At 68.2% G+C, this 56770-nt stretch carries 54 protein-coding genes (1 of these 54 only partly in view); 31 read left to right on the top strand and 23 right to left on the bottom strand.

What is annotated here, in order from left to right; all coding sequences use genetic code 11:
* The 3 genes from ABD116_RS03370 to ABD116_RS03360 form a co-directional block, all read right to left on the bottom strand.
* Window positions 1-641, bottom strand: partial view of an AurF N-oxygenase family protein gene (locus ABD116_RS03370; protein ID WP_343964662.1) — the 5' portion only. It extends 235 nt beyond the left edge of the window; the window shows 641 of its 876 coding nt (coding positions 1-641); its start codon is at window positions 639-641; its stop codon lies beyond the left edge, outside the window.
* Window positions 642-716: 75 nt separating this feature from the next.
* A complete protein-coding gene (locus ABD116_RS03365; protein WP_343964660.1) occupies window positions 717-1226 on the bottom strand; it encodes a GNAT family N-acetyltransferase in 510 nt (169 codons plus the stop codon).
* On the bottom strand, window positions 1227-2195 hold the full coding sequence (locus tag ABD116_RS03360; RefSeq protein ID WP_343964658.1) for a zinc-binding dehydrogenase: 969 nt from the start codon (window positions 2193-2195) through the stop codon (window positions 1227-1229).
* A gap of 55 nt (window positions 2196-2250) precedes the next feature.
* Here ABD116_RS03360 and ABD116_RS03355 point away from each other — a divergent pair, with 55 nt between their 5' ends.
* Window positions 2251-3027 (top strand): SAM-dependent methyltransferase, encoded by a 777-nt coding sequence (locus tag ABD116_RS03355; RefSeq protein ID WP_343964656.1) that lies wholly within the window; start codon window positions 2251-2253, stop codon window positions 3025-3027.
* A gap of 52 nt (window positions 3028-3079) precedes the next feature.
* Here ABD116_RS03355 and ABD116_RS03350 read toward each other — a convergent pair whose 3' ends face one another.
* On the bottom strand, window positions 3080-4279 hold the full coding sequence (locus ABD116_RS03350) for an NAD(P)-dependent malic enzyme (protein ID WP_343964654.1): 1200 nt from the start codon (window positions 4277-4279) through the stop codon (window positions 3080-3082).
* A gap of 262 nt (window positions 4280-4541) precedes the next feature.
* Here ABD116_RS03350 and ABD116_RS03345 point away from each other — a divergent pair, with 262 nt between their 5' ends.
* From ABD116_RS03345 to ABD116_RS03310, 8 genes are all read left to right on the top strand, one after another.
* A complete protein-coding gene (locus ABD116_RS03345) occupies window positions 4542-5387 on the top strand; it encodes an ABC transporter substrate-binding protein (protein ID WP_343964652.1) in 846 nt (281 codons plus the stop codon).
* On the top strand, window positions 5384-6211 hold the full coding sequence (locus ABD116_RS03340) for an amino acid ABC transporter permease (protein WP_343964650.1): 828 nt from the start codon (window positions 5384-5386) through the stop codon (window positions 6209-6211). Before ABD116_RS03345 ends, ABD116_RS03340 begins: the two co-directional genes overlap by 4 nt.
* Entirely contained in the window at window positions 6211-6963 is a 753-nt protein-coding gene (locus ABD116_RS03335; protein WP_343964648.1) for an amino acid ABC transporter ATP-binding protein, read from the top strand. Before ABD116_RS03340 ends, ABD116_RS03335 begins: the two co-directional genes overlap by 1 nt.
* 189 nt (window positions 6964-7152) lie before the next feature.
* The gene (locus ABD116_RS03330) at window positions 7153-8061 is read left to right on the top strand and encodes an ABC transporter substrate-binding protein (RefSeq protein WP_343964646.1); all 909 of its coding nucleotides are present in this window, start codon (window positions 7153-7155) and stop codon (window positions 8059-8061) included.
* Window position 8062: 1 nt separating this feature from the next.
* Window positions 8063-9040 carry an amino acid ABC transporter permease gene (locus tag ABD116_RS03325; RefSeq protein ID WP_343964644.1) on the top strand — a complete coding sequence of 326 codons (978 nt, stop codon included), beginning with the start codon at window positions 8063-8065 and terminating at the stop codon, window positions 9038-9040.
* 11 nt (window positions 9041-9051) lie between these two features.
* Complete coding sequence (locus ABD116_RS03320) at window positions 9052-9822, top strand: amino acid ABC transporter ATP-binding protein (RefSeq protein ID WP_425552051.1); 771 nt, start codon at window positions 9052-9054, stop codon at window positions 9820-9822.
* 106 nt (window positions 9823-9928) lie between these two features.
* Window positions 9929-10321, top strand: coding sequence for an ATP-binding protein (locus ABD116_RS03315; RefSeq protein ID WP_343964640.1), 393 nt, complete (start codon window positions 9929-9931; stop codon window positions 10319-10321).
* Window positions 10318-11112 (top strand): RNA polymerase sigma factor SigF, encoded by a 795-nt coding sequence (locus tag ABD116_RS03310; protein WP_343964638.1) that lies wholly within the window; start codon window positions 10318-10320, stop codon window positions 11110-11112. The genes ABD116_RS03315 and ABD116_RS03310 overlap by 4 nt, the downstream gene beginning before the upstream one ends.
* Before the next feature lie 3 nt (window positions 11113-11115).
* On the opposite strand, the gene ABD116_RS03305 is transcribed toward ABD116_RS03310, so the two are convergent.
* On the bottom strand, window positions 11116-11526 hold the full coding sequence (locus ABD116_RS03305; RefSeq protein WP_343964636.1) for a hypothetical protein: 411 nt from the start codon (window positions 11524-11526) through the stop codon (window positions 11116-11118).
* A gap of 427 nt (window positions 11527-11953) precedes the next feature.
* Here ABD116_RS03305 and ABD116_RS03300 point away from each other — a divergent pair, with 427 nt between their 5' ends.
* Window positions 11954-12205 carry a WhiB family transcriptional regulator gene (locus tag ABD116_RS03300; protein WP_270137079.1) on the top strand — a complete coding sequence of 84 codons (252 nt, stop codon included), beginning with the start codon at window positions 11954-11956 and terminating at the stop codon, window positions 12203-12205.
* Between the two features lie 130 nt (window positions 12206-12335).
* Here the strand turns inward: ABD116_RS03300 and ABD116_RS03295 are convergent, their stop codons facing one another.
* Window positions 12336-13811, bottom strand: coding sequence for a sensor histidine kinase (locus ABD116_RS03295; protein ID WP_343964632.1), 1476 nt, complete (start codon window positions 13809-13811; stop codon window positions 12336-12338).
* 163 nt (window positions 13812-13974) lie between these two features.
* Here ABD116_RS03295 and ABD116_RS03290 point away from each other — a divergent pair, with 163 nt between their 5' ends.
* On the top strand, window positions 13975-14880 hold the full coding sequence (locus ABD116_RS03290) for a DUF2785 domain-containing protein (protein WP_343964630.1): 906 nt from the start codon (window positions 13975-13977) through the stop codon (window positions 14878-14880).
* Between the two features lie 179 nt (window positions 14881-15059).
* Here the strand turns inward: ABD116_RS03290 and ABD116_RS03285 are convergent, their stop codons facing one another.
* On the bottom strand, window positions 15060-15365 hold the full coding sequence (locus ABD116_RS03285; RefSeq protein WP_343964628.1) for a macro domain-containing protein: 306 nt from the start codon (window positions 15363-15365) through the stop codon (window positions 15060-15062).
* A gap of 113 nt (window positions 15366-15478) precedes the next feature.
* Window positions 15479-16372, bottom strand: a complete 894-nt coding sequence (locus ABD116_RS03280; protein WP_343964626.1) for a TetR/AcrR family transcriptional regulator — start codon at window positions 16370-16372, stop codon at window positions 15479-15481.
* A gap of 57 nt (window positions 16373-16429) precedes the next feature.
* Here ABD116_RS03280 and ABD116_RS03275 point away from each other — a divergent pair, with 57 nt between their 5' ends.
* The 4 genes from ABD116_RS03275 (at window position 16430) to ABD116_RS03260 (ending at window position 19750) form a co-directional block, all read left to right on the top strand.
* Window positions 16430-18085: an FAD-dependent monooxygenase gene (locus ABD116_RS03275; RefSeq protein ID WP_343964624.1), complete on the top strand. Its 1656-nt coding sequence runs from the start codon at window positions 16430-16432 to the stop codon at window positions 18083-18085.
* Between the two features lie 80 nt (window positions 18086-18165).
* Complete coding sequence (locus ABD116_RS03270) at window positions 18166-18663, top strand: GNAT family N-acetyltransferase (RefSeq protein ID WP_343964623.1); 498 nt, start codon at window positions 18166-18168, stop codon at window positions 18661-18663.
* Window positions 18656-19042: a DUF7668 domain-containing protein gene (locus ABD116_RS03265; RefSeq protein ID WP_343964622.1), complete on the top strand. Its 387-nt coding sequence runs from the start codon at window positions 18656-18658 to the stop codon at window positions 19040-19042. The genes ABD116_RS03270 and ABD116_RS03265 overlap by 8 nt, the downstream gene beginning before the upstream one ends.
* A gap of 69 nt (window positions 19043-19111) precedes the next feature.
* Entirely contained in the window at window positions 19112-19750 is a 639-nt protein-coding gene (locus ABD116_RS03260; protein WP_343964620.1) for a hypothetical protein, read from the top strand.
* Between the two features lie 10 nt (window positions 19751-19760).
* Here ABD116_RS03260 and ABD116_RS03255 read toward each other — a convergent pair whose 3' ends face one another.
* Both ABD116_RS03255 and ABD116_RS03250 read right to left on the bottom strand, forming a co-directional pair.
* Window positions 19761-20390: a histidine phosphatase family protein gene (locus tag ABD116_RS03255; protein WP_343964618.1), complete on the bottom strand. Its 630-nt coding sequence runs from the start codon at window positions 20388-20390 to the stop codon at window positions 19761-19763.
* Complete coding sequence (locus tag ABD116_RS03250) at window positions 20387-21448, bottom strand: endonuclease/exonuclease/phosphatase family protein (protein WP_343964616.1); 1062 nt, start codon at window positions 21446-21448, stop codon at window positions 20387-20389. The genes ABD116_RS03255 and ABD116_RS03250 overlap by 4 nt, the downstream gene beginning before the upstream one ends.
* A 79-nt stretch (window positions 21449-21527) precedes the next feature.
* Between ABD116_RS03250 and ABD116_RS03245 the strand changes: the two genes are divergently transcribed.
* The 3 genes from ABD116_RS03245 to ABD116_RS03235 all read left to right on the top strand — a co-directional run bounded on the left by ABD116_RS03245 (window position 21528) and on the right by ABD116_RS03235 (window position 24121).
* The gene (locus ABD116_RS03245) at window positions 21528-21800 is read left to right on the top strand and encodes a DUF3311 domain-containing protein (protein WP_343964614.1); all 273 of its coding nucleotides are present in this window, start codon (window positions 21528-21530) and stop codon (window positions 21798-21800) included.
* Window positions 21797-23452, top strand: a complete 1656-nt coding sequence (mctP, locus tag ABD116_RS03240; protein WP_343964612.1) for a monocarboxylate uptake permease MctP — start codon at window positions 21797-21799, stop codon at window positions 23450-23452. Before ABD116_RS03245 ends, mctP begins: the two co-directional genes overlap by 4 nt.
* An 87-nt stretch (window positions 23453-23539) precedes the next feature.
* On the top strand, window positions 23540-24121 hold the full coding sequence (locus ABD116_RS03235; protein WP_343964610.1) for a DUF5317 domain-containing protein: 582 nt from the start codon (window positions 23540-23542) through the stop codon (window positions 24119-24121).
* Here ABD116_RS03235 and ABD116_RS03230 read toward each other — a convergent pair.
* Entirely contained in the window at window positions 24083-25366 is a 1284-nt protein-coding gene (locus ABD116_RS03230) for an HD-GYP domain-containing protein (protein ID WP_343964608.1), read from the bottom strand. The two genes, ABD116_RS03235 and ABD116_RS03230, sit on opposite strands and share 39 nt — an antisense overlap.
* Window positions 25363-26655: an HD-GYP domain-containing protein gene (locus ABD116_RS03225; protein WP_343964606.1), complete on the bottom strand. Its 1293-nt coding sequence runs from the start codon at window positions 26653-26655 to the stop codon at window positions 25363-25365. The genes ABD116_RS03230 and ABD116_RS03225 overlap by 4 nt, the downstream gene beginning before the upstream one ends.
* A gap of 330 nt (window positions 26656-26985) precedes the next feature.
* Between ABD116_RS03225 and ABD116_RS41770 the strand changes: the two genes are divergently transcribed.
* The 3 genes from ABD116_RS41770 (at window position 26986) to ABD116_RS03215 (ending at window position 32528) form a co-directional block, all read left to right on the top strand.
* Entirely contained in the window at window positions 26986-27060 is a 75-nt protein-coding gene (locus tag ABD116_RS41770) for a 50S ribosomal protein bL37 (RefSeq protein ID WP_369759046.1), read from the top strand.
* Window positions 27061-27369: 309 nt separating this feature from the next.
* On the top strand, window positions 27370-29778 hold the full coding sequence (locus ABD116_RS03220) for a helix-turn-helix domain-containing protein (protein WP_343964604.1): 2409 nt from the start codon (window positions 27370-27372) through the stop codon (window positions 29776-29778).
* A 2-nt stretch (window positions 29779-29780) separates the two neighbouring features.
* Window positions 29781-32528 carry a tetratricopeptide repeat protein gene (locus ABD116_RS03215; RefSeq protein WP_343964602.1) on the top strand — a complete coding sequence of 916 codons (2748 nt, stop codon included), beginning with the start codon at window positions 29781-29783 and terminating at the stop codon, window positions 32526-32528.
* A 143-nt stretch (window positions 32529-32671) separates the two neighbouring features.
* Here ABD116_RS03215 and rsrA read toward each other — a convergent pair whose 3' ends face one another.
* From rsrA to ABD116_RS03185, 6 genes are all read right to left on the bottom strand, one after another.
* Entirely contained in the window at window positions 32672-32947 is a 276-nt protein-coding gene (rsrA, locus tag ABD116_RS03210; RefSeq protein WP_343964600.1) for a mycothiol system anti-sigma-R factor, read from the bottom strand.
* Window positions 32944-33585, bottom strand: a complete 642-nt coding sequence (locus ABD116_RS03205; protein ID WP_328327375.1) for a sigma-70 family RNA polymerase sigma factor — start codon at window positions 33583-33585, stop codon at window positions 32944-32946. Before ABD116_RS03205 ends, rsrA begins: the two co-directional genes overlap by 4 nt.
* A 115-nt stretch (window positions 33586-33700) precedes the next feature.
* Window positions 33701-34333, bottom strand: coding sequence for an alpha/beta hydrolase family protein (locus ABD116_RS03200; RefSeq protein WP_343964596.1), 633 nt, complete (start codon window positions 34331-34333; stop codon window positions 33701-33703).
* A 606-nt stretch (window positions 34334-34939) separates the two neighbouring features.
* Window positions 34940-35515, bottom strand: coding sequence for a hypothetical protein (locus ABD116_RS03195; protein WP_343964594.1), 576 nt, complete (start codon window positions 35513-35515; stop codon window positions 34940-34942).
* Window positions 35515-36315 carry an SOS response-associated peptidase gene (locus tag ABD116_RS03190; protein WP_343964592.1) on the bottom strand — a complete coding sequence of 267 codons (801 nt, stop codon included), beginning with the start codon at window positions 36313-36315 and terminating at the stop codon, window positions 35515-35517. Before ABD116_RS03190 ends, ABD116_RS03195 begins: the two co-directional genes overlap by 1 nt.
* A 156-nt stretch (window positions 36316-36471) precedes the next feature.
* Complete coding sequence (locus ABD116_RS03185) at window positions 36472-37287, bottom strand: hypothetical protein (RefSeq protein ID WP_343964590.1); 816 nt, start codon at window positions 37285-37287, stop codon at window positions 36472-36474.
* A 238-nt stretch (window positions 37288-37525) separates the two neighbouring features.
* Between ABD116_RS03185 and ABD116_RS03180 the strand changes: the two genes are divergently transcribed.
* Both ABD116_RS03180 and aspS read left to right on the top strand, forming a co-directional pair.
* A complete protein-coding gene (locus ABD116_RS03180; protein WP_343964588.1) occupies window positions 37526-39844 on the top strand; it encodes a sigma-70 family RNA polymerase sigma factor in 2319 nt (772 codons plus the stop codon).
* A gap of 898 nt (window positions 39845-40742) precedes the next feature.
* Window positions 40743-42032: an aspartate--tRNA(Asn) ligase gene (gene aspS / locus ABD116_RS03175; RefSeq protein ID WP_343964586.1), complete on the top strand. Its 1290-nt coding sequence runs from the start codon at window positions 40743-40745 to the stop codon at window positions 42030-42032.
* Window positions 42033-42071: 39 nt separating this feature from the next.
* On the opposite strand, the gene ABD116_RS03170 is transcribed toward aspS, so the two are convergent.
* The 4 genes from ABD116_RS03170 to ABD116_RS03155 all read right to left on the bottom strand — a co-directional run bounded on the left by ABD116_RS03170 (window position 42072) and on the right by ABD116_RS03155 (window position 46319).
* A complete protein-coding gene (locus ABD116_RS03170) occupies window positions 42072-43511 on the bottom strand; it encodes a hypothetical protein (RefSeq protein ID WP_343964585.1) in 1440 nt (479 codons plus the stop codon).
* A complete protein-coding gene (locus ABD116_RS03165; RefSeq protein ID WP_343964583.1) occupies window positions 43511-44611 on the bottom strand; it encodes a hypothetical protein in 1101 nt (366 codons plus the stop codon). The genes ABD116_RS03170 and ABD116_RS03165 overlap by 1 nt, the downstream gene beginning before the upstream one ends.
* A gap of 4 nt (window positions 44612-44615) precedes the next feature.
* Window positions 44616-45755: a COG1470 family protein gene (locus ABD116_RS03160; RefSeq protein WP_343964582.1), complete on the bottom strand. Its 1140-nt coding sequence runs from the start codon at window positions 45753-45755 to the stop codon at window positions 44616-44618.
* 96 nt (window positions 45756-45851) lie between these two features.
* Window positions 45852-46319, bottom strand: coding sequence for a hypothetical protein (locus ABD116_RS03155; RefSeq protein WP_343964580.1), 468 nt, complete (start codon window positions 46317-46319; stop codon window positions 45852-45854).
* Window positions 46320-46576: 257 nt separating this feature from the next.
* On the opposite strand from ABD116_RS03155, the gene ABD116_RS03150 reads away from it, so the two are divergent.
* From ABD116_RS03150 to rsgA, 8 genes are all read left to right on the top strand, one after another.
* On the top strand, window positions 46577-47836 hold the full coding sequence (locus ABD116_RS03150; protein ID WP_343964578.1) for an ArgE/DapE family deacylase: 1260 nt from the start codon (window positions 46577-46579) through the stop codon (window positions 47834-47836).
* Window positions 47837-47858: 22 nt separating this feature from the next.
* The gene (locus ABD116_RS03145; protein WP_343964576.1) at window positions 47859-50558 is read left to right on the top strand and encodes an ATP-binding protein; all 2700 of its coding nucleotides are present in this window, start codon (window positions 47859-47861) and stop codon (window positions 50556-50558) included.
* A gap of 137 nt (window positions 50559-50695) precedes the next feature.
* Window positions 50696-51400: an alpha/beta fold hydrolase gene (locus ABD116_RS03140; protein WP_343964574.1), complete on the top strand. Its 705-nt coding sequence runs from the start codon at window positions 50696-50698 to the stop codon at window positions 51398-51400.
* A gap of 34 nt (window positions 51401-51434) precedes the next feature.
* Window positions 51435-52232 carry an alpha/beta hydrolase gene (locus ABD116_RS03135; protein ID WP_343964572.1) on the top strand — a complete coding sequence of 266 codons (798 nt, stop codon included), beginning with the start codon at window positions 51435-51437 and terminating at the stop codon, window positions 52230-52232.
* Between the two features lie 91 nt (window positions 52233-52323).
* Window positions 52324-53049 carry a DsbA family oxidoreductase gene (locus tag ABD116_RS03130; RefSeq protein ID WP_343964570.1) on the top strand — a complete coding sequence of 242 codons (726 nt, stop codon included), beginning with the start codon at window positions 52324-52326 and terminating at the stop codon, window positions 53047-53049.
* 90 nt (window positions 53050-53139) lie between these two features.
* Window positions 53140-53730, top strand: coding sequence for a DoxX family protein (locus tag ABD116_RS03125; RefSeq protein ID WP_343964568.1), 591 nt, complete (start codon window positions 53140-53142; stop codon window positions 53728-53730).
* 132 nt (window positions 53731-53862) lie between these two features.
* A complete protein-coding gene (gene aroA, locus ABD116_RS03120; protein WP_343964566.1) occupies window positions 53863-55134 on the top strand; it encodes a 3-phosphoshikimate 1-carboxyvinyltransferase in 1272 nt (423 codons plus the stop codon).
* On the top strand, window positions 55134-56126 hold the full coding sequence (gene rsgA / locus ABD116_RS03115) for a ribosome small subunit-dependent GTPase A (protein ID WP_343964564.1): 993 nt from the start codon (window positions 55134-55136) through the stop codon (window positions 56124-56126). The genes aroA and rsgA overlap by 1 nt, the downstream gene beginning before the upstream one ends.
* Before the next feature lie 41 nt (window positions 56127-56167).
* Here the strand turns inward: rsgA and ABD116_RS03110 are convergent, their stop codons facing one another.
* Window positions 56168-56662 carry a DUF2231 domain-containing protein gene (locus ABD116_RS03110; protein ID WP_343964562.1) on the bottom strand — a complete coding sequence of 165 codons (495 nt, stop codon included), beginning with the start codon at window positions 56660-56662 and terminating at the stop codon, window positions 56168-56170.
* Window positions 56663-56770 lie beyond the last annotated feature (108 nt).

Here is a 56770-nt window from a genome sequence, read left to right as displayed (position 1 = left end):
ACCCACCGCCGGGCCGCACCGGATCCGGCCAGCCGCTGGCGCGTCTCGTCCCGAGCGAACACCATGTGCCGCGACTCCTCGACGACATGGATGTGGTTCACCGTCCGTACCAAAGGCTCGACCCGGCGGTCCCGCATCCAGTCCCGCTGCATCACGTCGAGCACTTCCTCCGCGACCAGGATCGCCGCGTACGCCGTCTCGCCGGTCGCCACCGTCTTGAACATCCGCCCGAGCTCCCGCGCCTTCGTCCCCGGCCGGTACTCCGCGTCGACCAGCCGCCCCGACGCCCGCGCGAACATGATCGAGTGCCGGCACTCGTCGGCGATCTCGGTCAGCGCCCACTGGAACTCCGCACTGGCCGGATTCACCGAGTAGACGTCGCGAAGGATCAGCTGCTGCAGAATCATCTCGAACCAGATCCCCGTCGAGGCGACCGACGCCGCCTCATGCCGGGTCAGCTCGACGCGCTGCGCTTCGGTCAGCTCATCCCAGTACGCCGTGCCGTAGAGCGTGCTCCACTCCGGACTCAGCCCGTAGCCGTCACCGAGCGGCGCCTCCCAGTCGATCTCCGTCGCCGGATCCCGCGACAACCGCGCCGAGGAGTCGAGCAACCGCCGTGCAGTCTGATCCGTGCCGTGCATGGAGAACCTCCCGGCCGAGATACAACATTCTCTATGTAACATAGATCGTGTATCAAAGCGGGGCAACCCTGGCGGTCACTGGCTGGGACGAACCATCCTGAGTTCCGGGACGCCGAAGAACGGCTCGTCCACCTGGGTGCCGTCCTCGACGAACCCGTGCCGCCGGTAGAACGCCTTCGCCCGCTCGTTGCCCGCCAGCACCCAGAGGCTCGCCGCCTCCTTGCCGATGGCAACGTCCAGCAGCCGGTACCCGAGCCCGCTCCCCCACCACTTCTCACGCACGTAGATCGCGTACAGCTCCAACGCCGTCGGCGCATCCTCGTCCCGCGTCGGCCCCGGCGACGAGAACCCGATCACCCGGTCCCGTACCGCGGCCGCCGGATCAGGATTGACCGCGACCCACCGCTGCACCCCCTGCGACAGCCGCTCCGTCCACCGCTCGACCCGCAGCTCCAGATCGCTCGTCTTCTCGGTCAACCGGTCCGCGTCGACAAGCCCGGCGTACGCCTCCTGCCAGCAGGTCAGATGGCACCAGGCAGCGGCTTCCGCGTCCGCGACGACGGCGCGGCGGATCTCGATCTCCATTCAGACAGTGAAGACGATCTTGCCGAAGACGTCACCCGCATTCAGTTTCGTGAAGCCCTCGCGGGCGTCGGCGAGCGCGTAGGTGCTGTCGATGTGCGGCCGGATGCCCGCATTGGCCATGAACTGCACGAGCTCGGCCAGCTCGGCCCGCGTCCCCATCGTCGAGCCCTGCACCCGCAGCTGCAGGAAGAAGATCCGGTTGAGCTCGGCCGACTTCGGCGCCTGCCCGCTGGTCGCGCCGGAGATCACCACCGTGCCGCCCTGCTTGAGCGACTTCAGCGAGTGCGACCAGGTCGCCTGCCCCACGGTCTCCATCACCGCATCGACCCGCTCCGGCAACCGCGCACCCGACTCGAAGGCCTCATGCGCCCCGATCTCGACCGCCTTCGCCCGCTTGCCTTCATCCCGGCTGGTCGCCCAGACGCGCAGCCCGGCAGCCCGTGCGAGCGTGATCAGCGACGACGCGACCCCACCACCCGCGCCCTGGACAAGTACCGTGTCCCCCGGCTTGAGCGGCGACTGCGTGAACAACATCCGGTACGCCGTGAGCCAGGCCGTCGGCAGGCACGCGGCCTCCTCGAAACTCAACCCAGCAGGCTTCGGTACGACGTTGGCGGCCGGCACCGCGATCTTCTGGGCCAGCGTCCCCTGGTGCACTTCGCTCAGCAGCGACCGCTTGGGATCGAGCGTCTCGTCGCCCTTCCACGAGGGATCCGAGATGACCGCGTGCACCACCACTTCGTTGCCGTCCGGGTCGATCCCCGCCGCGTCGCAGCCAAGGATCATCGGCAGATTCTTCTCCGCCAGCCCGACACCCTTCAACGACCACAGGTCATGGTGATTGAGCGCCGTCGCCTTGACGTCGACCGTGACCCACCCGTCAGCCGCGACCGGCTCGGGCCGCTCCCCCACCTCCAGCGCAGAGATCGGGTCGTCCGCGTCGAACCTGGCAGCGTAAGCAGCAAGCATGTCGTCCACCTTATTGGGTTGAGCACCGCATCGGGGCTGGTGCAAGGTTCGCCGGATGAGCATCGTGATGAACCACCCGTCCGAAGACCTGACCTTCATGACGCCGTTGTCGCAGGCGCGGGCCGGACGGCTGACAGAGTTCCTGGCCACCAGCCCACAGCGGCACAAGGAGCAAAGAGTTCTCGATCTCGGCTGCGGCTGGGGAGAGCTGCTCCTGCGGGTGGTCGAAGCCTCGCCGACAGCTCGTGGAATCGGCATCGACCTCGACCAGCCGGCGATCGAGCACGGCCGGAAGCTGGCCAGGGACCGCGGTCTGGCCGACCGGGTGACGTTCACGGACGGCGATGCGAAGGCGCAGCCCGACGGATCGGCCGACGCGGTGATCTGCATCGGCGCGAGCCAGATCTGGGGCCCGCCGGTCGAGGCGAGGCAGCCGCTCGACTACGTGAGCGCGTTGCGCGCCCTGCGGAAGCTGGTCGCTCCGGGCGGCAGGGTCCTGTACGGCGAGGGCATCTGGTCGCGTACTCCGACGCCCGAGGCCATCGCGCCGCTCGCCGGCCGGCCGGACGAATTCGTCGGGATGGGCGAACTGATCGAGCTCGCCGTCGCGCACGGCTTCCAGCCGATTCAGGTGCACGAGGCCAACCTCGACGAGTGGGACGAGTTCGAGTCCGGATCCAACGCCCGGTACACCCGCTGGCTGGCCGAGCACGGCACCGGGCACCCGGACGCCGACGGCATACTGGCCCGGGCCGCCGCGAAGCGCGCTGCGTACTTCGGCGGCTACCGCAGCATCCTCGGTATGGCTTACCTGGCCCTCGTCGCCGTCTAGCACGAGAGGGCCAGGGCAGCATCGAGCACCGCAGTGCTCGACGCTGGCCTGCTCAGTCGCGGGCTACTCCGTCGCGGCGGGCCGCCTCGGCGACGGCTGCCGCTACGGCCGGGGCGACGCGCGCGTCGAACGGCGACGGGATGATGTAGTCCGCCCGCAGCTCGTCCTCCGGGATCAGCGCAGCCAACGCCTCGGCGGCGGCCAGCTTCATGCCCTCGGTGATCCGGCTGGCGTTGACGTCGAAGGCGCCCCGGAAGATGCCCGGGAAGGCCAGGACGTTGTTGATCTGATTCGGGAAGTCCGAGCGACCCGTGGCGACGACCGCGGCGTGCCGGTGAGCGATGTCCGGGTGTACTTCGGGATTCGGGTTGGCCAGCGCGAAGATCATCGCGCCAGGCGCCATCCGCGCGATGGCCTCCTCCGGCACGGTCCCGCCCGACACACCGAGGAAGACGTCAGCGCCATCCAGCGCATCGACCAGCCGGCCGGAAAGTCCACCCGTGTTGGTGTCCTGGGCCAGCGAAAGCTTGACCGGGTTGAGGTCCGGGCGATCCTCGTGCAGCACGCCCTTGCTGTCCACGACGGCCAGGTCGCCGACGCCCGCCTGCAAGAGGATCCGCGCGCAAGCCACCCCGGCCGCACCCGCGCCGGAGATGACGACGCGGATGTCGGAGATGGACTTGCCGGTCAGGCGCAGTGCATTGCGCAGGGCAGCCAGTACGACGACCGCAGTACCGTGCTGGTCGTCGTGGAAGACCGGGATGTCGAGCCGTTCCTTCAGCCGGCGCTCGATCTCGAAGCAGCGCGGCGCGGAGATGTCCTCGAGGTTGATGCCACCGAAGGTCGGCGCCAGCCGGACGACAGTCTCGACGAACTCGTCCACATCCGTGCAGTCCAGGGCGATCGGCACCGAGTCGACTCCGCCGAACTCCTTGAACAGCAGGGCCTTGCCCTCCATCACCGGCAGCGACGCGGCCGGGCCGATGTCACCGAGTCCGAGCACCGCGGTGCCGTCGGTGACGACCGCGACCACGTTGGACTTCCAGGTGTACTTGCGGACCAGCGCCGGGTCCTCGGCGATCGCGGTGCAGACCCGGGCGACGCCGGGCGTGTAGGCGCGGGACAGCTCGTCGGCGTTCGTGACGTGGACCGAGGACGTCACCTCGATCTTGCCACCGAGGTGCAGCTCGAAGACCGGATCACCGGCGTAGGGATCGGCTTGCGGGGTGGACGGAACCACTTCGGCGACCATGAAAGGGACCCTTCACTTCGGAAAGCAGGCAGAAGAAATGCAGGAGCGAGCGTTCGATGAGGGTGCGTCGAACGGCGCCGTTGCCAGGGGGTCACCCGTCGCTACGAGTAAACCACAGGACACACTGGTCCTATCTGTGAGGGTTCACACACTGCAGTACCGCGGATGACGATCGAGTCTCGTCCACCGAAAGCAGCGGTCACGTGACTGCCTGCTGTGCCAGGATGCGAACCTTCCACAACCGGCACGAGGAGCACTCGCGATGAACCAGATTCTGCGTACCAGCCGCCGTACGGTGGCAGCCGCCTCGGCGGCCGTTCTCGCCCTCTCCCTGGTCGCCTGCGGTGGCGACGACTCCGGTAGCGGCGGCGGCAGCGACGACAAGGCGAAGGCGGCCGGCATCACGCTGGTCAAGTCCGGCAAGCTGACCGTCTGCACACACCTGCCGTACAAGCCGTTCGAGTTCAAGGACGGCACCAAGGTGGTCGGCTTCGACTACGACCTGCTCGACCTGGTCGCCAAGGACCTCGGCGTGGAGCAGGAGGTGGTCAACATCGAGTGGTCGCAGATCACCTCCGGGGCCGCCTTCGCCGCGAAGAAGTGCGACATGGGGATGGGCGCGATGACGATCCGCGAGGACCGGCAGAAGGCGCTCGCCATCACCGACCCCTACATGGACGCGACCCAGGTCCTGCTGGTGAAGAAGGACTCGCCGTACAAGTCGCTGGCCGACCTGAAGGGCAAGAAGATCGGCGCCCAGGCCGACACCACCGGCAAGGACTACGCGGACAAGTACAAGGCCGCCAACGGCTACGAGGTGCTGGTCTTCGCCGACCTGACGCTGCAGACCAACAACGTCAAGTCCGGCCGGGTGGACGCCGCGATCAACGACAACGGCGTGCTCTACCCGTTCGTCTCGGAGAACCCCGACACCGCCGTGGTCGCGGAGTTCGACACCGGTGAGAAGTACGGCTTCGCCGCCAAGAAGGACGACCCGTCCGGCACCAAGCTGGTGGAGAAGTTCAACGAGCTGCTGAAGAAGGCCAAATCCGACGGCAGCTACACCGAGATCTACAAGAAGTGGTTCAAGACCGAGCCGAAGAAGTGAGCGCGCCCGAACACGCCCCCGCCGTACCCCGGCGGGGGCTGAGTCCCCGGCAGCGGTCGCAGCGCTGGCGGCTGGCGCAGTACGCGGTACTGGCCGCGCTGGTCGTGGTCGCGATCTTCTCGGCCGACTGGAAGCAGATCGGCGATGTCTTCTTCCGGCCGGCGCTGATCAAGGCGGCCTTCACCGAGGGGCTGCCCGAGGCGCTGCTGAAGACGCTCGAGTACACCGCCGGAGCGTTCGTGATCGGCCTGGCCGGCGGCACGATCCTGGCCCTGATGCGACTCAGTTCGGTCGGTCCGTACCGGTGGCTGGCGACGGCGTACATCGAGTTCTTCCGTGGGCTGCCGGCCATCGTGGTCTTCATCGCGTTCAGCCTGCTGCCGCTCGCGTTCGAGGGGATGACGATTCCCTTCGATCCGTACGGCGTGGTCTGGCTCGCGCTCGGCATCGTCGCGGCCGCCTACATGGCCGAGGTGATCCGGGCCGGTATCCAGGCGGTGCCGAAGGGGCAGATCGAGGCGGCCCGGTCGCTCGGGATGCCGCCCGGGCTGGCGTTGCGCAAGATCGTCCTGCCGCAGGCGTTCCGGATCGTGCTGCCGGCGCTGGCCAATGACCTGATCCTGCTGGTCAAGGACTCGTCGCTGGTCTTCATCATCGGCGTCTCGACGTCGGCCAACGAGCTGACCGGGTTCGGTCGCGAGCTGGCCAACAGTGAGTCGAACCTGACGCCGCTCATCGTGGCCGGCATCTGCTACCTGATCATCACCCTGCCGCTGGGCATCCTCGTCCGCCGGCTCGAGGCAAAGGCTGCGAGGGCGCGCTGATGGCACTGGTAGAAATCCACGATCTGCACAAGTCCTTCGGCAGCAACCACGTACTCCGCGGCATCGACTTCGCCGTCGAGGAGGGCGAGGTGGTCTGCGTCATCGGCCCGTCCGGCTCTGGCAAGTCGACGCTGCTGCGGTGCGTCAACCTGCTCGAAGTACCGGAGAAGGGCAAGGTGCTCGTCAGCGGCGAGGACATCACCGACCCCGACTGCCACCTGGACGCAGCCCGGGCCCGGATCGGGATGGTGTTCCAGCAGTTCAACCTGTTCCCGCACCTGTCCGTACTGGCCAACTGCACCGTGGCGCAGACGACGGTACTGCGACGCAACGCGTCGGCCGCCGGGGAGATCGCGCGGGCCAACCTCGATCGGGTCGGCCTCAACGACAAAGTGAACGCCTACCCGATGCAGCTGTCGGGCGGTCAGCAGCAGCGGGTCGCGATCGCCCGGGCGCTGTCGATGGACCCGGCCCTGATGCTCTTCGACGAGCCCACCTCGGCGCTCGACCCAGAGCTGGTCGGCGACGTCCTGACGGTGATGCGCAAGCTCGCCCTGGACGGCATGACGATGCTCGTCGTCACCCATGAGATGGCCTTCGCCCGCGAGGTCGCCGACCGGGTGGTCTTCATGGACGGCGGCGTGATCGTCGAACAGGGCCCGCCCGCCGAGGTGATCGGCAACCCGCAGCAGGAGCGCACCCGCACCTTCCTGCGCCGGGTGCTCGACCCGACCCACGTCGAGCCGACCTGATCGTTGCCATACGCAACATGAAGTCACCGTCCGTGCGCGGCCGCCGACAGTCCGTGGCGGCCGCGGCGTACGGACCCAGTACCGAGTGTGACGATGACTACGATCCGGTCTCCAATCGGTGTTTGTCAGTGCGCAACTGGTCGGGGGCTGTGCCAAGATGCGGAAAAAGCAGCCTTGGAGGGCCTTGAGATGTCAGTTCTGCGTATGACCCTTGCCGTGTGTGGGGTCGTGGTGCTGTCCGCGAGTGGATGCGGTTCGGACAGCCTGTCGGGTAGTTCCCCGTCGACGAGCACCTCGTCGTCGAGCCAGCCGACCGCCGGCGGCTCCGTGGACCCGGAACTGGCAGCGGCGTTGCCGGCCAAGATCAAGTCGGCCGGCAAGATCACCGTCGGCACGGACGCGACCTACCCGCCGAACGAGTTCCTGCAGGGCGGCAAGACCGTCGCCGGGATGGACGTCGACGTGTTCAACGCCGTCGCGAAGAAGTTCGGCGTCACCGTCGACTGGCAGCCGGCCGGCTTCGACACCATCATCACCGGTGTGCAGAGCGGCAAGTACGACATGGGCATCTCGTCGTTCACCATCAACGACAAGCGCAAGGCCCAGGTCAACATGGTCAGCTACTTCAACGCCGGCACCCAGTGGGCCACCGCGGCGGGCAACCCGAAGAAGGTCGACCCGGCCGACGCCTGCGGCAAGACGATCGCCGTCCAGAAGGGCACCACCCAGCTGGAGGACGACCTCCCGGTCAAGCAGGCGGCCTGCAAGAAGGCCGGCAAGCCGGAGATCAAGCTGATCATCCGCGAGAAGCAGGACGCCGCCACGGCCGATGTCGCCACCGGCAAGGCCGACGCGATGCTCGCCGACTCCCCCGTCGTCCTCTACGCCGCCAAGCAGTCGCAGGGCAAGATCGAGGCGCTCGGCGACATCTACGACGCCGCGCCCTACGGGTACGTCGTACCGAAGGCCGAGACCGCCTTCGCCGACGCGCTCGCCAAGGCCCTCAAGGCGGTCGATGCCGACGGCTCCTACAAGGCTGCGCTGAGCACCTGGGGCAACGAGTCGGGCGCGATCACCGACTTCGCCGTGAACCCCTGAGATGACGTCAGGTACCGACGACCCGGGTCCGGTCGACCAGCCCGCCACCACGGCGGCTGACCGGCCGGGCGCGATCGACGCCGTCCCGGTCCGGCACCCGGGCCGCTGGGTGGCCATCGCCGTCCTCGCGGTGCTGTTCGCGATGTTCGCGCACCTGGTGCTGACCAACAAGGAGTTCGACTGGAAGTTCGTCTTCCAGGCGATGAACCAGTCGCCGGTGCTCGAGGGCCTGGTCAAGGGCACCTTGCTGGTCACCGTGCTGAGCATGGTGCTCGGGGTCGGCGGCGGTGTACTGCTGGCCGTGATGCGGCTGTCGGACAACCCGATCCTGTCGGGCGTGGCCTGGCTGTTCACCTGGTTCTTCCGCAGCGTGCCGCGGTACATCCTGCTGTTCACGATGGCCACGCTCGGCATCCTGTTCAAGGACGGGCTGTCGTTCGGCTTCCCGTTCGACTGGAAGATCATCGAGTGGCTGGGGATGTCGGGTGACTGGCGGTTCCTGACCCTGGACGCCAACCAGGTCTTCACCGGCATCGTGGCCGGTGTGCTGGGACTCGGCTTGTCCGAGGCGGCGTACATGGCCGAGATCGCCCGGGCCGGCATCATGAGCGTCGACAAGGGCCAGCTCGAGGCCGCCGAGGCGCTCGGGATGAACCGGGGCAAGGCGATGCGCCGGGTCGTGCTGCCGCAGGCGATGCGGGTGATCGTGCCGCCGACCGGCAACGAGACGATCGCGATGCTCAAGGACACTTCACTGCTGATCGCGGTACCGGTGACGACCGAGCTGTTCTACCAGCTGCAGTCGATCGGAAGCGTTTACTACAAGACATTCCCGGTCGCCGTCGCCGCGACGCTGTACTACCTGGCCGCCACCAGCGTGCTGATGGTCGGGCAGTACTTCCTCGAGCGGCACTTCGGCAAGGGCTTCGGGACCAAGGCCCCGCGAGCCGCCCGGCCGGCCGGGGCAGGAGGCGCCTGATGATCGGACCATTGGTCCACGCGGTCAACGTGACCAAGTCGTTCCACCACAACCAGGTGCTGAAGGGCATCGACCTCGACGTCGACGAGGGCCGGGTGGTCTGCCTGCTCGGCCCGTCGGGATCGGGCAAGACCACCTTCCTGCGCTGCATCAACCAGCTCGAGACGATCGACGGCGGCCGGATCTGGGTCGACGGCGACCTGATGGGGTACGCCGACCGGGACGGCAAGCTGTACCGGCTGCCCGACAAGCAGATCGCGGCCCAGCGGCGCGAGATCGGGATGGTCTTCCAGCGGTTCAACCTGTTCCCGCACATGACGGCGATCGAGAACGTCGCCGAGGCGCCGGTCCAGGTCAAGGGCGAGTCGAAGAAGGCAGCCCGCCAGCGTGCGCTCGAGCTGCTCGAACGCGTCGGGCTGGCCGACCGCTGTGCGGCGTACCCGGCGCAGTTGTCAGGTGGCCAGCAGCAGCGGGTGGCGATCGCGCGGGCACTGGCGATGCAGCCCAAGCTGATGCTGTTCGACGAGCCGACGTCTGCGCTCGACCCCGAACTGGTCGGCGAGGTGCTGTCGGTGATGCGTGAGCTGGCGTCCGAGGGGATGACGATGATCGTCGTCACCCACGAGATGTCCTTCGCCCGCGAGGTGGCCGACACGGTCGTCTTCATGGACGGCGGCGTGGTGGTCGAGGCCGGCGCCCCGGCCGACGTGATCGGCAACCCGCAACACCAGCGCACCAAGACCTTCCTGAGCCGGCTGCGTTCGGAGCACGAGCACCCGTAGGCCGCAGTACGGCTGCTCGGCGTGCATAGCTGGGCTGAAGAGTGGAAGATGTAACGCGATGGGCCAGGCGCCCATCGCGTCAGCCCTGCCTGGGAGGCAAAGCACTGTGAGCAGCAACGGACGATCCGCCGAGGTCCGCCTCAGCATTCCCGCGGACAGCGCCTACATCGCGGTGCCGCGGTCGGTCGTCGGCAACCTGGCGGCCCGCAACGACTTCACCGTGGACGCGATCGACGATCTGCGGATCGCGGTGGACGAGGCGTGCGCGCTGCTGCTCCCGCAGGCCTCCGACGGCGTCCTGGACCTGGTCTTCGAGATCGCCCCGCCGCAGCTGACGATCAGTACGACGGCCACCGTGCCGAACGGCTGGAAGCCGGACACCACCTCGTTCGGGTGGACCGTACTGACCGCGCTGGTGGAGTCTGCCGCTGCCGAGACCGTCGACGGGCGGCTGACGATCACGGTGTCGTCGTCCGCGACCACGTCGGAGAAGGCGTGACAGACGAACGACCCCTGGAGAGCGAGCCCCAGGAACCCGACCTACGCACCAAGACCGCCACCTATTTCGCCGCGATGGGTGGTTCGACCCCAGGAGATCCGGCCCACACGCTCGCCCGCGACAGCCTGGTCTCCTTGCACATGCCGCTGGTGGAGCACCTCGCCCGGCGCTTCCGCAACCGCGGCGAACCGTACGACGATCTGGTCCAGGTGGCCACGATCGGCCTGATCAAGGCGATCGACCGGTTCGACTCCGATCGCGGGGTGGAGTTCTCCACCTACGCGACGCCGACGATCCTCGGGGAGATCAAGCGGTACTTCCGGGACAAGGGCTGGGCCATCCGGGTGCCGCGCCGGCTCCAGGAGCTTCGACTGTCGCTGACCGCGGCCACCGCCGAGCTGACGCAGGAGCAGGGCCGGGCGCCGACGGTCGGGGAGCTGTCCGAGCGGCTGGGGCTGCCGGCCGACCTGATCATCGAGGGCCTGGAGTCGGCGAACGCCTACAACACGCTGTCCCTGGACGCCCCGGACCAGAACGAGGCGGACGCCACGACGGTCCTGGACGGCCTGGGGGGCGAGGACGAGGCGCTGGAGAGCGTCGAGTACCGCGAGTCGCTCAAGCCGCTGCTGGCCCAGCTGGACACCCGCGAGAAGCGGATCCTGACGCTGCGGTTCTTCCGGGGCATGACCCAGTCGCAGATCGCCGACGAGATCGGCATCTCGCAGATGCACGTCTCCCGGCTGCTCGCCCGCACGCTCACCGAACTGCGGGCAGGCCTGCTCAAGGAGTGACTGCTACAGGACCGGGTGGTCCTCGCCCGGCTCCCGGTTGAGGGCCTCCATCGACGGCTTCTGGAAGACGGCGACCAGCACGGCGATCGCGGCGACGGCCAGGATCACCGAGACGAACTTGGTCGAGCCGCCCCAGAAGCTGTACGCCATGAACAGCTGGATCAGCTGGGCGAAGACGGCCGGCCCGCGGCTCCAGGGCGAGGTCCGGTAGAGCCCGCGGGCGACGAAGAGCAGGCCGGCGCCGTACAGGAGCAGGAAGCCGGCGGTGGTCAGACCGAGCACCAGCCGGTCCTTGTCGATCGTAATTGCTTCGACAATTCCCAGAACGGCGAGCACCAGCCCTTCCGCTGCGACCACAGCCGCAGCTAGCTTGAGCGGGCGCGGAGCTGTGGACGGCGTCGTTTCGGTCGGCACGGGCTCCAGCGTAGTGCTGGGCGCGGAGCGGTAGTGCGCCCGGCCGGAGAGCAACCGGGACGACGACCCTCCTCCCCCGGGAGCTCAAGGGTCGGAGAACCTCAGCCCCACAGGGATTGAAGTTTTGCGTAACCCCAGGGCTGTTGGATCGGTTACTTGCAGTGAACGGGTGATCGCACCGAGGCTCCCTCGTCCGGTTTCCGGACGCGGTGAACCGCTGTGCACCGGTTCGTAGTGTTAAGAGAGTGTTGTGATCGGATCGACAACTCCAGAACCCTTGTTTCGATCACACTAGATTGGGAACATGGAGTCGTTCGTGAAAACGTTCACAACGCTCCGCACCACCCCCGTGCGAGTACAGGCGCGCTGACTGGGCACAGACCAGGCCGTCAGCGTCACCAAACTACTGAGAGAGATGGGATCCGCCATGGATTGGCGCCACCGGGCCATTTGCCTCGATGAGGACCCGGAACTATTTTTCCCCATTGGCAACACCGGGCCCGCGATCATGCAGATCGAGGAGGCCAAGCAGGTGTGCCGTCGCTGCGACGTGCGTGAACAGTGCCTCGCCTGGGCGCTGGAAGCCGGCCAGGACCACGGTGTCTGGGGCGGTCTGAGTGAGGACGAGCGACGCGCTCTGAAGCGCCGCAACGCCCGCGCTCGCATCCGCACCGCCTGACACGAGTTTCGACGCAGGCCCCGCGGGATCCGCGGGGCCTTTCGATTTCCCTTGTAACTGCGGTAAAAAGCTCGCGTTGTTTCCGAAGAACTGTGGACAAGGACCCACGGCTGTTCAGAAATTACGGGCACTACTCCTTGACTGGAAAGTCAAGGACGACCGTTGTGCCAGGGCCGTCGGTGCGTGGGTGGAATTCGAGCAGTCCGTCGAGTTCGCCGATCACCAGCGTGCGGACGATCGACAACCCCAGGTTGCCGGACGTCTCGGAGTCGAAGTTCGCCGGAAGCCCCTTGCCGTCATCGGTCACCACCACCCGCAGCCGCCCGACACTTCGCTGGGCGGCCAGCTCGATGGTGCCGGTCGGGTGCTCGGTCGACCTGCTGCTGAAGGCGTGCTCGACCGAGTTCTGCATGAGTTCGGTCAGCACCATCGCCAGCGGGGTCGCCACCTCGGAGTCCAGTACGCCGAACGTGCCGGTCCGGCTGATCGTCACCTCGGCCGAGATCGTCGACACGTCCGCGACCATCGCGGCGACCCGGTCGGCGACGTCGTCGAAGTCGACGTGCTCGTCGAACGACTCCGACAGCGTCTCGTGCACGATCGCGATCGATCCCACTCTGCGGACGGCTTCGGCCAGCGCAGACTGGGCTTCTGGCACGGTGATGCGCCTTCCCTGCATTCGCAGTAACGCGGCGACGGTCTGCAAGTTGTTCTTGACGCGATGATGAATCTCCCGGATGGTCGCCTCCTTGGTGACCAGCTCCCGCTCCCGGCTCCGCAGCTCCGTGACGTCGCGGAGCAGGATCAGCGCGCCCACGTGCTCGCCCTCGGCCCGCAACGGGATCGCCCGCAGGAACAGGGTCGCGTCGGAGTTCTCGATCTCGATCTCCTTGGCGGCCCGGCCGGTGAGCACCGAGGCCGGCACGTCGTCCACCTTCTGGCCGCTGTGGATGAGTTCGCCGGTGATGTCCTTCAGCCGGCTGCCGACCAGGTCGGTGACCAGTCCCATCCGGCGGTACGCGGACAACGCGTTCGGGCTCGCGAACGTCACCATGCCGTGACGATCGACCCGGATGCAGCCGTCCCCGACGCGTGGGGTGGTGGACAGCAGCCGCTCACCGCCGTACGGGAAGATGCCGTCGGTGATCATCCGGGCGAGATCGGTGGCGCTCTGGAGGTAGGCGATCTCGAGCCGGCTGGGCGTCCGGACGCCGAGCAGGTTGGTGTTGCGGGCGATCACGGCGATCACGCGGGCGCCGCGGCGTACCGGGATCGTCTCGACCCGGACGGGCACGTCGTCGCGCCATTCGGGGTCGCCCTCGCGGCAGATCCGGCCGGTGTCGTAGGCCTGGTCGAGCAGCGGGCGGCGGTCGCGCGGTACGAAACTGCCGACGATGTCGTCCAGGTACGCCGTCGGGCCGGTGGTCGGCCGCATCTGCGCGCCCGCCCAGAAGCCGAGCCCCTCGGTGTCGGGCAGCCAGAGCACCAGGTCCGCGAAGGACAGGTCGGCCAGCATCTGCCAGTCGGACACCAGCAACTGCAGCCGGTCCAGGTCCGCCTGGTCCAGCGTCGTGTGGTTCCGCGCCACATCGCTCAAAGACGGCACGGGGCTGAGCCTAGGGCATGGGTTGCCGGCGGTACTTCGGGCAGGTGGGGCTGGGTCTGGGGTGGCTGGGTACGGGGTGGTTGCCGATGTCGGGCGTGGGCAGGCTCGACAGGAGCGGGTGGATGGGTGTTGATTGAGCAGGTCCAAGTGAAAGGATGCATTGGTGGAGTCGACGTACTGGCAGGACGTGATGGCCGCGGACTACGCGGTACCCCGCGACCGTGCGCTGACCGACCTCACCGAGGAGCTCGTCCGGGGCCTGGCCAGTACCAACCCGCAGGTGCGGGATGCGCTGGCCTACCCGACCCTGGCCACCTGGCTCGAGCGCGGGGTCTACGACGACCTGCTGCCTGGTTTCGGTGACGGTCTCTGCGCCGGACTCGCCTACGGGCTCGGGGAGGACGGCACCGACACGGTCTTCCGCCGCTCGTTCACCGCGCTGACACTGGCGGAGGTGATCCATCGCGACAACGCCGAGTTCCTCGTCCACGACGAGGTGGTGATGCGGTGGGGTGACCGGCTGGCCACCTGGCTGCTGCGCGAGCGCGACCTGCGTGGGTATGTCGCCGACTGCGGGTGGGCGCATGCCGTGGCGCATGGGGCTGACGCCATCGGCGCACTGGCCCGCTCACGGCACTGCGACGCGGGGGTGCTGCGGGCGCTGCTCGACGTACTGGCTGACCGGATCGTGAAGGAAACGCAGTACCGGTGGGTGCATGAGGAGCATGACCGGGTCGCCCATGCGGTGATGACGATCCTGCACCGGAACATGCTGACCAGCGACGAACTGGAACGGTGGCTCAAGCCGGTTGCGGCTACTGCGGCCCAGCAGCCGCTGATGCACGAGACGCTGCCCGAGTGGCCGACCCCCAACGTCTTCAACGCACGCAGCGTGCTGCATGTGCTGCTCAGCCAGCTCGCCATCGGCGTCAAAGGCTTCCCCATCCCCGGCGACGACGAACTCTTCGGCCGCCCCATCGAAGCCCGAGCCGACATGCTCCTGATGCTGACGGAGGCTGTCCGAGGCTCCCAGCCCTACATCTACCGCCCAGCCGCCAACAACACCTGACTCCCCACGCCGGCGAACGCGAGCTGGCGCTGTCAGCCGTGGCCGGCACGGCACGCCGCGGCGCGCCGTGGTCAACCGAGCGGCCGACGGCGATCCTCAATCGGGGCGACTTTGTGCTTCACCTGAGTGCTTCGCGAGCGTTTGAATGCTCAGGTCGAGCACAAGGTTGCGGCTAGGGGCTAGCACGCGCATGGTGGGTGCGTGACCAGCCAGCGGCACGGATCGCCACCAGTCGGGACGACGGCAGCGGAACCAACGGGCAGGTAGCCGTGGTGTTCGTCGGCCAGCGCCGTCCACACCGACCGCTGCACGCCAGGCCAGTACTCGGCGATTGCCCGGTCGACCCCGCCATCCATCTGCCCATAGCTGTTGCCTGCCGTCAGTACGGCGTCGACCTCGGTCAGTACATCGAGCAGCGAGCCATGCCGCACTTCGATCGCACCCTCGGCGATCTCCCCCGCGAAGACCTCGCGCCAGGCGTCCACCAGCTCGGAACAAGATCGACAAGGAGAATCCGCGACACCACGGAGCCATCATGCCGCGCTCGGTCGGGGACCCGTGGACGACGGCGGTCATCGCGCCGTGAGTTTGAGAATGCCTAGCGGTTGAAGTGGGTTGCGAGGCCGTCGAGGATGCAGTTGAGGCCGAAGGTGAAGTCGTTGTCGGGGTCGGGTTCTTCGGCTTCGTGGATGCGGCGGGCGAGCATGGGGTGTTCGCCGGCGGCGAGGATCTGGGTGATGTAGGGGCCTTGGCTGTGTTGCCATTGCTCCTTGGTGAGGCCGCTGCGTTGCTCGGCGAGCAGGGCAGCTTGCTGGCCGGCGACCGAGCCCAGGACGTACGCGCGAACGGTGCTGAGGGCTTGCGACGCCAGGGTGATGTCGGGGGTGAGCGCGACGGCGGCGCGCAGGGCGGCTTCGGACCTGCGCAAGGAGTTGGGGCCGAGGGAGGGCCTCCCCGTGAGCTCGCCCGCCAGCCACGGGTGCCGCAGCAGAGTCGCCCGCAGGGCATGAGCGACCGCAGCCAAGCCAGCCCGCCAATCCCCCGCACTGCCGGCATCCCCGGTGCCGTCCGCATCCCCGCCACCGTCCGTATCCCGGGTGCTGCCGGCATCCCCGCCACCGTCCGCATCCCCGGTGCTGCCGGCATCCCCGCCACCGTCCGCATCCCCGGTGCTGCCGGCATCTCCAATGCCGTCCGTATCTCCGGTGCTGCCGGCATCCCGGGTGCTGTCGGTGTCGTCGGGGAGGGGATCTTCGCCTTGGACGGCGTCGATCATCAGGTCGAGTAGTTCGTCGCGGTTGGTGATGTAGCGGTAGAGGGTGGCTGTGCCGGAGCCGAGGTCGCCGGCGACGCGGCGCATCGAGACGGCGTCCAGGCCTTCGGTGTCGGCGACGGCGAGGGCGGCCGCGACGTACTGGTCGACGCCGGGCGCGCGGCGGGCCGGTTGCGGGCGCTGCCTGGTCCACACCGACGAAGGCGCAGGGTCGGTCATCGAGCGGGTTCCTTTCCTCGTTGACACGCCATCCTAGCTTATGGCTACGCTGTAGCCATGACGAATACAGCGTATCCAGAAGCCCCGGTACTAGTCGCAGGCGGCGGCAGCGTCGGGCTGATCGCCGCCGCGCTGCTCGCCCATCACGGCGTACCGGCCGTGCTCGTCGAACGCCGTGATGGGCCGTCGATCCACCCGCGCGCCACCGGCATCGGGTCCCGTACGGTCGAGATCCTCCGCGAACTCGGGCTCGACACAGCCGCCGACGCCGTCGCTGTCGACCTCCAGGGCGCCGGGGCGGTGGTCAAGGCGGTGGCGCGGACCGTCATCGAGATGGGCGCGGGCGACGTGGTCACCGTCCCCATGCCCACCCCGCCCGCGGGGGCGCTGGACGTGACGCCGTTCAAGCTGCGCGGTGTCTGCGCACAGGACCGGCTCGACGCCGTGGTGGCGGCCGACCTGGTACGCCGTGGCGCGGACCTGCGTTGGTCGACCAATCTGGTCGGCATCACGCAGGACGCCGATGGGGTCGACGTCGAACTCGACGGGCCGGACGGTCGCTACTCGCTCCGGTGCTCGTGGGTCGTGGCCGCGGACGGTGGGCATAGCGCGGTACGGACTGCGCTCGGCGTCGGTACGTCCGGAGCGGGTGACCTGGGCAAGTCGATGATCAACATCCTGTTCCGCGCTGACCTGCGGCCTTATCTGCAAGGGATGTCGTTCGGTACCTGCACGATCACCACGCCGGACGCGCCTGGCCTGCTGGTCACCGTCGACGGCGAGTCGACCTGGGTCTTCCATGTCGCCTGCGATGTCGACGCCGGCGAACGTCCCGAGGACTTCACACCCGAACGCTGTGTCGCAATCGTCCGCGCAGCCGTAGGCGATCCTGACCTCGCCGTGGAGATCCGCAGCGTACTTCCGTGGCGCCCCCGAAGCTCGCTGGCCGACCGCTTCGCCGTCGGCCGAGTCTTCCTCGTCGGCGACGCCGCTCACACCGTCTCCCCGCTGGGCGCCTTCGGCCTCAACACCGGCGTCGCCGACGCCCACAACCTCGCCTGGAAGCTTGCAGCGGTCCACCACGGCGAAGCAGGCGTCGCCCTGCTCGACACCTACGCCCAGGAGCGCGAGCCGATCGCCGCAGCCACCCTGGACCAAGCAATGCGACGTGTAGGCGATCCTGCGCTGCACTGGGGCCGCGGCCCCGAAGCCGACGCAGCCAGAGCGGCAGCTGGGGTCTGGGCAGCCCCGGTCGTCCACCTAGGCCAGCGCTACGCCTCACCCGCCATCATCAACCCCCAGCCGGTACTACCGTCCACAACCGACCTAGCCGCAGCACTGGACGGCACCCCCGGCTCCCGAGTCCCCCACGCCTGGGTCGACGGCCTATCAACCCTCGACCTGGTCGCATCCCACTGGACCCTGCTAGTAGGTGCTACCGACAACCACGCAGACGCCAGGAACGGTCGCCCGGATGGCGGGGGTGGTAACGCGGGCGCTGGGGGCGACCGGTGGCTTGCTGCTGCGGCCGAGTTGGGCTTACCGGCGTACCGGGTGTCTGTGCCTTGGCTGTCCGATGAGGGGGCCATGCTCGTACGACCGGACGCGATCGTCGCGATGCGTGTCAGTGCCGCGGTACCGGACCCCGCGCGCTTCATCACCGATGCGCTGGACCAACTGCTGGCCAGGCCGATCCCGGTGCCGACCACCTGACCTCAAACCGGCACCGATACCCCGGCCGCGCGGGCGGCTTGGCGGGCTGTCGCGCCACCTGCGGACGGTAGGTTTGGCGGGTGTCGCGGCTATTGATTGCACCCACTGTTCGCCTGCATGCCGAGTGGTTGGAGGCGCACGCGGAGTGGGGACCAGGCCTTCACGAGGACGGCTTCGGCATCGCCGAGACCGACGACGTCGAATCGGCGGAAGGATTCGCAACCTGGGTCGCCCGGCTGACAGGCCAGCCGAACGCAACCCTCCGATGGATCCTCGAAGACAACCGGGTGCAAGGCGGTATCGCCCTCCGCCACCACCTCCACGAACAGAACGGTCACATCGGCTACGGCATCCGCCCCTCCGCCCGCGGCCGCGGCCTCGCCACCTGGGCACTGGGCGAAATCCTCAACCACGCAAGCACTCTGGGCATCCCCCGCGTAATGCTCGTCTGCCTGGCCGACAACCTCCCGTCCACCAAAACCATCGAACACCACGGCGGAGTACCAACAGACACCCAGCACCGAGGCGACCGATCCGTACGCCGGTACTGGATCAACCTCGCCAACTCCGATGACTGAGGAAATACCGCCCCTGAAGGTCACCGTCCAGACCGCCGTACCGCACGCCTGGCGAGCTACCCTCAGCGCGATCGTCGACTCCCTCCTCCGCGGAGACGCCCGCATCGGCCAGAACCTCGAGAACGTCGATCCCCTCGCCGAAGATCGGTCGGCGCTGTGTCGCGAACTGATCGAGGCGTACGGATCACCCACCTTGATCCCGCTCCCGGACGCGACTTGGCGCACCTCGATCGCCAGCTGGCAAGGCAACCGCTGGGACTGCCTGATCGACCTCTGGTCCGCTGAAGACGGCCGCACCGACCTGGTGCTGGACATCGCGGTCTTCGAAGACGACGAAACCGCGTTCCGGTTCCGCCCCCACCTCGTCTACGTCGCGTAGCCGCTCGGTCCTCTTCGTCGGAGGATGCCGCGGTCGACAGGTCGTGGGCGCGGCCCGTACCGTCGCGGGATGGGGCGGTTTGCGGAAGTGACGATGGCCAGAGTTCCGCCGGGCATCGGCGTACCGGATCCGTTGCGGATGTTGTTCGAGTGGGTGGATATCAACGGCTTCGTCCACACGGACGAGGACGGCGAACTCTGGGGTTCGCTGTCTGACGACCCGTTCAACGGACCCGGCTCATACCTCCTTCTTCGCGGCAACACCACTGACGAGGTGGGCGACCGCTTGGCCGGCTGGCTCGCGCCGGTGCGCGACGGCGTACCGGTGCTGTGGCCGTTCTGCAGAACCGGTGGTGACGGTTCCATGGCTGCTTTGTGGCGCGCGCCCGACGGGCGGGATCTCATCGTCCATCTGGCCTCTGGAAGCGGATCGCTGCTGATGTGCGTGCTGGGAGAGGACGCCGTGGATTTCCTCCGCCTGCTCGCCATCGGCTACAAAGAGGTCTGCTGGAACGACGACTGGTCTGAGCCGCCGGTGCCCGAACCCGGAGGCGAGGTCGCGAATCTCCCCTACCGCCACTGGGTCGAGACGAGCTTCGGCGTCGACATCCCCGCCACCGGTCTCGAGATCATTCCGAACCCCGCCGAATGGGGTGACGAGGACACCACCGACATCTGGTGCCGGGCGGTCAATGAGACAGGCGAGTGAGACCTGGTTCTCAAAGGTCGTGGAGGTGCTGGGTTTCGTTGAGGGTGACGACCTGGTGGCTGAAGTGGGTGTCGTTGCGGAGCAGAGTGGTGATGCTGCCCGATTTCAGCGGGAAGAAGCCGCGGTCGGTCGACATCATCGGCATACCGATCCAGGCCGCGATCAGATAGCTCGACGCGGAGCCGTGCGACACGACGATCTGGTTGGCGACCGGTCGACGGATGATGTCGTCGAGAGCCGGGTACAGCCGCTCGACCAACTCCAGCCGAGTCTCCGCCCCCGCCGGCCCGTCGTGATGACCAAGCCGATCCCCGTACTCCGGCAGCGGCACCCGCCGCTCGTCGAGCCAAGCCTGCGGCCGCCCGTCCGCCTCCCCGTTGGACCGCTCCCGAAGCCGAGCATCAACCTGTACGCCGACCGAGAACCTGCCGGCAATCCGCTCCGCTGTCTGCCGGGCCCGCCGCAAATCCGACGAGTAAACCTCCACCGCCTCGGCCCCGATCCGGCCGGCCAGCACCTCACCAATCCGCTCGGCCTGCACCCGCCCCCGCTCAGTCAACTCCGAGTCGTACCAACCCCCGACCAGCCCATCCACATGATGCTGAGCCTCGGCATGCGTGACGAGGTAGATCCGTCTCATTTCGGCACGGCGATCGTGGTGATGACTGCGCGGTGGTCGGAGCCTTCTATCTCGTACGTCTGGAATTTGCCCGGCAGGATGCCGTCGGAGACGACTACGTGGTCGATCTGGGTGCGGAAGAGCACCGGGCGGTCGGCCGGCCAGGTGCCCTGGAAGCCTTCGCCGACGCTGGGGCCGACGCTCTTGCAACGCCGGCCGAGGGCGGAGCGGAAGTCCGCATGGTCGACCGTTGCGTTGAAGTCGCCCGCGACCACAGTCGGAGAACCAGACGCACACCAGTCCTTCACGACCTGAAGGTCCTGCTTCCAGATCGTCACGTCCTTCGGTAGCGGCGGATACCCGTGATAAGCGATCAGCCGAAGCTTCCCGAGATTCCCGCCCGTGACGATGATGTGCCCGAACTGCGTGGTCGTCTGCTGCACCGGCCCGATCGTCACGGCCCCCGGATCCCCGGCCCCCGGCTTGGTACCAGGCTGCTGTGAGCTGACGCTCCCCGTATCAAGCTTCTCCGAGTCGAAATGCACGCTGCCCAGATCCGCGGACACCAGCACGCTCGTAGCGCTCTCCACCGCGGCGTTCGCCTGCTGCGTATACCCGTAGTACCGCAAGCCCGAAAGATGCGCCTCGATCGACTGCCGTACGTCGACCTGTGCCTCCGGCAACGAAACGATGTCCGGCCGGTGGGCATTGATCAGCTTGGCCACCTCACCCGGATCCGCTCCCCCGCCCAGCACATTGGCGACCATCACCGTCAGCGCCCGCGTACCAGCCGGAGGCGGCGTCGGGTCCGAGAACTTCCGCGGCGCCACCAGCACCCCACCGACGAGCGCAAGCAGAATCACCAGCCCGGCCGCGATCCGCCAGTTCCACCGCAGCAACATCGCCAACCCAAGTACAAGCACCAGAACCAGGAGCTGAGGCCGGAAGGCCACCAGTTGCGCGAACGGCGTGACCTCGTCGAGCCCGTACAGCTCCGGATACAGCGGCACGGCAACAACCAGCAGAAAGAGCACCGACAGCACGACCCGCCGCAGGTTCCACGCCGCATCAGTATCCATACCCCACCCTGAAGGTCTAGTCGCTATCCGTTAGCGAGCGGTAGCCTTCACCGCGCGCCTGTGTCTCGAGGAGGTTGCTGTGTCCAAGCTTGCCGCGGTCAGACCCGCGTACTGGATCGCCGGCGTACTGCTGGCGGCCTCGGTGGTCGTACCGCTACTTGTCTCCACTTACGCCAAGGACGAACCCCGATTGTGGGGATTTCCGTTCTTCTACTGGTACCAGCTGCTCTGGGTGTTCGTCTCCGCGATCACGGTGAGCATCTCCTACCAGTTGGTGATGCGCGAGGAGCGTAAGCGACGGGCCGAGGCAGGCCTCGACGCCGGCTCGAGCCGGAAGGAGGGCGAGCGATGAACACCAAGGTCGACTGGGTCCAGCTGATCATCGTCATCGTCATCTTCGCCGCCGTCACCGTGATGGGCTTCATGGCCGCGCGCTGGCGCCGGTCGGGCGAGATGGACAGCCTGGACGAGTGGGGTCTGGGTGGCCGTGGCTTCGGCACCTTCATCACCTGGTTCCTGCTCGGTGGCGACCTCTACACGGCGTACACGTTCGTCGCCGTACCGGCCGCGATGTACGCGACCGGCGCGATCAGCGGCTTCTTCGCCGTGCCCTACACCATCGTGGTTTACCCGATCATCTTCATCTTCATGTCCCGGCTCTGGTCGGTCGCGCACCGGAACGGGTACGTGACCCCGGCAGACTTCGTCGGCGGCCGGTACGGAAGCCGCGGCCTGTCGCTGGCGGTGGCCGTCACGGGCATCCTCGCGACGATGCCGTACATCGCGCTGCAGCTGGTCGGCATGCAGGCGGTCTTCGAGACGATGGGCCTGGGCGGCAGCAACACGCTGGCCAAGGACCTGCCGCTGCTGATCGCGTTCGCGGTCCTGGCGGCGTACACCTACTCGTCCGGCCTGCGCGCCCCGGCGATGATCGCGTTCGTCAAGGACGGCCTGATCTACCTGGTGATCGCCGTCGCGATCATCTACCTGCCGCACGTGCTCGGCGGCTGGGACACCATTTTCGACGCCGCCAAGGCGAAGATGGCGACCCCGAACCCGGCCACCGGAAAACCGACCGGCGCCTTCATTCCTGGTGAAGCCGGGTACTCGGCGTATTGGACGCTGGCCCTCGGCTCGGCGATGGCGCTGTTCATGTATCCACATTCCGTGACCGCGGTACTGTCCACCAAGAACAGAAATGTCGTCCGCCGGAACGCGGCGATCCTGCCGGCCTATTCACTCCTGCTCGGATTGCTCGCCCTGCTCGGATTCATGGCGATCACCGCAAAGGTCAACATCAAGGGCCTGGACGGCCTGGCGAACCCGCAACTGGCGATTCCGCGGCTGTTCGACCAGGAATTCCCGGCCTGGTTCGCCGGTATCGCCTTCGCGGCGATCGCGGTGGGCGCGCTGGTGCCGGCGGCGATCATGTCGATCGCGGCCGCGAACCTGTTCACCCGCAACATCTACCGCGACTTCCTGAAGAAGGACGCGACCCCGGCGCAGGAGGCCAAGGTCTCCAAGCTCGCCTCGCTGCTGGTGAAGTTCGGCGCGCTGATCTTCGTGCTCGGGATGGACAAGACCATCTCGCTCAACCTGCAGCTGCTCGGCGGGATCTGGATCCTGCAGACCTTCCCGGCGATCGTGGTCGGCCTGTTCACCCGGTGGTTCCACCGCTGGGCGCTGCTGACCGGCTGGGCGGTGGCGATGGTGTTCGGCACCATCTCGGCGTACAACGTGGTCAACCCGGCGACGAAGAAGCACTTCGGCGGCTCGCTGGCGAACTTCCCGTTCACCGAGAAGCAGGTCTACATCGGGCTCACGGCCGTCTCGATCAACCTGGTCGTGACCGTCGTCCTGACCCTGATCCTGCGGGCGCTCAAGGTGGGCGAGGGCGTGGACTCCACCCACCCGACCGACTACCTGGCCGACGCGGGCGATCCCGGGGTGAAGGACCTGCCGGATCTGCTCGACGAGGGTGGCGCGGCGGCTGCCAAGGCGTAGTACGCGGAACACAGAAAGTGGTTGCCTCGACACGCTAAGGAGTCGAGTGCGCTGATTTGACGGGCCATGACGGGCAGAATCACCAGGATGTTGCTGGTTCTGCTCGTCATGCTGCTCGCCGCCGGGGCGGCACTGCTGACCGGCGGGCACCTGACGGATCTGGCCGACAACACCCTCACCGGCCTCCACTGGCTCGCCGCAGCCGCCACAGGCCAGGTCCTGGGCTCTATGACCGGCGGTGTCGCCTACCCAGTAGGCCTGGTCGGCTCAGCCGTCTGCATAGCCGTCTTCCTCCGCCTGAACCTCCGGCGTCCCGGTGTAGCCCTGCTAGCCGCCGGCTTCACCTGCAACGCCCTAGTAGTCGCCCTGAACGGCGCCATGCCCGTCTCCCCGGCAACCCTCGCCCGCGCCGGCATCACAACGTTCACCGAGGACCCCCGGCACGAGCTAGTAGACGCCTCCACCCGTCTCCACTGGCTAGGCGACGTAGTACCAGTAGCCCTACCCGGCCTAGGCCAAGCAGTAAGCCCCGGCGACGTCCTCATAGCCGCAGGCGCCGGCCTACTCCTGTACGCCGGAATGGGCGGCACCGGACACATCCCGACCGACCGGCCGCCCAGCTGGTCGGACCTAGAAGCGGAACCCCCGGCCGACCACCCGGCGAAGTGACTCGACGACTACCGGGTCGTACTCCGCGCCGATGCCCAGCCCGATGTTCTCCATCGCCTTGCCCGGCGTCTGGCCGCTGCCCTCCCCCACCAACTGCTCGTAGGCAAGCGACACGTTGACGATCCCACTCTCCACCGGAATGTCCGGGTTGCTGGCCCGCCCCTGCCGATAAGGGTCATTGGAGTGCCGCACGATCTCCGCGACGTGATCCAGCACCCCCGACCGCTCGATGATCGAGGCCCCGATCTCAGCAGCCTGCTGCCGCTCCTCCCGGCTCCGCAGCAACGACGCCCCACCCGGACTCGGATCCGCCAGCGCCAGCTGCCCCACCCCCGACAGCAGCGCCGCATACTCCAACGCCTCCATCCGAGCCGGCGTCAACCCCAGATCGTTCCCGATCGCCACCGCCAGACTCGCGGTCCGGGCATTCTGCCCAGGACTACTGAACCCAGCGATCTCCGTACTCCGAGCCATCGACCGAACCGTCGTCCGGTACGTCCGCTGAGCCGAAGCAAACCGCCGAAACGCAAACTGAGTCAACAACAACGGCACCACGACTAGCGGCACCGCCCACAACCCGATCAGCGACGCTCCAGCCGCCAGCAGCACCCCGCCCAGCCCCATCGCCATCCCGATCCGGCCCATGACTGCGAGCTCGTCCCGCAATGCGGCAGGGAAGGGTCTGTTGTACCGCTCGGTCGCCTGGCCTGCTCCCACCAGCGCGTCCATGACGCCCGCGCTCAACACAGACAGCACCATCGCGAACACCAACGGGACACCTCGGTGCCACGTCTGATTCCAGACGAATCCGGTCGGTACCAGAGCGGCGAAAACGGCAGCGGCACAGGCAACCGAGATCACCCGCCGGCTGGACACCACCAGATCCCACCACAGCCCAGCGATCGCCCTCGGCAGGATCCCCGCCATGGTTGCGACCCAGACCACTGCAACGACCTGTGCGACGTCCGGCGCGACGGCGACATCCGATCCACGCAGCATCGCGTAGCCCAACGCCGCACTCGTCGCGATCGGCGCCCTGTTCCTGCTTCGATCGACCTTGAACTGCACCATCTCGCCGATGGCGACCAAGGCCCCCATCGTCGCGGCGAAAGGCCACTCGGTCACACCTTGCCGGGCAGTGACCAGCAAAGCGATCAGCCCCAGGCCGCAACCGGCGACAACGATCACGACGCCGCTGCCGAACCTCCGTAAATCGAGCCCTTCACTGCCCGGATTCGTCGTCATGCCGGCCCTGCCGCGGATCCGGATGCGCCGCCACCGCTACCGAGGCTGAGGTCGTCGTGATCGATGCCCGTCGACAAGTTGGCGTCTGGCGCGGGTTGCTCGGCCGCGGCGGCCTGCCAACCCTGGGTCCTGATCACCGATACGAAGGCATCGACCAGATCTGGGTCGAAGTGTGAGTAACGGTCCTGATCGAGGATCGCGAGCGTTTCGTCCACCGTCCGGGCGGCTCGGTAGGACCGCGTCGAGGTGAGGCAGTCGAATGCGTCCACGATGCCGATGATGCGGGCGAAGTAAGGGATGTTGGTCCCGCTCAGCCCCGCCGGATACCCGGTGCCGTCGAACTTCTCGTGATGGTGCAGAACCGCCGACTTCACTTCTTCCAGGAAGGGAATGTTGCCGATCAACTCGACGCCTCGCGCAGGATGCAGGCGGATCGCGTCCATCTCGGAGTCGTCCAGCCGGCCGGGCTTGCGGATGATGCTGGTCGGCACCCCGACCTTTCCGACGTCATGGAGCAGGCCCGCGTGCTCGAGGGCCTGCTGCCTGTCCTCAGGCAGTCCAAGCCTGCGCCCGAGCATGCCGACCCCTTCACTGACCCGTTCGGAATGACCTCGGGTGTACAGATCCTTGGTCTCGATGATCTGAATGAAGGCACGCATGGTTGCTGCTTGGGCATCCCGCTCGACCTCGTACTGCCGCAACGCCCACCGGGCGAGTACCAGCGGGACGAGCACCAGCAGGCTGGCCAGCGGTCCGAGCCCTCCCAGCCATGTGACAGCGAGCAGGAGACCGAGGCATCCATAGCCCAGCATCGGCCCGAAGGTCGGTGCGACGACCTGGGTGATGAAGTCCAGCGGGCGCGACTTGCCGTCGATCCAGATGACCATGCAGACAAGTGCGGCGTTGACCACCTGATGGGCGACGGTCGCGGCCACCGTTGCCACGACCACGTGCGGAACAGCTCGTAGTGCCGCGTCCCCCGTCGGAGCGCCTACCAGACTGTAGGCGAGACCGCCGGCCGCGGCAGCCGGCACCCGTTGGGCACCGTTGAAGATCCTGCGGATCAATGGCACCGGGTTACGCGCCTGGGCGGCGTATCCAAAGATCGACGCGATGATCGCGACCCACGGACCGGCCAACACGTATACCGCGGTGAGAACGATCGAATCCAGTGAAAGGTAGTGCTGACGAGACAACCCGAACTTGACGAAGCCTGCACCAAGCATGAGGGTGCAAAGCTCGACGAGCAATGCTGCATTGTCGACCCGACCCACCGAGACGGCGATCAACGCAACCGAGAGGATGGCCGTCGCGGAGACGGCGACACGAAGCATCCCTGCTCTCATGAACCATCCAGCCAGCGCATGGCTCTCAGTATGCCGTTACCAGTCCCAAGTATCACCAAGCATGTTCAGCTCACCTCCGATCAGCGTCGCGGTCTTGCACCGGGGCGACCGGCACAGGGGGCAGACAGCACATCGCTGACTCGTCAAGATTTTGCTCATCAGGCGCGCGCCGAAACACTGTAAGCCAGACCGTGACCCGCCGCACTGTGGCGAGCACACCGACATGGTATGAGAGACTGTGACTCTTTGCAGTTGTTACAAGGAGGCTTTCAAATGGGCAAGACCGGCCGCAAGCGTCGCGCACGTAAGAAGAAGGGCGCGAACCACGGCAAGCGCCCCAACGCCTGAGTCAGGCGGCTACTTACAGCGAGGACCCCGGTGAAAACCGGGGTCTTTGCAGTTTGGTCACATGTCACAACAAGACCAAAGACCAAACCGGTTCCCTGTACACAGTGTTCCCCTTCGGATACTCCCTGCTATTCACCGGAATGCTTTTGTCACCAAACCTGTACCGATTGTTATGAACCGATCCATGGACACCGAATCTGCGACCTTCCGGATCCCAACTGTGGATAACCATCAGCACACTGTCGGCGATCTTCCCTAGAGTTGGCGAACGGACGCTTCGCGCAGTCGGGCCACGGGGAGGTGGATGGGATGGCAGTCGAGTTCAGCGAGCTTCTGCGCCGCCATCGACTGGAAGCCGGGCTGACCCAGGCCGCCCTGGCCGAGCTCGCCGGAATCAGTGAGCAGGCCGTCAGCCTGCTGGAGCGAGGAACCCGCCGCAGGCCACGCGCCGAGACCATCCACGCCGTCAGTAGAGCCCTGAAACTCCCACCTGCCGCGGAGCAGGATCTTCTGGCCTCCGTCCGGGCACCGGGTGTTGTCCCACAAAAGGAGCCTTTGGCCTCTCCAGCGATCCCATGGGAACTCCCCCAGGCGGTTGCCGACTTCACCGCCCGCCAAGGCGAGCTGGACAAGGTGGTGGGCGCCCTCGCCCAGGCCGACAACCTGAGCGTGCTCCTCGTCATCACCGGTATGGGGGGCGTCGGCAAAACAGTCCTGGCCGTACAGGCTGGGCATCTCATGGAGGATCGTTTCCCAGACGGTCAGCTCTACGTCGCGCTACGCGGCCATGACCCTGGCTCGGCATTGACGAGCGTCGAGGCGCTGGGGCAGCTACTCCGCTCTCTCGGTGTGCGGCACGACGCGATCCCGGACGGGATCGACGAGATGGCAAGACTTTATCGATCGCGGATGGCCGGCCGGCGGATGCTCGTCCTGCTCGACGACGCCAGCTCCGTGGATCAGGTGACTCCTCTCCTGCCAGGTGGCAACGGATCGGCGGCCGTCATCACCAGCAGGCATTTCCTGTCGACACTGCCGGGCAGCCGGATTGTCCGGCTGTCGACATTCAGTACGAGCGAGTCGCTGCGACTGTTGTCGAGGGTCGCCGGTGAACTGCGGGTGAACTCTGAGGAGGCCGCCGCCCAAACGCTGTCCGAGCTGACCGGCGGTCTGCCACTCGCCCTGAGGCTGATCGGTGCCCGGATGATTGCACGACCGAACTGGCCGCTCCAGCACTTCGTCGACCAACTCCAAGACGAGCACCGCCGCCTCGACGAGCTCGGCCTCGGCCATTCCGGCGTTCGCGCTACCTTCGCCTCCAGCCTGAACGAGTTGCTGATCAGTCCCCGGGTCGCGGATCGCGAGGCCGCCGTCGCCTTCGACCTGCTGAGCCTCGTCGAAGGGCCGGAAATCTCGGCGGACCTGGTCTCCCGTCTACTCGACGTGGAACTGCGGACCGCTGAAGGACGTCTGGAGCGCCTGGTCGATATGCACCTGTTGGACTCGGTGAGCCCGCAGCGTTATCGCATGCACGATCTGCTCCGCGCCTTCGCGGACGAACGCCTCTCTACCAGCGAGCGCGGCGCCGAGCGCCGGTCGGCGATCGAGCGAGGTCTGCGGTACTACCTCGCGGCAGCATGGCAGGCACACCACATCACCTACCCCTCAAGCCCCAGGCAACCCTCGGAAGAGCTCGATCTCACCGGCCTGCCGGCCTTCGGCAATCAGGTCGACGCACTTTCCTGGCTCGATCGCGAGTACGACTCGATCGTCGGCCTCTACAAGCTGGCTTCAGTGCTGCCCGGCCTGGCTCCGCGGTTCGGGCCCTCCCTGGCGCTTGGGCTGTTCGGCTATCTGGAGATCCGCTCTCACTACCTGCGGATGCGCGATATCTTCGATCTCGCACTGGCCTCGGGCAGGCCTTCGGACGATCTGGTGACCTGGGGCTGGCTGGAGCACGATCGCGCCGTGCCCGACGTAGAGCAAGGCCATCTCGAGTTGGCCCGCGAGCGGCTCCTGCGATCGCTGGATCATTTCGAGGCAGCTCACCATGTCCCCGGGATCGCACGCTGTTGCTCAACACTGAGTCACGTGTGCGAGCGACTCGATCAGCTCGACGAAGCGATCGAGTGGGGTGAGCACGGCCTGAAGCTGGCGCATGAGGCCGGTGACCTCGATGTCCTCGGTACCAACCATCTGGCACTCGGAGTTCTGTACAACCGAGTCGGACGGACCGTGGAGGCCGCTGCCGCGTTCAAGGCCAGCTTCGACCTGGCGGAGGCGGCCGGCAACGTCCGATCGCTGGCACGGCGCCATCGGCTTGTTGCCACGAGCTACCTGGCTGCTGGATCTCGTGACCAGGGCATCGAGCACCTCAATGTGGCGATCCGGCTGTACAACGATCTCGACGACCCGAGCGGCCTGGCCCTGGCATACCTGTTCCTCAGCCGGGCTGAGGTAGACGGAAGAAATTACCAGCAGGCGGAACGGACAGCTCAGGAAGGCCTACGGCTGGCAAAGCTGCATGATGACACCTACTGCCAAGGCTGGCTGCTGGTCAACCTGGCCGCGATCCAAGACGCCACCGCACGGCCAACGGCCGCCCGGCAGGCTCGCCTCCAGGCCATCGCCATCTTCGAAGCAGACGGCATGACTGCGGTAGCCAACGGCCTCCGCAAGGGACAGGCCGTAACTGAGAACGCGGTCGGTGGCCGCTGAGCATGGATACGTTGGCGGGGTTGCTGCGGGAGTACAGGGTGGCGGCTGGGCTGACGCAGGCGGGGCTGGCGGAGAAGGCTGGGTTGAGTGAGCAGGCGATCAGCTTGCTCGAGCGGGGGACGCGGCGCCGGCCGCGGGTCGACACGATCGAGGCGCTGGGGGTTGCGCTCGGGCTGAACGCTGAACAGGCCGAGCGACTGATGAACGTCGCCAAGCCACCGCGAGCGGCGGGTGCCAAGGGCGCGCAGGCGACGGGTGCCGCGGCTTCGGGGGCTGCGGGAGCCAGGAGGACGCATGCCGGCGCCGAGGCTCCGGGGACTGCGGGTACGCGGGCGGGTGCCCGCGCTTCGGGGGTAGCGGGTACGCGGGCGGGTGCCAGGGCTTCGGGGGTAGCGGGTGCCAGGGCTTCAGACGTAGCGGGTGCCACGGGCATGCAGTCGTCGGGCGCCCACGCTTCGGGTGCCCGGGCTTCGGGTGTCCAGGCTTCGGGGGCCGAGGGGCCGGGTGCCGGGCGGGCAGGGGTAGCGGCAGCGGCGGCCCTGGGAGCGGCGGTGGCGGCGGGTGGGGTGCCGGTGGCGGCAGGTGGGGTGGCGGCGGAGGTGGGGCGGGTGTTGCCTCGGCAGTTGCCGCCTACCTTGTCGGACTTTGCTGGGCGGGCCAGTGAGGTCGTGGAGTTGGTGAAGGTGTTCGAGGTGGCGCAGCGGCCGGAGAAGGTGCAGTTGGCTGCGGTGACTGGGATGGGTGGGGTGGGGAAGACCGCGTTGGCGGTGCATGTGGCTCACTTGGTCGGCGACAGCTTTCCGGACGGTCAGCTCTACCTGGATCTGCGCGGCTACGGACCCGGTACTCCGCTCAGCCCGGTCGACGCGCTGAGCCAGCTGATCCGGTCACTCGGGCTCGATGACGACCGGGGCGTTCCCTCGGGCATCAACGAGCTGGCCGGTCTCTATCGCTCACGCCTGGCCGGTCAACGCGTGCTCATCCTCCTCGACAACGCCAACAGCGCAAGCCAGGTGCTGCCCTTGCTCCCCGGCGTACCAGGCTCCGCCGTCATCGCGACCAGCCGGCGGGCGCTGACCACCTTGCCGGGGTTCCGCCACATCGCGCTGGCCCCGCTCTCCGAGGCGGACTCGGTCGAGCTGCTGGCCACGATCGCCGGCCGCCAGCGGGTCACCGCCGAGGACGCCGCGGCCCGGTCGATCGCCCGACTGACCGGACGTCTCCCCTTGGCGGTCCGGCTGATCGGCGCCCGGCTCGCCGCCCGGCCGAGTTGGCCGATCGAGCACATGGTGCGGCAGCTGAAGGACGAGCACCGGCGGCTCGACGAGTTCGGCACGGGCGAGTCCGGCGTACGGGCCAACATCGCCGGCACCGCCGAATTCCTTGCCAACAGCAACCAAGCCCTCGATCGGAAAGCAGCGGCGGCGCTGGGCCTGCTCGGGCTGCCCGACGGCTCTGACCTCAGCGCCCTCACGGCATCGCATCTGCTCGACATCTCCGAGAATGATGCCGAGCAGATCCTGGAGCGCCTGGTCGACCTCAACCTGCTCTCCTCCGGAGTGCCCGGCCGGTACCGGATGCACGACCTGATCCGCACCTATGCCCGCGAGCGCGCCACACAGACGCTGTCCGAAGGCGCTCGTACCGATGCGCTGACCCGGGTGCTCCAGCACTACACGGCGGTCGCCTGGCGCAGCCAGCAACTCACCCATCCCGACAGTCGTCGGCTGGAGCTGGCGAGTCCGCCCGCGCGACCGGTTGCGGTGCTGCCCGACGTACCGACCGCCATGACGTTCCTCGACCACGAGCGCGCCAACATCCTCGCTCTCGCCCGGCAAGCGAGTGCGTCGGCGGAGCTACGCGGGCTCGTACCAGAGCTGGCGATCGCCTTCTTCGGGTACGTCGAAGTCCGGTCGCGGTGGATCGAGATGCGCGCGATCGACCGGATCGCGCGGGACATCGCCGGCGACCTCGGGTACGAACGGCTGGCTGCCTGGCTCGAGCACGACCTGGCGATCCCCGACGCGGAGGGCGGCGATCTCGAGCCGTCGCTCGATCATCTACGCGCCGGCCTGCGGATGTTCCAGGCGATCGAGGATCTCCCGGGCCAGGCTCGGTGCTGTACTTCGCTGAGCTACGTGCTGGAGTTGATGGGCCGGCTGGACGAGGCGCTGGAGTGGGCCGAGGAGGCGCTCGCCCTGAGCCTGCGGATCGGTGACCAGACCGTCGTCGGGATCAGCCACCTCGCGCTCGGCCGGTTGCACAGCCGGCGTGGGGAGTACGAACTGGCCCGCGAGTCGTTCGACCTCAGCCTGGTACTGGCGGAGAAGTCGGGCAACCCGCGGTCACTGGCCAAGCGGCTCCAGATCGCGGGGCAGGCGTACATGGAGGCCGGTCATCATGTGGCGGCGATGGAAATGGAGCGTAAGAGCTTCGACATCTTCGCCCAGCTGGAGGACGGCAACGCGCAGGCCGAGTGTCTCCAGCATCTCGCGACCAGCTCGTTGGCCCTCGGGGACCCGGTCGCGGCGGCGGAGCAGGCGGAGGCGGGGCTGCGGCTGGCGCATGCCATCGGCAACCAGCAGCGCGAAGGCCTGCTGCTGATCGAGCTCGGCCGCATCCGGGCCGCCACCGGGGACAGGGTCGCCGCGGAAACCGCCTGGCGGCAGGCGGCGACAGCCCTGCACGACTTCCCCCACGACGAAGCCGTCGCCCAGGCATTCCTCACCGAACACCAACCGGGGAGCTGAGCAGCCAGGCAGCGCGACGGCTGAGCAATGCCAGAGGCGGGCGGCAAAGGCGGTGGGTGGCCGGGTACACAAGGCCGGTGCGTGGCCAGCGGACAAAGCGCGAGGCCCGGTGGACGGGTGTCCGGCCGGGCCTCGGAGAGGGGTCAGTCCGCGAGCGTGGTGGTTTCGATCCGGATCTGGGTCAGCCGGAGCAGGATCTTCTGGCGGAGTGCGTCGGGCGCCTGGTCGTCGCCGCAGGAGCGGTGCACGAGCTTCTTCACGCAGCGCTCGATGTCGTACTGGTCGAGACAGGGCCCGCACTCGTCCAGGTGCTGCTGGATCTCCTCGGTGCTCGCGCCCTCGAGTTCATTGTCGATGAACACGTAGACCCGTTCCAGGATCTCGCTGCAGTCCACGTCGTGGTCCTCGCCGCAGCTCATGACTTCTTCTCCTCGGCCGCCGCCGCGGAACCGTCCGCCGGCGCATCGTCTGACGCGGGGATCAGGCCCCGCTCCCGGGCATAGTCGGCCAGCAGCTCACGCAACTGGCGCCGGCCACGGTGCAACCGCGACATCACGGTGCCGACCGGCGTCCCCATGATGTCGGCGATCTCCTTGTAGGCAAACCCCTCGACATCGGCCAGATACACCGCCAGCCGGAAATCTTCGGGGATCGACTGCAGCGCCGACTTCACGTCGGAGTCTGGCAGGTGCTCCAGCGCCACCGCCTCGGCCGACTTCAGCCCGCCGGGAGTGTGCGACTCGGCGGCGGTGAGCTGCCAGTCCTCGATCTCCTCGGTCGGCGACTGCGTGGGCTGGCGCTGCCGCTTGCGGTATCCGTTGATGAACGTGTTCGTCAGGATCCGGTACAGCCACGCCTTCAGGTTGGTACCGGGCGTGAACTGGTGGAACGAGCTGTACGCCTTCGCGAAGGTGTCCTGAACCAGGTCTTCGGCGTCGGACGGGTTACGCGTCATCCGCATCGCCGCGGCGTACATCTGGTCGAGGAAAGGCAGCGCCTCGCGCTCGAAGCGCTCGGTCCGCTGCTCGGGTGTCTCGGTGGTCGTGGGAGTCGGCATCGTTATCGAGAATACCGGTGTCTTCGCAGTCTTCTGCGCAAGAGCCAGACTCATCGCCGTCATGCTGGTCACAACAAGGCCGGCCACCGGCTCATTCCCGCCCCGGAGAGCGACTTCAGCCGGAGATCTCCCGGGTCACCCATTCGAACACAGCTTCGACCAGCAGCTCGAAACTCTCGTCCTGGGTCAGCTCGGCCCGTTTCGGCACCTTGAACGAGTGGTCACCGTCCGGTACCACGGCCATCTCGGTCAGCGGCGGGAACTCCTCCGGCGTGCCGAACGGGTCCCGCTCCCCCTGGACGACGAACGTCGGCAGCCGCGATCCCTGCAACTCATCGACCCGCGACTTGTCCGGCTTCCCCGGCGGATGCAACGGAAACGACAACGCCAGTACGCCGGAAGCCCCCAACCCCGCCGCCGTCCGGCAAGCAACCCGCGCCCCCGCGCTCCGCCCGCCCAGCACCAACGGCGTCCTGATCCGGAGCTGCCCGATGATCGCGATCCAGGCCTCGTCCAGCACCTTCGGCGCCGGCGCCAACTTCTTCCCCGCCCGCCGCCAAGGCTGCTCGATCAAAAACACGTTCATGTCCTGCTTGGGCAACCGAGCCGCCAGCGCGGCCAGATCCCCGGCTTCGATCCCCCCACCCGCCCCGTGACCGAGCGCCAAGGTAGCCACCGGCCGCCGAGCCCGATGCGCCACAATCCGAGCCTCACCATGCGGCGTACTCACAATCCGTTCATCGGTCACACCCCCATCCTGTCATTCCCCAGCCCTCCCCCGCGCCAGCTCACACACAGGTCCCCCCGGCCCGACCCACCACCAGCACACCGAACCACCAACCCCTGCAACCGCACCCACCGCCAACACACCGACCCGCCGACCGCTGCCCCGCCAGCCGCCAGCGGCCACCCGCCAGCCGCCAGCCGCCAGTCGCGGGCTCAACCGCCACTCCACCGTCCGCGGCCGGCATCACCACCACGCAATTTGAGGGGTTGACCCCTCAGGTTGTGGGTTGCCACCCCGTATTCAGGGGGGACAACCCACAAGCTCGGGGGTTAACCCCCGAGCTTCGGCAGTACGGTACGGCTCAGGGCAAGTTGACCCCGAAAACCGCCGGGGTTGGGGCGCACCATCGGTCGGGTGCCCGGATACCGGGGCGTGCTCGGGGTGCCGGGTTGGATGCTCACGTACCGGGGTGCTCAGGTGCCGGGGTGGTCGGGTTGCTGTTGCTAGGGGTTGGGGTGCGGATGGTCAGCCTGAGGTTGCGGGGGATCTGGATCGTCAACTGGCTGCAGAACTCCACGCCGGAAGAGATCGCCTGTCTGCGCGGAGGCGCTGACTGTGGCGCCACGGTCAGCTGCTCAGCGACTCGATCCAGGCGACGTACTCCGTGACCAGCTCGGGCGGATTGCCGGCGATCGCCCAGTCGGCGTGGTGGGGCTGGTACTCCAGCTCATGGACGAGCACCGGGATCGGACGGCCGAAGGCTTTCTCGAGGACGCCTTCCTGGTGCAGCCGTTGCCCCGCCTGAAGGCAAGAGGCCTCGAAGCGCCGGGCGATGGCGCTCCCGAGCTCCAGGGTCGCCTCGAAGTCGGACTCCTCCTGCTCGTCGGAGTACCAGAGCCCGCCTGCCTTGATCCACTCCTGCCCCAGGCGCAGCCCGGTCGGGTCGGACAACCCGCCGATCTCCACCGGCATGCTCTGCAGCCAGTAGGCGTAGTTCCACCGGGCCTCGTCCGGCTCCGGGGCGTCCTCGTCGGTCGACAGCACCTGCTCGACCTGGGTCTCGGTGTTGTAGTCGACCACCAGCGTCGGGCGGCGGGTGTCGTCCTCGTCGTACGAGCACCACAGCGAGATCGCGTAGATGTCGGGCTCGGCGAAGCCTGCGATGGCCTCCGCGGCACGGGCGTAGAGGTGCTCCGGGAACATCAAAAGAGGGTGATCTCTTCAGGCTCGTCCGGCTTGTCGATCGGGTCGACGCCGTCCGGGGGCAGGGGGTCGATGAGGTGAGGGCCGTTGTTCTTCACCGAGCTGACTGCTTTGGAGACTGCGTACGCCTCCAGGACGCCGGGTGCGGCGGGGACCAGTAGGTCGAGGAGCTCGTCGGGGTTCGAGGAGAGCGGATCGAGCCAGGCGCTGTAGCGGTCGGGCTCTACCAGCAACGGCATGCGGTCGTGGATTCGGCCTAGGTCGTCGGTGGCTGTGGTGGTGAGGACTGTGCAGGTCCACAGCCAGGCGTCGTCGCGGTCGGGGTCGGGGACTGCTTTGTTGCGCCAGATCTCGTACAGGCCGGCCATCGCGAGCACTCCGCCGTCGGCCGGGCGGATGAAGTACGGCTGTTTGACGGGTTTGCCGTTGACCTTCTCCTCGGCCGTGTACCACTCGTAGTAGCCGTCGGCGGGCAGGATGCAGCGGCGGACGGCGAAGGCCTTCTTGAAGGCGGGCTTCTCGGCGACCGTCTCCATCCGGGCGTTGATCAGCCGGCTGCCGATCGAGGTGTCCTTGGCCCAGGACGGCACGAGGCCCCACTTGACCGTCGTCAGCTTGCGGATCGTCTCGTCCGGGTTCTCCCGGTTCTTGCGCTCGACGACCGCGATCACCTCGTCGGTCGGCGCGACGTTGTAGTTGTCCGGCAGCTCCAGCACGGACTCCTTCACATTGCCGGCGTCGATCTCGAACTCGACGACCAGATCGGCAGGATCACGGCTCGATGCATAGCGACCACACATACCAAGCAGCCTAACCAGCAGCACCGACAAAATCCGGTACTGCGTAACGCCACCGCCGAACAGGACAGCGGCGACGGATCGCCTACCCCGTGATAGGCGATCCGCCACCGGTTCGCTGCGTCCGGTCGTCCCCCTGTCGGCGACCGGACGCAAGTCCTATGCGGGTCGTGCCAATTCGTCCAGCACCCGGCCGGCCCACTGCTCGGCCGCCGGAAGTCCTTCGATCCACACCCGGGCCAGTTGCGGCTCGTCGGTGTCCATCCGCCACTGGGTGATCAGGGCTCGTACCGTCTCGACCTGGTCCGGCAGGTCCGGCTCGCGGCCGACGAGCGCCGCCGCGCGCCGTGTGCCGAGGCGGCCCAGTACGTCACCGCCCGCGAACACGATCCGGAGGCACTCCGCGACGTCGATGAGCCGGAGTTCGCGCTCGAGGGGCGTGATGCCGCCCGGGTAGAGCGGCTCGACCACCACCAGTGCGTGGGTCGCCGGTACGGAAGTTCCACGGAGATCGGCCTCCCGGTAGATCTCGCCGAGCCGGGACCGCAGGTGCGCCAGGCTGGACAGCCCGGTCAGCGGGTCCTCGCAGGACAGCGAGTGCAGATAGATGAGTGAAGCCTCGGCCCAGCTGGAACTGAGTGCGCGTACCGCTTCGAAGGCCGGCTCGCCCCCGGCGATCGAGCGGTACAGCGCACCCAGCCCATCAAGTGCCTCGAGCAGCGAGACTCCGTCCTCCGCCAATCGGCGGCCGACCTCGTCACTCGGTGGCACTACATCGGCACCGTCCCGGAGCGCCTCTGCGATTGCCAGATAGGCGCTGCGGTCGATGCCAGCGGTGCCGTGCGGCTCCCTCCTTCCGCACGGTTGCTCTTCGGACGACGCTTCCGGCCGGTCCCGGGCGAGCGACCCCGCCAGGTTCAGGGACCGGCTGGGACGCAGGTCGAGCCGTCTGCGGATGTCCGCGAACAGCGACATGTCCCCTCCTCGGGTGGCCCCTTCGTCTCCCGACCGGGTGGCCGGAAGCGTCGTACTGGAGGTGAGACAGCCCGATGACGAGTTCATGACGCGGATTTCCGGATCTTTTTTCGCGTAACCTCACAGAGGTCGCTGTCGTCATGATTAGGTGCGCGGATCCGCCCCTCGTGGGAACCTTGATCCCGGCAACGAGCTGACAGACGGTGACGATGTAGTGACAAACCCAGGGGGATCACGGATGGAGACGCCGGAAGGGCCGAGCGACGCGGAGCTGATCGCGCGCGTCCGCACCGGCGACCTCGAGGCGTACGGCGAGCTGTTCGCCCGCCACCACCACGCCGCGGAGCGGATGGCCCGCCAGCTCGTGCCGGCCAACGACGCCGACGACCTGGCCAGCGACGCCTTCGCCAAGGTCCTCGATGCCCTGCGCAACGGCGGCGGCCCGGACATCTCCTTCCGCGCGTATCTGCTGACCACCGTCCGGCGGGTGCACGTCGACCGGATCCGCTCGGGCCGCAAGGTCCAGACAACCGACGACATCGCGGCGTACGAGCGGGAGCCGCAGGGGTTCGACGACCCGACTGTGACCGGGTTCGAGAGTGGAGCGGCGGCCAAGGCCTTCGCCTCCCTGCCCGAGCGCTGGCAGGCAGTGCTCTGGCACACCGAGGTGGAGGGCGAGAAGCCGGCCACCATCGCCCCCATGCTCGGCCTGACCGCCAACGGCGTCTCTGCCCTCGCCTACCGGGCCCGTGAGGGTCTACGGCAGGCATACCTGCAGCAGCACCTGGCCGATGTCGCCGGTGACCGCTGCCGCTGGACTACTGAGCGCCTGGGCGCGTACGTGCGTGGCGGCCTCACCAAGCGGGAGAACAAGAACGTCCGCGAGCACCTGGACGACTGCGCCAAGTGCACCGCGGTCTACCTGGAGCTCGTCGAGGTCAACAGCGCACTACCAGCGCTGCTCGCCCCGGCACTGCTCGGTACTGCGGGCCTCGGCTACCTGGCCGCCGCCTCCGGGGTCAAGGTCGGCATCGCCGGCTTCCTGGCCACGGGCTGGCAGAAGGTCACCGAGAACAGCACCCGCGCAGCCGTCGGCGGCGGCGCCGTCGTGGTGGTCGCGGTCGCCGCCGTGATCGCAGCAATGGCGCTCACCGGCAACGACACTCCCCCAGCAGCCATCAGCAAGCCACCGTCGCTGCAGCCGACCCAAGCACCTCCCGTGAATCCGCCGGCCAACCCGCCGTCGGCCAAGCCGCCGGTGGTGAAGCCCCCGGTGGTCGCACCGACCAAGCCGCAACCGACGGACCCGACCCAGCCGGCCGAGCCGACCACGGCCCCGACGACCGCGCCGACCACTGCGCCCACCACCCCAGTGGTGCCCACCCCGCCGGAGCCGACCACGCCGATTCTCGACGAGGGCCTGCTGACGATCAGCATGCCCCCGGGCGGCGGCAGTCCGGGCGGCATTCCGTACGGCGCCAGCGCGCTGCCGGGCGGAGTTTCGTACGGCGCCAGCGGACTGCCCGACGCGTCGTACGAGTCCAGCACGAGCACCGAGTCGGCGAACTCCCCCTGGCTGATCACGATCAAGGTTCCGGCGGGCAACACCAAGCCCGTCGTGATCGGGATCAAGTACGGTTCCGCACTGCAATGGCCGATCGCCGGCACCCCGGCCGGCTGGACCTGTGTGAAGGCCACCGGCACCTGCACCGCCACCAACTCCGCCGCACCGGCGACGCTGCCGATCTCGTTCGCGGACCCGAAGGGCGGCACGGCCGCGCAGCGCACCTTCACCGTCTCGGCCAAGACGGGCCGCCTGTACGACGACGACTCCGAGACCCTCAATGCCCCGCCGCCCGCGCCGAAGCCGCACCTCGACGAGAGCCTGCTGAAGCTGGTCGCCGGCAAGAGCGACCCGGAGGAGTACTTCCGCACGATCGTCATCGCGCCCGGCACCCGGCCGAGCGTGACGGTCAAGATCCAGTACGGCTCGTCGCTGTCCTGGCCGATCACCGGCAACCCGGCCGGCTGGAAGTGCACGCCGTCGGCACGCACCTGCACGGCGACCAACCCGTCGCGACCTGCTCCGCTGCCCGGCTCATTCGCTGTACCGGACGGCAGCCCGGCCGCACGGACGTACTCGGTATCGGCCACGGCCGGCCTGCTGTTCGACACCGACTCCGAGACCCTGCCCGGCCCGCAACTGGACGAGTCGCTGCTCCGGATCGTCACCCCGGATCCGCGGCACGACCCGAACCCCCTTGTTTACAACCGGTTCCTGACCATCAGCGGCACGACCGGGCGAGTCACCCTGGAGATCAGCTGGGGCCGCAACCTGGCCATGCTTCCCCGCTTCGACCGCGGCTGGACCTGCTCCCGCACCACGGACGTACGCCGCGCCACCTGTACCACCGCCAACTACAAGAAGCCGCTGAACACCGAGTGGGCCGCCTGGCCGGGCTCAGGCGCCGCCAACACGGTCACCGTCACCGCAACCACGCCTGCCCGTCACGACACCGACACCGTCGTGATCCCGCCAGGCAAGACCAAGCGCTGAATCGTCTGGCCGCAACAACGCCGGCCGCGCATAGCCGGCGTTGTTGCGGGGTGCTCGCGGCGAGGCCGACCGGGTTGCGGCAAAACCCTTCCGGGAAAGGGGGTTGGGGCGGCTTCTACCCCCGAAACGGGCGAATCGCCTCCCCGGTACTCCAGAAGACCCTCCCCAACCTCCAGCCGGGGAACTCCAGCTCCGGATTTGGTTGCTGGCAGCAACGATCGGATCGCCACCGCATCAATACGCGCCGGGTAAGCGGTTGCTCGGGCGTGTCGGGGATGTTTGCGGGGTTGGTGTGATGGCGGACTTCGTCGCGGTGGGACAGCCGTGCTGGCGGGGATGGTGCTGTCGCGCGGCGCGAAGTGGGACTGCCCAAGGCTGACCCTGGGCGGCTGGCGGCTGGCGGGTTGTCCGGCGACTGGCGACCTGCAGCGTGACAGTGGCCGAAGAACCTGCTAGCGGCCCATCCCAATAGGACCGGCTGTGCTCGTCGGGCCGCAAGACGTGCCCGCCGGGCCTTGGTGGCCGGCCTTCCATTTGTTGCCGATCTTGTCAGCGGCTCCGGGACAGCTACGTCTTCCCTAGAGCAGCCCGGCGACGCGATCCACAGCCCTTGCCACCGGTCCGCGGATTGGCTTTGCGTCTGGGGCCGGCCGCGAACTACCCTGATGGGGTTCGTGGTGAAGGAACCGAGTAGCGGCCATCACCTCGCGCCAGAGAGAGTCGCCGGTAGCTGGGAAGGCGATGCGTGAGGCGGACGCGAAGACACTCCTGAGCGAATGAAGCGCAAGAGGCCGCGTCGGCTTGAAAGCTGACGCGGTGAAGGTGTGGTGGCACCGCGAGATTCCCCTTCGCCCACACCTCCGGGGTTCGATTTGACCAACGGAGGTGAACAACAGCGATGCGCATTCTCAACCACGAGATCCCCTCAGCAGTAGGCCAGACCGTCACGGTGGCCGGCTGGGTCCATCGAAGACGACGGCTGGCGGCCGTCAGCTTCCTGGTACTACGAGACCGCTCCGGCCTGAGCCAGATCGTCGTCAAGACGGCCGAAACCCAAGCCCAGCTGGACGAACTCGGCGAGGAGACCGTCGTCCAGGTGACCGGTACGGTCGCCGCCAACCCACAGGCACCCGGCGGGGCCGAGATCGTAGACCCCGTCATCGAGCCGCTGACCGAACCGGCCCAGACGCCACCCATCGAGCTCTGGCGCCCGACGGTCGGGGCCGGGCTGCCCGTAGTACTGGACAACGCGCCCGTCGCCCTCAGGCACCCAGCTGTCCGGGCCGGGTGGGAGGTCGCTGCGGCCGCTTTGCACGGCTATCGGGCTTCGCTCGACGGGCAGGGCTTCACGGAGATCCAGACGCCGAAGATCGTCGGTACTGCGACCGAGTCCGGCGCCAACGTCTTCGCGCTGGACTACTTCGGCGGGCCGGCGTACCTGGCGCAGTCGCCGCAGTTCTACAAGCAGACGATGGTGGGTGTCTTCGAGCGCGTCTACGAGGTCGGCCCGGTGTTCCGCGCTGAGCCGCACGACACGGTCCGGCACCTGGCGGAGTACGTCTCGCTCGACGCAGAGCTCGGCTTCATCCAGGACCACCGCGACGTTCTCGCCGTACTGCGTACCGTCATCTCCGACATGCTCGGAGCCGTCGGTGAGCGGGCCGGTGGCGCGCTGGAGCGACTCGGCGTCAAGCTGCCGGAGATCCCGACCGAGGTGCCCGTCCTGCACTTCAGCGAGGCGCTGAAGCTGGCCGGGGCGAACCCGGACGAGCCCGACCTGGCGCCGGCCGACGAGCGGGCGATCGGCGAGTGGGCGTTGCGCGAGCACGGCAGCGAGTTCGTGGCCGTCGAGGGGTATCCGATGGTGAAGCGGCCCTTCTACACGCATCCGCAGCCGTCGGACCCGCGGTGGTCCAACTCGTTCGACCTTCTGTTCAAGGGGGTTGAGTTGGTCACCGGTGGACAGCGGCTGCATCGGTACAGCGAGTACGTGGCGGCGTTGGAGGCGCGTGGTGAGTCGGCGGAAGCACCGGCGTACCGGTCGTATCTGCAGACGTTCAAGCACGGGATGCCGCCGCATGGTGGGTTCGCGATCGGGCTGGAACGGTTCGTCGCGCGGCTGACCGGAGCGGAGAACGTCCGCGAGGTCACGCTGTTCCCGCGCGACCTGCACCGACTCACGCCGTAATCAGCCGGCTGGCTGTTCCTCCGCCGCGCGGAGGAACAGCTAGTTGGCCACGGTGACGGGGATCGAGGCGCTGGCCTGGCTGACGTTGGTCACGTTGTCGGTCGCGACGGTCACCAGCCGGTACGGGCCGTTGGCGGGCTGACCGGTCCAGGTCACCGAGTAGTTCCCTGCCGCTGTCGTCGAGGAGCCGATCAGCGTCCAGTTGGCGCTCGTACAGGCGCCGGTGTAGCCGGAGCAGCGGTAGTACGAAACCGTCTTCACCCCGGACCCGCTGCCGTCGTTCACGATCTCGGTCAGCGCGGCTCCGTTGCTCACGGCAACGGTCACGGTGAAGGCCGCGGACGCCGGCGACGAGGTCAGCCCACTCGCGGACGCCGTCAGCGTGAGCCCGGTGGCCGCGGTGTTGATGACGACTCCGCTGAAGGTGGCCCGGCCCGCGCTGTTGGTGGTGGCCGTGGCGCCGGCGTCGATCACTCCCGCGGACACGGCGAGCGTCACGCTGATCCCGGAGGCGGCGACAGCGTTGCCGCTCGCGTCCTGCACCTGAACGGTGATCGCCGGAGCGATCGCCACCCCGGCCGAGGCGGCAGACGGCCCCTGCACAAAGGCAAGCTTGCTCCCGGCCGGCACACTGATGACGATCGAGCCACTGGTCGCTGTACTGACCCCACCACGACTCGTGTCGGTCGCGGTCAGGGTGTACGTCCCACCAGTGGTGAAGTACACCCCGTTGAAGGTCGCGACACCGGCCACGGCCGCCACGTTGGTGTAGGTCGATGGCGCTGAGTCAATCGCTCCCCCAGCCGGCCCGCTGGCCACGCTGAGAGTGATGTTGTCGGTAGAGCCTGTCCCGGTGGTGATTGTGTTGCCGACTGAGTCTTGGACAGAGACCCGGAAGGTGGCGAGAGGCGAGCCGGAGGTCCCCGTGGCGGGCGGTGCAGTGGTGTAGGCCAGCTGCGCGGGTGCTCCCGCGGTCAGGACGATGGCCGCCGGCGGCGAACCGGCACTAGCGTCCTTGGAGGTTGCAACGCTGAAGCTGCCGGCCGCATAGCTGTTCACTGGCCCATTGGTGATCCCTGCGATCGAGAGCGAGGCCGCAGTGCCTTTGGTGTGTGCGCAGCTGCCGCCGGCCAGCAGGATCGTGACGACGTCACCGCTGGTCGACGCCGTGGCCGAACAGCCCGGGAACCCGCTGATCAGCGTCACCGCCGGAGTGGCCGGCTCGGTGAACGCCGCAGGGAAGGTCACGATGACGGTGTTGCCGGCGGCGAGATCGCCGGAGTTCCCGTTGGCGGTCGTGAAGCCGATCTGCCAGCTCGCCGTGGCCCCGCCTGTCTGCGGCGTGCCGACGAAGGTGACACCGCTGGTGGCCGCGAAGGCGGCCGGCCCACCGACGACGCTGACGGTGACCAGCGTCGCGACGAGCGCGCCGATCAGCCAGGCCAGCTTGCTTTTCGGGAACTTCGACAGGCTGCTCATCAGGAGTGTCCGTTCACGGTGGGACGGGTGACGGTCGGTGGGGTGGTGTCCACGGTGATGGTGGTGGCGGTACTGGGAGCGCTGGTGTTGTCGGCGGCGTCGGTAGCCACTGCGACGACTCGGCACGGGCCGTCTGCCGCGAGTGGCGCGGCTGTAGGCACCGGGAAGGAGGTTGCTGAGGCTGTGGAAGTACCGATGCCGATCCAGTTGGCACTGGTGCAACTACCGGTCGAGCCGGCGCAGTAGTAGTAGCTGACTGAGGCGACACCGGAGTGGGTGTCTGTCGCCGCGTCGGTCAGCGTCACCACCTCGTTGTTGACGAACAGCGGGTTGGTACCGAAGGTGACAGCGGCCGTAGCTACCGGTGCGGCGGCTGTCGGCGCGGTTACGTCGTACAGGACCGTGTTGTCGGTGCTGGTGGAGGCGGTGTTGCCTGCGCCTGCTGCGTCGTGCACGGTGTTCGCCGCGATGGAGGCGCTGACCGAGCCGGTGCCGGTCAGCCCGCTGACGGCGATGTTGTACGTCGTACCGCTCCCGGTGACCAGTGCTGTCGCAGTACTGGGTGTGACAGTCACGTCGGAGCTGGTGAAGTCCGTGACGACGGCGTCGAAGACGACGGTGAAGTTGATCGGCGCGACCCTGGTCGGGTCGGCCTGGCCTGCTGCCTGGTTGACCGTGACCGCGGGCCTGGTGTTGTTGACCGTGACGTTCCCGCTCGGGGCGCTCACTGCTGTCCAGCTGGCGCGCACGCCGGTGACCAGGTAGTGGTAGAGCCCGTCCGCGACGGCGAGGTCGTCACACGACGTACCGGTCGTTGGCTGGGCAGGAGACGTGCTGCACGCTGCAGCGGTCGAGTTGTCGCTGTTGCGGATGCGGGTCACGTAGTACCCGGTCGACTGGGCCGAGGCGGTCCAGCTGAGTGTGACGGTCCCACTGCCGGGTGTCGCCACAGCGGTGACATTGGCCGGCAGGTCCAGGGTGCCGGTCGGCGCACTGCCTGTACCGGTGCCGAACGCGCCCCAGAAGGCCAGGGCCACTCCGGTCGCGGTCAACAGGGCGAGGGTCGCGCCGAGCAGGAGAAGTAAGCGTCTGCGAATCATGAGTTCAGCTCCCCTGACCTGAGCCGGAGTAGGTCAGCGTGAGAGTGGCGCCCTTGCAGCCGTCCTGGTTGAACGGGGTGTTGAGCATCGACACCTTCGGCCTGGCGGAGACGGCGACACCCAGGTCGGCCAAGGACGTACTGCTGTTGGCCGGCGCGCTGAGCGGATAGGGCCCGCTGTACTGCGTGACCGCGTAGTCCGCCGCGGTACACGGCTGATTGTGGGCGATCGCGTACGCCGTCCGTGTCACCGACTGCACTGTCGCGGTCAGGTTGGTGATGGCCAGCGGTTTGTTGTTCGGGTTCGTCAGCGTGAGGTTCAGCGGACGGGAGATGCCCGGCGCCAGCGGTTCGGCGAGGTTCCCCGAGATGGTGAACGGCTTGCCGTTCGCGGTGATGACGAGGTCGACACTCGAGTACGCGTACTGCGTGGTGCCGCTCGGGTTCGTACCGGAGCCGACGAGACGCAGGGTGTAGGTGCCGCTGGACGCAGTCGCGGGTGTGGCGATCTGCAGCGTGGAGCTATTCCCGGCGGTCGGATTCGGCGTGAAGGCGGCCGTCGCGCCGGCCGGAAGACCTCCCTGCACTGCGAACGTGACGGCGCCCGGGAGATTCGTCCGGGCCAGTTGCACGTCGTACGCCGCGGTGGAGCCGGGTGCCAACGTCACGGAGGCCGGAGTCGTGGTCATCGTCAGCGAACTCGACAACGGCTGATTCACCGTCAGGCCGGCGGACACCGTGCCGTTCACGTTGCCGTTGGCGCCCTTGACGGTGATGGTTCCCTGCCCGATCGGCGTACTCGCCGTAGTGCTGACCGTGAGGGTCGCGGTGCCGGTACTGCCTGAGGTCAGCGTGACCGATGGCGGGCTGAACGCCGCCGCTGCGCCGGTCGGCACCCCGCTCGTGGTCAAGGTCACCGGGCCGGTGAACCCGCCGGTCGAGGTGATCGCCACGGTGTAGGTGGCGGTCTGACCGCGGGTGATGGACTGGCCCGCAGGTGAGATCCCGAGGGTGAGGCCGGGCTTGGGGGGCTGCGCGGCGAACGCCACCCCGGCCGCGGTCAGCAGCAACAGCAACCCCGCGATGACGAGTTTCGTGGCGGCATGGGCAGACCGAAGGGCCGGGAACACTCGCCGGGGCGACATCTGCACCTCACTCCTTTCGGCTGAACCTGGGGGACGGCGAACTGCCGCGTTCGCGGGCCGGGCGAGGCTTCGCCCGGCGCCGGGAACATGCGGCGACTAGTTGCTGGCGTACGCGAGGTTGACCGTCGCGCCCTTGCAGCCGTCCTGGTTGGCGGCGGCCTTGTTGTTGAACTTCAAGGTCGCGCCGGTGAAGTTCGCGGTACCGCCCGCAGCGACGTCGCTGGCCACGCTCATCAACGGCGAGGCGAGCGTGTAGTCGGTGGAGTCGCAGCTGCCGACCGCGCCGGCGGCCTGGGTCACGCTGGCGATGCTCACGGTGACGGAGTTGACGTACGCGCTGTTGGCCGCGTTGTTCGTGACCGTGCCGCTGATGGTCTGCGCCGAGTCGCCTGGGTAGAAGGGCGTGAACACGGTGGTCTGCGCGATGGCGAGGTTACTGGCGCCGGCGGACGTGCTGCCCGTGCCGGTGCCGGAGCCGGTGGTGCTCCAGTAGGCGAAGGCCGAGCCGGCGCCGATGACGACGACCGCGGCGGCCGCCAGGATGATCTTCTTCTTGCTACGCATGATGCAGGTTCTCCTCTCCCCGCGAGGGGATCCGATGGAAGCTCGCTGCGATCCGGGCCGGACCGACATCACGAAGAGTGACATTGATCACGAGGCGCTCCTGTCGGCTTGTCGGGTGCACTTCGCCCCCCGATCGGGTAGTTCGGTTGACGGGCGATCGGTGGTACCGGAGGCTGTCCGGCGCGGGTAAGGTTCAGCCGGGCCTGGTCCCGGCGACGTCGGCCCGCGCCGCCGGCCGAGGATCGGGAGACCGAGTGATGAAGTCCGAGACAGCACGAGCCGTCCTGGCCGCCGTCGACGACGCGCGGATCGTGGCGGACCTGCGGGAGCTGGTGCAGATCCCCAGCGTCGACGGGACACCGGTCGAGAACGAGATCCAGAGCTGGGTGGCCGCACGGCTGCGTGGTCTGGGGATGGACGTCGATCACTGGCAGTTCGACCTCCCCGCAATCACCGGGGACCCGTCGTTGCCGGGCTGGGAGGTCGAGCGGACCGAGGCGTGGGGTTGTGTGGGAGTCCTTGGTGGTGATGAGACTCCAGGGCTGATTTTCAATGGACATGTGGATGTGGTTCCGGTCGGGGAGCTTGCGCTCTGGCCGGACGGTGATCCGTTCTCGGCGCGGGTGAGCGACGGGATCATGTGGGGTCGCGGGACCTGCGACATGAAGGGCGGGCTGGCGGCGATCATCGGCGCTGTCGCCGCGCTGTCGGCCGCTGGGGTCACGCTGCGGAAGCCGCTGGCCGTGCATACGGTGATCGGTGAAGAGGACGGCGGGCTGGGGGCGTTCGGGACGCTCAAGCGCGGGCATACCGGCGAGGCGTGTCTGATCGCCGAGCCGACCGCCGGTGGCGTCATCCCGGCGAACGCGGGCTCACTCACCTTCCGCCTCGAGGTCCCCGGGCTCGCCACCCACGGCTCGACCCGTACTCGCGGGGTCAGCGCGATCGAGAAGTTCGCCGTCATCCAGCAGGCACTCGTACGGCTGGAGATCGAACGCAACCGCGACCCACACCCACTGCTCAAGCACCTCGACCTGGCCAACCCACTGTCGGTCGGCACCATCCACGCGGGGGACTGGGCCAGCACCGTGCCCGACCTGCTCGTCGCAGAGGGCCGGTACGGCGTACGCCTGGGCGAGCCGGTCGCCGAGGCGAGGCGGGCGTTCGAGGAGGTTGTGGCCGAGGCATGTGCCGGCGACGACTGGCTGCGCGAGCACCCGGTGAGGGTGAGCTGGCCGGGCGGGGTGTTCGCATCCGGTCTGCTGCCGGAGGGTGATCCCTTGCTCGACGACACGTTGCGAGCGGCAACCGGTGCCGGCGCTGCTGAGGTGCCGGACGTGAAGGGCGGTCCCTACGGCTCCGACCTCCGCCAGTACGCCGCCGCGGGCATTCCGACGTTGCAGTACGGCCCTGGAGACGTCCGCTACGCCCACGCGACCGATGAGCACGTTCCGCTCGCTGAAGTCCTCCACTGCGCCCGCGCCTACGCTCTGCTCGCTTTACAGCGGTGTGCGTAGGGCTGGGTGGTAGAAAGTGCGCATGGGACCGCTGCGGGGACGCTCAGGGGAGCTGGGCCAACTGCTGGAGGCTCTGCGGGCGGCTGAGGCTGGTACTGCCTCGCTGACCGTAGTGACCGGTGAGCCGGGGATCGGGAAGTCGGCGCTTGTCCGGGCACTGGTGGAGCAGGCTGAGCGGCGTGGGGTGCTGGTCGCGCAGGCGGCGGCACACCAGACGGACGAGATCAGCCCGCTCGCTTCGCTGGCTCCTGCGCTCCGGACCGGCGTGGAGCCGCTGGTCAGCACCGAGCACTTCCTTGAGCTTGCTGGGCTCAACGGGCAACCGCTGTGGCTGGGTGAGAGGCTGGCGGACCTCCTTGGTCGCCGGCTGGACGGCGTACCGGCTCTGGTCGTCCTTGACGATGCTCAGTGGGCTGACCCGCTCACGAACTTCGTCCTGCGGATCGTGATCGCGCGGTTGAGCCGGGCGAAGGTCATGTGGGTGCTTGCGACGCGTCCTGGGCCGGGTGCGCTGTTCGACCAGCTCATCGATGCAGTGCGGGACCAGGTACCGGTACACGCGATGCACTTGGCTCCGCTGAGTACGGAGGCAGTACTGGAGCTTGCTGCTGACCGGCTGGGCTCACCTGTCGACCCGTCGCTGTCGGTGCGGCTCGGCGGCGTACAGGGGGTGCCGTTCCTGGCTGAGCAACTGGTAGCCGGGCTGTACCTGGCGGACCTGCCAGACGGTCTGGTGGAGGGGGTGCGGCGGCGGGTCAGCAGTACTTCGGAGTTGTGCCAGGCGTTGCTGCGTACGGCGGCTGTGTTCGGCAGTGAGTTCCAGCTGGACGATGTCGCGGTACTGATGGGTGAGTCGATCGGGAAGCTCGCCGGGGCGTTGGACGAGGCAATTCGCGCCGGGTTGCTGGCGGATGGGAGCTCGACGTTGAGCTTCCGGCATGAGTTGTTGCGGGCCGCAGTACTGGCTGAGGTGCCGCCGTCGGCGCAGCGAGCTCTGCACAAGGCGATTGCCGATCAGCTGTTCGCCAGTGGGCAGGGGGCGGCGGCTGCTGCGCCGCACATCCTGGCCACGGCCGCCGCTGGAGACGTTGGGGCGACCATGGCGCTCCGGGAGGCGGCTCAGGAGCTGCTGCCGACTATGTCGATCACTGCGCTCAAGGTGATCCAGGAGACCTTCGAACTCACACTGCCGGACAGTGAGCTGCGGGGCGAGGTCGGTGAGGATGTCATCGCCATCCTGCTCCAGATCAGGCAGTTCGCCCAGGCGGAGGCGTTCGCCGAGGACCTGCTCGGTGGGACAGCGCTCTACCGCGGTCCGATCTCGCCCGACTTGCGCGCTTCGATCATGCTCCGCCTGCTCCCGCACCGGTGGGCCACTGGCCGCCTGAACGAGAGCGAGCTGGACGTGCCCGGGGCCTCAGCCCCACTGGCCGAGCGCCTCAGGTCATACCGGGTACTGGGCCGCCTGGAAGCCCCCTTCGAGACCACCGACCCTGTTGCCCTGGGCATCCAGCACCTGGCCGCCGCCGAGCGTGCCCAGCAGGCAGGCCGGTACGCCGATGCCCGCGACCTCTACCGCGAGGCGCGCCTGGCAGCCGGCGAGCAGGTAGGCAGCCACCCCGCCATCCACATCGAGATGGCCGAACTCTTCTGCCAGGCCCAGGCGGACGAACTGACCACCGCCCTGACCCGCCTCAAAGACCTGCTGGGCGCCAGCGACTCCTGGCTGGCCCCGCAGCTCTCCGTACTACGAGCCCGCCTCGAACTGGCCACCGGCAACCTCCCGGCCGCCACCGAAGCAGCCACCTCCTGCATCCGCTGGAGCGCCGAGGTCCACGACAACAGCTCCGAACCCACCGCCCGCCAGATCCTCGCGCTGATCGCCCTCCTCAAGGGCCACCCCACCGAAGCCCGGGAACAATCCCGCGACCCCCAGATCCGAGCCCTGCTGGCCATCGCCGACGGCGACCTGTCAGCAGCCGCCAAACTGCTGGACACCCCCCTCGACTACCCAGAACGCCACGACCTCCTGATCATGGCGGCAACCACCGCCCCAGACCCCAAAACAGCCACCCAAGCCGAACAACTCCTCACCGAGCAAGCCGAAGCCACCCCGTCCCCGAGCTTCCAGGCAGCTGCTCAGCTGATCACCGCGCACAACCAATGGCGAGAGGGCACAGCAGCCAGCCCCGCAGACCGGGGAGCGGGCGCCGAGCGCCCCACAGGCGGGCTAGCGGAGAGCGCGGCCTCCGCCCGGGCCGGCTTTGCTGCAGTGGTCGATTTGCTGGCCGGCTCCCCTCGCCACCTGCTGGTGGCTCGGGCCGACGCCCTGTTCGGGCGTGCGGAGCTCGAGACCGGCGACCGGGCTACGGGGATTGCCGCGTTGGAGCGGGCGTTGGAGCGGTTCACGGAGTTGGGGGCGAGTGCGCCGGCGGCGAAGGTGCAGGCGGTGTTGCAGGCGGCGGGGGTGAGAAGGCGGAAGTGGGCTGCGGTGCAGCAGCGGCCGGAGACTGGGTGGGAAGCGTTGACGCCGATGGAGCGGCGGGTGGCGTTGCTGGTGGCGGAGGGGCATACGAACCGGTCAGCAGCAGACGAGCTCGTGTTGTCGGCCAGTACGGTGGGGACTCACCTGAGGGCGGCGTTCGGGAAGCTGGGGGTCAACTCACGGGTGCAGCTGACCCGGCTGGTGCTCGAGCGGTTCGCCTCTCCCCCGAACGCATGAGATTTGGGTGCACCGGGTGAGCTGACCCGCCCGAACAGTTCACCCAAGTTCCGCTGTTCGGTCGATTCGCGGGCTCATCCATGCGAGGTTCTATTGCGGTGCTGGAAATCCCACCGGAAGAGAACGAGGAACTGAAGATGAGCGAGAAAGCCACCACCGTCGTCCTGGTCCACGGCGCGTTCGCCGACGCGTCCAGCTGGAACGAGGTCGTCGCCGACCTCACCGCCCGCGGCATCAACGTCCTGGCCCCGGCCAACGAGCTGAGCGGCATCGCCCGCGACGGCAAGCGGCTCGCCGCCCAGGTCCGCGAGATCGACGGCCCGGTCGTCCTGGTCGGCCACTCCTACGGCGGCGCGGTCATCACCGCCGCGGCCAACGACGCCGACAACGTCACCGGCCTGGTCTACATCGCGGCCTTCGCCCCGGACGAGGGCGAGACCCTCGGCGGCCTGAACGAGAGCTTCCCCGCCACCGACTTCGGCGCCGGTCTCGCCCCGCACAACCTGCCGGCCGACGGCGACGACGAGACCTGGCTGAGCATCGCCACGGACAAGTTCCACGCGCTGTTCGCCGCCGATGTACCGGCCGCGCAGGCCGACGTGATGGGCCGCTCGCAGCGCCCGATCGCCGCCGCCGCGTTCGGTGAGCCGGCCCCCGCGGCGAGCTGGAAGCGCCTGCCCACCCACTTCCTGATCGCGACCGGCGACCAGGCGATCCACCCCGACGGCGAGCGCGAGATGGCCAAGCGGGCCGGCGGCACCACCATCGAGGTCGACGCCTCGCACGCCGTCTCGGTCTCCCAGCCGAAGGCCGTCGCCGACTTCATCGCCTCCGCCCTCTGATCTGCCACCCACGAAACCGCCAGGAGCAAAGACAATGAATCCCCTTCGCAAGGTCCTCGTGATCGCCGCCAGCGCCGCCCTGCTGGCCACCGGCGCCACCGCCGCCACCGCGACCACCGACAAGCACCCGAACAAGCCCAAGCCGACCATCGTCCTGGTCCACGGCGCCTTCGCCGACGGCGGCAGCTGGAACAAGGTCTCCGAGAAGCTCCAGCGCGACGGCTACAAGGTCGTCGTCCCGGCCAACCCGCTGCGCGGCCCGGAGAGCGACACCAAGTACCTGACCGGCGTACTGGCCGGCATCCCCGGCCCGAAGGTCCTGGTCGGCCACTCGTACGGCGGCGCGATCATCACCGAACTCGCCTCCACCCCGGACGTGAAGGCCCTCGTGTACGTCGCGGCCTTCATCCCGCAGGCCGGTGAGACCGTCGGCGGACTCAACTCCCAGTTCCCGGGCAGCGAGATCGGCCCCGACACCACCGATGTCATCCAGTACGACGGTGGCGTCGACCTGGCGATGAAGCCCGAGGCCTTCCGCACCGTCTTCGCCGACGACCTGCCGTACCGCGAGCAGTCCCTGCTCGGCGCCTCCCAGCGCCCGATCGCGGCCTCGGCCTTCACCGAGGTGATCCAGAAGTCCGCCCCGGCCGACCTCCCGAAGTACGCGGTCCTGCCGTCGAAGGACCGTGCGATCGCCCCCGCCGCCGAGGCCTGGATGGCTCAGCGGGCCGGTGCCAAGACCGTCAAGGTCCAGGGCGCGTCCCACCTGGTGATGCTGTCCGAGCCCACCCCGGTGACCAAGCTGATCGAGCAGGCCGCCACCAACCGCTGACCATCCTTCCAGCCCAAGTCGCCCGGTCCCGGATCCTCGGGGCCGGGCGTTCTTGGGAATACAGCGGCAGTACTGACTGTTTTTCACCTTCATGCGTATTGATATCTGGTCCGACGTCGTCTGCCCGTTCTGCTACATCGGGAAGCGGCACCTGGAAGAGGCGCTGACCGCCTCCGGCGAGCAGGCCGAGATCGTCTGGCACAGCTTCCAGCTGGACCCCTCGTCGACCAACGACGACCCCCGCGACCTGGCCTTGCGGCTCGGCGAGAAGTACGGCCGGGGCCGCGAGTGGGGCGAGCAGGCGAACGCCCACGTGACCAAGAGCGCCGCCGCGGTCGGGCTGGACTTCCACCTCGAGAACGCGAAGTCGGCGAACACGCTGGACGCGCACCGGGTCCTGCACCTCGCGCTCGAGCTCGGCGAGGCCGGCGACGTACCGGCCGACACGCAGGACCGGCTCAAGGAGCGGTACCTCAAGGGCTACTTCACCGACGGCCTCCCGATGGGCGACCACACGACGCTGACCAAGCTCGCAGTCGAGGTCGGCTTGCCTGAGGACCAGGTGACAGAGGTCCTCGCCGGTACGGCGTACGCGGACGACGTCGCGGCCGACCAGGCTCAGGCGCTCGCGTACGGCGCGAACGGCGTCCCCTTCTTCGTGATCGACCAGAAGTACGGCGTGAGCGGCGCCCAGCCCGTCGAGGTGTTCACCGAAGCGATCCGGCGCGCGGCCGCGGACCGCCCAGCGGTGACGCTGATCACCACTCCCGGCACCACCGACGACGCCGCCTGCGGACCCGACGGCTGCGCGATCTAGCCCGAATCGCACGACCGGATTCAAGCTGGGTACAAGACACACGGGCACCTGGTGCCCCACCGGGATTGTCGGACCAGGTAAGAAGGAGCCATGACTGTCGTGCGTGCACTGGCCAGGCCGTTGCTGTCCACCATCTTCGTCGTCCAGGGCGCGAAGGCGGTCCGGGACCCCGAGCCGCACATCGCGAAGGCTCAGCCGGTCGCCGACCGGTTCGTCCCGTTGATCCAGAAGGTGACGCCACCGCAGATCGGCGACCGGATCCCGGAGAGCACGGCGAACCTCGTCCGGCTCAACGGCGCCGCCCAGGTGATCGGCGGGCTCGCGCTCGCGACCGGCAAGGGCCGCCGCCTCGGCGCGGTGCTGCTGGCCGGCTCGCTGGTGCCGACGACCCTCGCCGGGCACTCGTTCTGGCAGGAGACCGACAAGGCGGCCAAGGCGGCTCAGAAGGTCCAGTTCATGAAGAACCTGGGCATCATGGGTGGGCTGCTGCTCGCAGCCGTCGACACCGAGGGCAAGCCCGGCGTCGCCTGGCGCGCCACCCACGGCGCCAAGGCGGCCAAGCGCGAGACGAAGCGCGGCGCCAAGCTGGCGAAGCGGGAGGCGAAGCAGTTCGCCCGCACCGCCCGCCGCGAGGCCAAGCTGGCAGCCCACGCCGCCAAGGCAGAACTCCCCTTCGGCTGAAGCTGAGGCTTGTTCCAGTGCAGGTTCGGGGCCGTGAGTGCCTCGAACCTGACTTCGTACGGTTCCGCCGCGCACGGGCGGCAGGCCCGACCGATAGGCTCGGGGCGGAATCTTCGGAGAGCTGGGAGTGAGATGACAGCGCAGCAGGGGTGGCCGGCACCTTCCGCGACGGTAGCGGTCCGCGGCCGGGTGACCGTGCCCGGGTCGAAGTCGATCAGCAACCGGGCGCTCGTGCTCGCCGCGATCGCCGACGGCCCATCCACGCTGTCCGGGCTGCTCGTGGCCCGCGACACCAACCTCATGCGCCAAGCTCTGGTCTCCCTGGGCGTCGGCATCACCGAGCAGGACGGCCTGGTCACCGTCACCCCCGGCTCCCTCAAGGGCCCGGCGAGCGTCGACTGCGGCCTGGCCGGCACGGTCATGCGCTTCGTACCCCCGGTCGCCGCGCTGGCTGACGGCGAGATCGCGTTCGACGGCGACGCCTACGCCCGCGAGCGTCCGATGAACGTCATCCTCGGCGCGCTGCGCGCTCTCGGCGTACAGATCGAGGACCACGGCACCGGCCGGATGCCGTACTCCGTGAGCGGCACCGGCTCCGTCCGGGGCGGCCAGGTCACCCTCGACGCGTCCGGATCGAGCCAGTTCGTCTCGGCTCTCCTGCTGGCCGGCGCCCGGTACGACGAGGGCGTCGACATCATCCACGACGGCAAACCCGTCCCGTCGCAGCCGCACCTGGACATGTCCGTCGCGATGCTGCGGGAGCGGGGCGTGCAGGTCGACGACAGCCAGCCCAACCGCTGGATCGTTGCCCCCGGCCCCATTCGCGCGCTCGACTACGCGATCGAGCCCGACCTGTCCAACGCGGCGCCGTTCCTGGCCGCCGCGATCGTCACCGGTGGCGCGGTGACAGTGACCGGCTGGCCGGCCCAGACCACCCAGCCCGGCGGCCAACTGCCCGACATCTTCACCCGCTTCGGCGCCGACGTCACGCTGGCCGACGGCCAGCTGACCGTCCGGGGCACCGGCCGGATCGAAGGCCTGGACCTCGACCTGAGCGAGGTCGGCGAGCTGACGCCGGTGCTGCTGGCGATCGCCGCGTTCGCCGACGGCCCGTCGTACCTGCGCGGAATCGCCCACCTGCGCGGCCACGAGACGGACCGGCTGGCCGCGCTGGAGACCGAGTTCAACGCGCTCGGCGGCGACGTCACCCAGACCCCCGACGGCCTGGAGATCCGCCCGAAACCCTTGCACAGTGGGCTTTTCGGCACGTACCACGATCACCGGATGGCCCACGCCGCCGCCGTCCTCGGCCTGGTCGTTCCCGGTCTGGAGATCGAGAACATCGCGACGACCGCGAAGACCTTGCCGGAATTCCCCGAGCTCTGGTCGGCGCTGGTGAGCTGATGTCGAAGTACGACGAGGAAGCCAAGTACGACCGGCCCAAGCGCCACACCCGGCCGCGGACCAAGGACCGGCCGACCTACGACAACGCCGTCATCGGCTTCGTGATCACCCGCGACCGCGGCCGCTACACCTGCTGGGTCGGCGAGTCGGATCGCGTGGTCACGGCGATGAAGGCCCGGCAGCTCGGCCGCAAGGGCGTCATCGTCGGCGACCTGGTCAAGCTCGACGGCGACTCCAGCGGCGACAAGGACACGCTGGCCCGGATCGTCGAGGTGCTCCCCCGCAAGACCCTGCTGCGCCGGTCCGCCGATGACGACGACCCGGTCGAGCGGCCGCTGGTCGCCAACGCGGACCAGCTCGTCATCGTCGTCGCGGTCGCCAACCCGGAACCGCGGACCAGGCTGATCGACCGCTTCCTGGTCGCGGCGTACGACGCCGGCATGCGCCCGCTGCTCTGCCTGACCAAGACCGACCTCGCCGACCCCGGTCCGCTGCTGTCGATCTACCGGCCGCTCGGCGTCGAGTCGGTCGCCACCCAGATCGACGGCGATCTCACCGAGCTGCGCGAGCAGCTCCACGACCGGACGAGCATGATGGTCGGCCACTCGGGCGTCGGCAAGTCGACGCTGGTCAACGCGTTGGTGCCCGGTACGAACCGCGCGATCGGGGTCGTCAACGACAACACCGGTCGCGGCCGGCACACGTCGACCAGCGCCTTGCTGCTCCGGCTGCCCGAGGGTGGCTGGATCGTCGACACCCCGGGGATCCGGTCGTTCGGGCTGGCGCATGTGCAGCCGGATCAGCTGATCAACGCGTTCCCCGACCTGGCCGAGGAGACGCACGACTGCCCCCGCGGCTGCACTCACTCCGAGACCGAGCCCAACTGCGCCCTCGACGAAGCGGTCGCCGCGGGCCGGGTCGACGCGGAAAGAGTCGCCTCGTTCCGCCGCCTGCTGGCCAGCCGCGAGGGCCGCGATCTGGAGACGACCTAGCCGGTACGCCGAGCAGCCGCGCTCGCGTACCGGCGTACGGGCTACTTCGGCGGGAGTTGCCCGCTCCACACCGCCCTGGCGCCGGCGTCTCCGGTGCGGATCGTCTGGATGATCACGATCACGCCGATCACCACGATCGCCGCGCTGGTGACCAGCTCCAACGGACCGCTCTTGGTTGCCTTGGCACCCTTTCCGCTCGCCAATGCCGACGGCCCGCTGAGCAGCAGGAACGCGGCCACCGCGACCAGGGCGAAGACCAGCACGCACCAGAACAGCAGATTGCCCCGCTCACGGTGCACCTTGACCAGCGGCTCCAGCTGCGGAATCGCGGCCACGAAGGCCTCGCCGCTCTTCTTCGCCACAAACGCGCAGACGAGTGCCCCGACGCCGAGCACCAGGGTCGGCCAGCGAAGCAGCCAGCGCCACTTCGGCACCACCGCGTAGACGATCGCAGTGAGCGCGGCGACCGGCAGCACCAGCACCGTCAGGTGGATCACCAGCACGTGCAGCGGCAGATCTCCGAAGCGCTCGAACATGACGCCTCCAGCTAGTCGATGTGCTCAGACACTAGCTGCACGTTCAATCAGTCCGGATGGTTCAATCCAAGCCGAGACGAAGTTGCGACCTCGGACACCCAACGGAGA

The organism is Kribbella koreensis, assembly GCF_039525325.1.
Classification (GTDB): domain Bacteria; phylum Actinomycetota; class Actinomycetes; order Propionibacteriales; family Kribbellaceae; genus Kribbella; species Kribbella koreensis.
The sequence above is the reverse complement of the archived record's forward strand: the minus strand, read 5'-3'. Positions and strand labels throughout refer to the sequence as shown.

Coding starts and splice junctions, on each gene's coding strand:
- ABD116_RS03250 (WP_343964616.1), bottom strand. CDS start 21,448: ATGGATACTGATGCGGCGTGGAACCTGCGGCGGGTCGTGCTGTCGGTG.
- ABD116_RS03160 (WP_343964582.1), bottom strand. CDS start 45,755: ATGTCGCCCCGGCGAGTGTTCCCGGCCCTTCGGTCTGCCCATGCCGCC.
- ABD116_RS03220 (WP_343964604.1), top strand. CDS start 27,370: ATGGCAGTCGAGTTCAGCGAGCTTCTGCGCCGCCATCGACTGGAAGCC.
- ABD116_RS03135 (WP_343964572.1), top strand. CDS start 51,435: ATGAATCCCCTTCGCAAGGTCCTCGTGATCGCCGCCAGCGCCGCCCTG.
- ABD116_RS03300 (WP_270137079.1), top strand. CDS start 11,954: ATGGATTGGCGCCACCGGGCCATTTGCCTCGATGAGGACCCGGAACTA.
- ABD116_RS03360 (WP_343964658.1), bottom strand. CDS start 2,195: ATGCTTGCTGCTTACGCTGCCAGGTTCGACGCGGACGACCCGATCTCT.
- ABD116_RS03195 (WP_343964594.1), bottom strand. CDS start 35,515: ATGTTCCCGGAGCACCTCTACGCCCGTGCCGCGGAGGCCATCGCAGGC.
- ABD116_RS03350 (WP_343964654.1), bottom strand. CDS start 4,279: ATGGTCGCCGAAGTGGTTCCGTCCACCCCGCAAGCCGATCCCTACGCC.
- ABD116_RS03260 (WP_343964620.1), top strand. CDS start 19,112: ATGGGGCGGTTTGCGGAAGTGACGATGGCCAGAGTTCCGCCGGGCATC.
- ABD116_RS03185 (WP_343964590.1), bottom strand. CDS start 37,287: ATGTCGCTGTTCGCGGACATCCGCAGACGGCTCGACCTGCGTCCCAGC.
- ABD116_RS03130 (WP_343964570.1), top strand. CDS start 52,324: ATGCGTATTGATATCTGGTCCGACGTCGTCTGCCCGTTCTGCTACATC.
- ABD116_RS03165 (WP_343964583.1), bottom strand. CDS start 44,611: ATGATTCGCAGACGCTTACTTCTCCTGCTCGGCGCGACCCTCGCCCTG.
- aroA (WP_343964566.1), top strand. CDS start 53,863: ATGACAGCGCAGCAGGGGTGGCCGGCACCTTCCGCGACGGTAGCGGTC.
- ABD116_RS03365 (WP_343964660.1), bottom strand. CDS start 1,226: ATGGAGATCGAGATCCGCCGCGCCGTCGTCGCGGACGCGGAAGCCGCT.
- ABD116_RS03230 (WP_343964608.1), bottom strand. CDS start 25,366: ATGACGACGAATCCGGGCAGTGAAGGGCTCGATTTACGGAGGTTCGGC.
- mctP (WP_343964612.1), top strand. CDS start 21,797: ATGAACACCAAGGTCGACTGGGTCCAGCTGATCATCGTCATCGTCATC.
- ABD116_RS03190 (WP_343964592.1), bottom strand. CDS start 36,315: ATGTGTGGTCGCTATGCATCGAGCCGTGATCCTGCCGATCTGGTCGTC.
- ABD116_RS03215 (WP_343964602.1), top strand. CDS start 29,781: ATGGATACGTTGGCGGGGTTGCTGCGGGAGTACAGGGTGGCGGCTGGG.
- rsrA (WP_343964600.1), bottom strand. CDS start 32,947: ATGAGCTGCGGCGAGGACCACGACGTGGACTGCAGCGAGATCCTGGAA.
- ABD116_RS03125 (WP_343964568.1), top strand. CDS start 53,140: ATGACTGTCGTGCGTGCACTGGCCAGGCCGTTGCTGTCCACCATCTTC.
- ABD116_RS03150 (WP_343964578.1), top strand. CDS start 46,577: ATGAAGTCCGAGACAGCACGAGCCGTCCTGGCCGCCGTCGACGACGCG.
- ABD116_RS03205 (WP_328327375.1), bottom strand. CDS start 33,585: ATGCCGACTCCCACGACCACCGAGACACCCGAGCAGCGGACCGAGCGC.
- ABD116_RS03265 (WP_343964622.1), top strand. CDS start 18,656: ATGACTGAGGAAATACCGCCCCTGAAGGTCACCGTCCAGACCGCCGTA.
- ABD116_RS03280 (WP_343964626.1), bottom strand. CDS start 16,372: ATGACCGACCCTGCGCCTTCGTCGGTGTGGACCAGGCAGCGCCCGCAA.
- ABD116_RS03255 (WP_343964618.1), bottom strand. CDS start 20,390: ATGAGACGGATCTACCTCGTCACGCATGCCGAGGCTCAGCATCATGTG.
- aspS (WP_343964586.1), top strand. CDS start 40,743: ATGCGCATTCTCAACCACGAGATCCCCTCAGCAGTAGGCCAGACCGTC.
- ABD116_RS03355 (WP_343964656.1), top strand. CDS start 2,251: ATGAGCATCGTGATGAACCACCCGTCCGAAGACCTGACCTTCATGACG.
- ABD116_RS03235 (WP_343964610.1), top strand. CDS start 23,540: ATGTTGCTGGTTCTGCTCGTCATGCTGCTCGCCGCCGGGGCGGCACTG.
- ABD116_RS03145 (WP_343964576.1), top strand. CDS start 47,859: ATGGGACCGCTGCGGGGACGCTCAGGGGAGCTGGGCCAACTGCTGGAG.
- rsgA (WP_343964564.1), top strand. CDS start 55,134: ATGTCGAAGTACGACGAGGAAGCCAAGTACGACCGGCCCAAGCGCCAC.
- ABD116_RS03180 (WP_343964588.1), top strand. CDS start 37,526: ATGGAGACGCCGGAAGGGCCGAGCGACGCGGAGCTGATCGCGCGCGTC.
- ABD116_RS03170 (WP_343964585.1), bottom strand. CDS start 43,511: ATGAGCAGCCTGTCGAAGTTCCCGAAAAGCAAGCTGGCCTGGCTGATC.
- ABD116_RS03275 (WP_343964624.1), top strand. CDS start 16,430: ATGACGAATACAGCGTATCCAGAAGCCCCGGTACTAGTCGCAGGCGGC.
- ABD116_RS03140 (WP_343964574.1), top strand. CDS start 50,696: ATGAGCGAGAAAGCCACCACCGTCGTCCTGGTCCACGGCGCGTTCGCC.
- ABD116_RS03345 (WP_343964652.1), top strand. CDS start 4,542: ATGAACCAGATTCTGCGTACCAGCCGCCGTACGGTGGCAGCCGCCTCG.
- ABD116_RS03110 (WP_343964562.1), bottom strand. CDS start 56,662: ATGTTCGAGCGCTTCGGAGATCTGCCGCTGCACGTGCTGGTGATCCAC.
- ABD116_RS03325 (WP_343964644.1), top strand. CDS start 8,063: ATGACGTCAGGTACCGACGACCCGGGTCCGGTCGACCAGCCCGCCACC.
- ABD116_RS03155 (WP_343964580.1), bottom strand. CDS start 46,319: ATGCGTAGCAAGAAGAAGATCATCCTGGCGGCCGCCGCGGTCGTCGTC.
- ABD116_RS03335 (WP_343964648.1), top strand. CDS start 6,211: ATGGCACTGGTAGAAATCCACGATCTGCACAAGTCCTTCGGCAGCAAC.
- ABD116_RS03330 (WP_343964646.1), top strand. CDS start 7,153: ATGTCAGTTCTGCGTATGACCCTTGCCGTGTGTGGGGTCGTGGTGCTG.